The organism is Marivirga sericea (assembly GCF_900177665.1).
GTDB lineage: Bacteria > Bacteroidota > Bacteroidia > Cytophagales > Cyclobacteriaceae > Marivirga > Marivirga sericea.
Map to the genome: position 1 here is coordinate 57,672 of NZ_FXAW01000005.1, position 57,671 is coordinate 115,342.

Consider the following 57,671-nt stretch of genomic DNA (forward strand, 5'->3'; position numbering starts at 1 on the left):
GAACGATATGAATGGATGAACCAGCGCTACAGTTTGGATAAGTCCACCAATGAACTTCAGGAAAAATGGTTAGGAACTTTCAAGCAATTTCCATTGAAGTTGGCTTGGGCTATTACGGTTCATAAATCACAAGGCTTAACTTTTGAAAAAGCTATATTAGATCTGTCGGATAGCTTTGCACCTGGGCAAATGTACGTTGCCCTTTCGAGACTAACTGGTTTGGAAGGATTAATACTTTCGCAACCTATCAGTAACATCCCATTTGAACTCGACAAAACTCTTCGACAATTTGAAGACAATAAAAAAGAACCCGAAGTACTCAACCAAAAGCTGGACTACGACCGAAAAGCGTTTATTTTCAATAAGGTGAGGGAGAGTTTCGATTTTCAAAGTGTGATGAAAGAGCTCAATATTCATTTGGGCAGTTTCAACAAAGGGGAGAATCGATCCTTAAAACAACAGTTCGCTAATTGGACAAGTGAGAAAAAGGAACAATTGGATGAGTTGAACACTGTAGGATTAAAATTTCAAAGCTCTTTGGGGCATTATGAGGCCAAAGAAGACTATTTGACTGAATTATCAGAACGCGTAAATAGTGCCGAAGACTATTTCAAACCCAAAGTGAAGGATCTATTTGATGCTTTCAAGGCGCATTTAATCGATACTTCTAACCAAAACAAGGTAAAAGCCTATTTAAAAGAATTAGAAAGCATTACGGAACAATTAAAGTCAAAGCTTTTGCAAATCAGTAAGACCGCAATGTTAGTAACTGCAGCATCTGAAAACAGGATATTGTCCAAAAAAGACCTTTATAAATCTTCCACCTTTGAGGAAGCCAAGAAAGATTCTAAAGACAAGAAAAAGAAAGTCAAAAAAGATAAAACTCCAACTGCTGAAATATCATTCAAGCTCTACAAAGAAGGTTTAAATATTGAAAAAATCGCCACCAAAAGAGAGCTAGTACCTGGAACAATTCTAGGTCATTTGGCAAAGTATATTGAGAGTGGAGATATTGATGCTACCGATTTGATAGATGCTACCAAGCTTGATCAGATTTGTCAAGTGATGGAACTAGACGAAGTAAAAGGCAGTGCTGACGTAAAAGCCCGATTGGGAGATGAATTCACCTATAATGAAATTAAAATCGCTTGGGGTCATTTTAGAAGGGGAAATCTAAAGGAAGCCCCCTAAATCCCCCAAAGGAGGACTTTGGAGCGTGCGTTATTATAGGAAGAATTGATGGGTGTAGGATGATGGATGGGCATCGTTCTTGAAACGATGTCAGTACCGAAGGTCGCACGTTGATTGATGCACTAGAGGTTAGAATTATAAAACTAGAAAAATTAAAAAAGCAAATCTGATCTCTGTTACAATTTTTTAGCTAAATCTAAGGTCTCCAAAATGAAATTATCTTTCGCTACTCTATATCCAACTCGATCATTTTTATGTTGATCTGCTAATTGAGTTTTCAGATTCTCATATTGTTTAGCTCTTTCTGGATTAGCAATTAGATAATCCCGAAAAGTAATTTGATGAAGCAATTCATGTCCTGATGGATACATATGAATGTGGAAAACTTGTTCTATTTCACCATTTAAATTATACCCTTTCACGAAGACCATATAGTCTAAGTCCTTTCCTTCTTGTCGGAAAAAAGTGTACCCCAGCTTCTCTAAAGATTGTATTATTTCTTCATTGAACAAATGTTCTACCAAGATCTCAATAGAAATATCAATATAGGACTTAGCCTTAATAGCAGGAATTGCTGTACTTCCTACATGTTCGATTTTCAATATACTATTCCCTAACCGATTTACTATTTGATCCTTTTCATCTTTATAGATTAAAGGCCACTTTGGATCATGTGGATGCAGGGCAATAGGAAAAAGTTTGTCCCATTCTTCCTTAGATAAATCTTTCAGCTCTCTCTTCATCACAAAAGTCTGCTTTCTATGTAATCGATAACTTTATTTACTTTGTCCGCTGAGAACCAAACAAATTCCGAATCTTTTTTGAACCACGTCATTTGCCTTTTCGCATATCTCCGGCTGTTTCTTTTCAGTAAACGAACTGCCTCTTCCATATCATATTCTTCATCTAAAAATCTGAATATTTCAGAGTAACCAACAGTTTGTAAAGCATTCAATTCTTTATACTGATACAAATTTTCCGCTTCTTCGAATAAACCTTCTGAAATCATCTGGTCCATTCTTAAATTTATGCGATTATACAATTCTTCCCTTGGACGCTCCAGTCCTATTTTGATAATATTAAAAGGTCGATCAATTTCCTTTTTCTGAGCTCTATAATAAGTCATATTATGACCTGTGGCACGAAAAAGCTCAAGCGCACGGATAAGTCGTTGAGGGTTTTGTTGATCAACGATTTCAAAATATTCGGGATCAGATTCAAGCACTTTCTTTTGTAAATATTCAATTCCATTTTGTTCAAACTCCACATTTAAATTCTGTCTAATCTCTGTTGAGATTACAGGCATATCATCTATCCCTTCGCAAAGTGCTTTTACATAAAGTCCAGATCCACCTACAACTAAAACTATATCATGCTTCTGAAATAATGTATCTAATAAACTAAGGGCATCCTTTTCAAATCGACCTACATTATAATCTTCCTGAATGCTATGTGAGTTGACAAAATGATGCTTAATTCCATCCATTTCCTTAAGTGTAGGTTTAGCAGTTCCAATTTCCATCTCTTTATAAAATTGTCGGGAGTCAGCTGAAATTATTTCAGTTTCAAACCGTTTTGCTAATTGAATGGACAGGGAGGTTTTACCTACGGCAGTTGGACCTGCCAAAATCACTATGCTTTTTGATTTTTTAGTCAAATTTGATATTTAAATTAATCTTAAAGATGTAAATTGAGCAGTAAATTTAGATACTTTGGAGTTACAAAATTACGATAAAGAACGACTTATAAAAGAGGTTGAAAAACTACGTCTTGCGCTATATCAAAAAAAATATTTGCTTAAAAATTCCAGACATCTAGGGAATAACATGTTTCCGGAAGAGGGAATTGATTTAAGCATGGAATTTTCCGAAAATGGCGAACTAATAAAAACTAATAAAAACTGGCGTAAAACCTTAGCTTATACAACCCAGGACTTAACTCATATCTTCATTAGAGATATTATTATTCCAGAGGATTGGCATAAATTCCAGAATGCTGTTGAAATGGTTCTTAAGAACAAAACACAAGAGCTGTTAGAAGTCCGCTTAAGTTCAAAAAATAATGATAGAATTCATGTAACAGGCATCATATTAATGAGCTTGAACAACAGGAATATCATTGCAAATTTTCAAGATATCACGAATCAAATTCATGCTCAAAAAGCTCAAAATCTTTTTTATGAAATTACCAACCTGACGCTAAAAAGCACTGACTTAGATGGATTATTTAAGGGAATCCATCAAAAATTGAAAGAGGCAATGGAAGCAGACAACTTTTTTATTGCACAATTTAGGTTTCAAAAACAGCAGCTTTTCTTTCCCTATATCCATGATGAATTCATTGCAGACTCACCCAAATCAATGTCATTTGAATACAAAAAAGGGCTGTGTGAATATATTTACCAGCAAAAAAAGGCCATGTTGCTAAGAGAGTCGGACATCATGGACTTAATTCTGGAGGGTAAAATCAATCAATACGGTACCATTCCAAAAGCATTTTTAGGAGTGCCATTTCAAACTGAAAAAGGAACCCCAGGGGTGATTGGGGTCCAGAGCTACAGAGATCAAAATGCATTCCAAAATAGGGATTTGAAATTATTGAATTTTATTTCTAATCAGGTATTGCTTTCAGTAGAAAGGAAATTTATAGAGGAAAAAATCAATACACAAGCAGCTCGTCTACAATCGATCTTCAATAGTAGCAATCACATCATTTGGTCAATTGATAAAGAATTCAAACTCACTTCTTTCAACCAAAATTTTGAGTATGAATTCCTCAAGTATTTCAATTTCAAACCTAAAATAAATGTTAGTTATGATGCTGCAAATATTGCTCTACTCGGTCCAATTAATAAACATGAATTTTGGATTACTAATTTTAAGAGAAGTTTAAATGGTGAAGCCGTAAACTTTGAAATTGATTTTATTGATCCTTATGATGAAACAATCGTTTGGAAAGAGATTTTTCTGAATCCAATCTTTACCGAAAGTGGGGAAATCACTGGACTTTCCGGTATAGCACATGATATTACAGAGAAGAAAATCAATGCGCTAAATATTCAAAAAAGCGAGTTTAAATTTAGAAATATATTTGAATCCTTTCAGGATATATACTTCAATTGTCGTTTCAATGGGGAAATCATCCTGATAAGCCCTTCAGTTAAGGAAAATATTGGCTACGAACAAGAAGAAGTTACAGGAAATAACATTACCAATTATTATCTCTACACAAAAAAAACGAAGGATTTATTAAAGAAATTGGTTTCCAGAAGACGGGTTCAAAACTTTGAAGCAACACTTATCACTAGGGATGGTAGATTGGTGAATTGTATTTGTAACGTTCGTTTAGTCAGGGACAAGGACAGCAGAGAGGTTACGATCGAAGGAGTTGCACGTGATATCACCAAGCTAAAACAAGCCAATAGAGAATTACTACACGCTAAAAATGTTGCTGAAAACTCTCTAAAGGTAAAAGAACAGTTTCTCGCTAATATGAGTCATGAAATCCGAACACCGATGAATGGTGTGATTGGAATGGTGGATTTACTCTCTCAAACCCAACTGAATCCTGAACAAATGAACTTTGTTCAAACCATAAAACGATCTTCTGAAACCTTACTTACTATTTTAAATGATATTCTAGATTTAAGTAAGATAGAAGCTGGAAAAATGAAAATTCAGCCTCATATAACTGAAGTAAGATCGATTTTCGAGAAAGTACTCAACTTATTCAGTCAACAAGCAAGACAGAAATCAATTGATTTAAGTTTTAAAATAGACAATGAAATTCCAGAGTATTTACAAATCGATGAAACTCGCATTATTCAGATCGTATCTAATCTTACTTCCAATGCCTTAAAATTTACTGAAAAAAACGGGAGGGTATTGCTACATTTATCAAAAGAGATAAAAGAAAATCTCTATAGAATCGCAGTGGAAGATACTGGCATCGGAATATCTGAAAATGACCAGCAACAGCTATTTAAATTATTCACCCAAGTGGATAATTCCAGCACCAAAGCTTTTAGTGGAACAGGTTTAGGACTTGCCATCTCAAAGCAGTTAAGCAGCTTGATGGGAGGACAAATCGGTGTGAGTTCTGAACCAGACGAAGGCAGTGTATTTTGGTTCACCTTAATGGGCGCAAAAGTTTCGAAGTCTGAAATTGAAGAGTATGAAAAACAAAAGCAACAAGTACCAAAAAGACATAAAATTACATTTGAAAAAGATAGTGCACCGTACATTTTAATTGTAGATGACAACACCATCAACAGACAAGTAGCTAGTCAAATTTTGATAAAGTCAGGATTTAAAACTGACCTGGCATTTAGCGGACCAGCAGCTATCGAAAAAGTAAAAAGGTTCGATTATGATCTGATACTAATGGATATTCAAATGCCTGTAATGGACGGGGTATCTGCAACACGAGAGATCAAAAAACTACCCAAAAAGATCCCCCCAATAGTTGCCATGACAGCATATTCGATGAAAGAAGACCGGCAAAGGTTTTTAGATATGGGCATGGATGATTACTTAGCAAAACCCATAGTTTCAAGTCTTTTGTTAGATGTTATCCAACAAAACTTACCAGCATTCAAACCTCAAAAAATAGAAGCAGAGGAAATAGATGAAAAAGGAAGCCCTGGAAATAAACTTGAACTCATTGATAAATCTACTTTAAAACAGCTTAGTAAATATGCTGACAAATCGACTATCAAATCCTTCTTTGAAGAATTTGAAATTGAGGCAAAAAGTTTGATATTAGAAAGCATAAATGCTGAAAAGACTTCGGACATAGACAAAATATTGAGTAATTTGCATACTTTGAAAGGAAATGCTGGAACTCTTGGAATTCGCTCATTAGAGGAACAAGCAAAAAAGATAGAAGCGAATTTAAAAAAAGAAAAAACCGAAAAGCTTATAAATGACTTAAACCATTTATTAGATAATTTTAATAAATTTACAGATCATTATCAGTCAATTTTAAAATAAGATGGCAGAAACAAAAAAAGTACTTATAGCAGAAGATAGCTCGGTAATCCAAAACCTTACCAAGAAGATTTTAATGATGCAAAATTATAGCATTCATTCCGCAAAAAATGGGGAGCAAGTTTTAAAAGCTTTAGAATCAGAAACATTCGACATCATTTTAATGGATATTAATATGCCAAAAATGGATGGCATGGAATGCAGTAGAGCGATAAGAGCTTTTGAAGATAAAGAAAAATCAAGTATACCGATTATTGCTATAACAGGAAACGCTAAAAATTACAGTATTGAAGATTTCAAAGATGCTGGAATAAACGAATACCTGCAAAAACCACTCAATTTTGACCAGTTAGTTGAAACTGTGAAAAAGTTAACTAATTAATTGAGGTTTGTTAAATTTTAGTGTCTGCAATAAAATCATTTTAGAAAATCAGCAACAAATTGAAAGTTTGTGTAGTTAATCTATAAACTATTTTTATGCAAATAAAGTACACAAAATCCTTTCTTAACAAACTAGAAGATGTATTCGCAGAATCTGATTATATTCTACGTTATGAAAAAGGTAATTTCAAATCAGGATACTGTGTATTAAAAGATCAAAGAATTGTTATTATAAATAAGTTTTTTGATACAGAAGGGAAAATCAACTGCTTAGTGGATATCCTAAAAAATATTGACTTAGATAGCAAAACACTGAGTGACAAAAACAAAAATTTCTATTTAGAATTACAACAAACCGAACTCGCGCTTTGAAGGTAACATTTCTAGGAACAGGGACATCACAAGGAGTTCCCGTAATTGCATGCGACTGTAAAGTGTGTCGCTCACTTGATTATCGGGATAAACGGACAAGAACTAGTATTCATATCGAGAAGGACGGAAAAAGCATTGTTTTCGATACTGGACCTGATTTCAGAGAGCAGATGCTTCGCGAAAGAATCAATCGTTTAGATGCGGTGATCTACACCCACGAACACAAAGACCATACGGCAGGCTTAGATGATGTTCGTTCTTACAACTTCAAACAGCAAATGGATATGCCTTTGTACGGAAGAAAGCCCGTTTTAGAGCAGATTCAAAAGGAATTTTCCTACATCTTTGCCACTAATAAATATCCTGGGATACCGCAAGTAGCGCTGAATGAAATTGAAAACACCCCCTTTCAAGTAGAAGGAATTGAGATCCAACCGATAGATGTTTTGCATCACAAACTTCCAGTTTTTGGATATCGCATTGATGATTTCAGTTACATTACAGATGTAAATTACATTTCTGAGGCAGAAAAAGAAAAAATAAAAGGAAGTAAGGTGATTGTATTAAGCGCATTACAAAAGAAATCACATCTATCGCATTTTAACTTAGAGCAGGCCATAGAAACGGTGGAAGAATTGGAAATTCCTCAAGCCTACTTTATCCACATGGGTCATAGAATGGGATTACACAGAGATGTAGAAAAAGAATTACCTGAAGGAATGCAGTTTGCCTACGATGGGCTACAAATAACACTTTAGCATGCATAATAACTATTATGTATTCCGTCAATTATCTCCTGAATTAGAAACTAAAATTAAAGGGGAGAAGCTCTTAGCTTGCTTCAGTCAGAGCAGAGATGAATTGATTTTAGGTTTTAACAAAGGGGAAAGAGACTTCTACATCAAAGCTTCGTTGACCCCTGAATTTTCTTGCTTAAGCTTCCCCAATCAATTTTCTAGAACCAAAAGTAATAGTATTGATTTGTTTCCAGCCTTCATTGGTCTACGAGTAATAAGTATCCAACAATTTGAAAATGAAAGATGCTTTGCTATTCATTTCGAACAGGATCGAAAATTCCTGTTCAAAATGCATGGAAACCGATCTAACATCATTGGTTATCAAGGTTCCAAAGCCAATGAATTATTCCGAAATAGCTTTCCGCAGGACATGGAGATCGATCTAGATACTTTAGACAGATCTCTAGATCAAAACAAGGAAACTTTCCTTCATTACGATGGTAATTATCAGAAGCTATTCCCTACTTTTGGCAAATTAATTAAGCAGTATTTTACGAGCATAAATTTATCAGAAAAGCCGCTTGAGGAGCAATGGACTATAGTTTCATTAATAGAATCTGAAATCAATAAGCCCGCAGGTTTCTATACAGTTTTGTGGAACGATGAAATTCATTTTTCACTGCTGAGAATAGGTGAAGTCATTAACGAAGAGAAGACTTGTCTTGAAGGAATAACACAATTCTATTACACATATTCCAAAGAGAATTTCATTCGCAAGGAGAAGAAACGCTTATCCAAGCAACTTGAAAAACAGCGTAACCAGTCACTGAATTATATTAAAAAATCAAATCAGAAACTTGAAGAAGTTTTAGATAAACCTGGTTACAATCAATTAGCCGATATTTTAATGGCAAACATGCACCAAATTCCTACTCACGCTAAGGAAGTGGAACTATTCAATTTTTATACTAATGAAAATATCAAAATCTCTTTAAAACCGAACCTCAGTCCACAAAAGAACGCAGAAAATCTCTACAGAAAATCAAAAAATCAGAAAATCGAATTAGAACAATTAAATGCTTCAATAAAGCAAAAAGAAAAAGAATTAATAGAAGTTGAAAGTAAATTAGAGGAGATTGCAGCTGCGGATGATATTAAAGCTATCAAAAAGCTAATTAAACAAAATCCGCAGAAAGAACGACAACAGGTCGAATTAAAAGTACCTTATAAAAAATTTGAGTATGGTGGATTTACCATTTTAGTTGGGAAAGGCGCAAGGGAAAATGATGAATTGACTTTAAAATATGCCAAGAAAAATGATCTTTGGCTCCATGCAAAAGATGTAACAGGCTCACATGTAGTTCTAAAACAGCAAAGCAGTAAGCCTTTCCCACAATCGGTAGTGGAAAAAGCAGCTCAAGCCGCAGCCTTTTATTCTAAAAGAAAATCAGATAGCCTAAGTCCAGTAATTGTTACTCCGAAAAAATTCGTAAGAAAGCCAAAAGGTCTTCCCCCCGGAATGGTCCATGTCGATAAGGAAGATACAATATTGGTAAAACCAGAAGCCTGGTGGATTGATAAAAACCCTTTTTAACTACAGTTATATCTCAATCTTTCACAAATTTACCGTAAGCACAAAAAGCAGAATTCATCATATCAAAAAAAAGCAACGCTATAAGTAGCATTGCCTTTAATAACCTAGGACTTAAAAATTACTTTCTTTCTAAATTTATAGCCATTGTATTGTCTCTCTGATCAAATACAAAGTCTTGATAAATGTGCTGCACATGGTCGTTATAATCAAGTAAAGTCTGAGAATTTGACCCGTCAGCTATCAAAATCAAGCTCTCAGCATTTGGTTGCTGAATGGCCATGTTCATGTTGATTAATTCAAAAACCTGCTTTACATTTTGTTTCTCCCAGTTTGTACCCATGTAGAAATAATAACCTGCAGTTTCATTTACTACATAAACCATCTGATTGAATTTAGCATCCTTGATGGACGCAAATTCCTCTTTGCTCACTTTGGGAATCAATATGTCAAAATCATGACCTGCTACCTGCACCACCATCGCATTATTGATTTTATCAATATCATTTCCTAGTGATGTACTTTGCGCATTTGATTTAAAGCTTAAACCAAATAAAATAACCAATACCATAAGCCCCATAGGAACATATTGTTTAACCACCTTTAATATATCTGGATACGTTTTCATAACTATTAACTTTTAATTATACTCAAAGATCATAAATATGCCTCCTCTAAACATCAGCACAATTCGGAATTTACAAATAGGTGATTTACTTAGAAACTCATACTACCTTATTAGTTAGCTGTAGTAATATCCTTTCAAAGAAATAAGAGCCTACCCTTGCTGCTAGGAAGCTTATACACTGGAAGAGCTTTTGACTATGAAACGTATTAGGGTAAGTACTTTATTGAGATCAACTGGCCATTTCCATTAAAAAAGGCAATACTACTGATAGCATTGCCCTTGAAACCTAAGGTTAGCCGATACTAAACAAACTATTTTCTTTCTACATTAATTGCCATGGAATTATCACTTTTATCAAATATAAAATCTCTATAGATATGCTTGATATGGTCGTTGTAGTCTAATAATGTTTGCTGATTTGAAGCATCCGCTACAATAATCAAACTCTCTGCATGTGGTTGTTGAATCGCTAAATTAATATCTATCAATTCGAAAACCTCTCTCACATTTTGCATTTCCCATTTAGTACCCGTATTGAAATAATAGCCGATTTCTTTATCTGTAACGTATACCAACGCATTAAATGAAGCATCTTTGATTGCTTGTAACTCCTCTTTTGTAACTTTGGGAATCACCATATCAAAATCGTAGGCTGCTAATTGTACAACCATTGCATTGTTAATTTTCTCTACATTAGATTCTAGAGAAATACTTTGCGCATTAGCTTTCAAGGTTAAACCAAATAAGGTAATCAAGACAATAATACCTATTAGAACATATTGTTTAACCGGTTTTAAGATATTTGGATACGTTTTCATAACTATTAGTTTTAGGTTTAAATTCTAATTCAAATATCCCAAAAATGCATCATGCCTGCATTAGGGCAATGCTGAAATTACTACTAAGCGATTTACTTAGCTTTTTAAATTACTGAAACGCTGAAGTATATAGATCTAAATCCGATTACTAAATTCGATTAGAGGATTTAAACAACGTATGATCTCAACTTGCAAAGAAAATTGTAAAGCTTCATTTGATAAAGTATAACATTCTTATCATGGTAAAATTAAAGCACAGCAAACTTTTGATTCTTGGCATCAAGGATAAGAACCTTACCTATAAATAACTTATTTCCAATCATCCCTCCCATCCCACTAAAATACATTAACACATTCTGAATAAGGGAAGTCCCCTCAATGTAAGTCACTTTACTTAAAGGGATTTCTTGTAATCCGAAAGTAATAACAGCATCACTGGCGATATTATGTACGTCTAATTTACTCCCCCATGAGTTAGCTTGATAAACCTTCTCAACTGCTCCAAAAAGCGCTAAATTCTCCCACTGGTCTTTATCAGTAATCAGTTCAAAAGCACTACTTCCTGAATCGTAAAAGAACTTTGTCCTTTCTGAGTTAATTTGTCCTTGCAACATCACTTTCCGCTTTGTGAATTCAAAATCTTGAATAGACTCCATTGGGATTTCGGTAGGAAAGGTGTTTCTTAGTCCTATGCAATTCTTCTTAAAATCCATCAAAACTACTTTATGCTCTAAAATATCAGCTCCTAAAGTTCCAATAATATTGACATCAGAACCTTTCCAATTGATTTCCTGTCCATAATTTAATCTTCTAACCTTAGGAATTGAAACCGAGACCATTCCTAAATTGAACCGAAAGGGATTATTATTATCGAAACTGCTGCTATCAAAAAATGGATATTTCTCGCTAATCGAGCTAAGAGCTTTTTCATGGAAAAGCGTAGAATGAGCACCCAGATCAAACTGCAAGTAGAAAGTATTGGGAACTCCTTCAATGTTTACCGGCACCAGAAGTGCTGCAAATTCCGTATCTTCATTTGACACCCATTGAATATCAAGAGTATCCTGATCCTCGGAAACTTCTAAGTTATTTTCTGGTGGAGTGAACTTCTTATCAAAATAAAAGTAGCCTGATACGCTAGTGATTAGTATAATAACAGCTAGAATAAGTACGAATTTTCTCATTTGCAAAAGTTTTAAAGTGAATTGCAAAATTCAGAAAATGCGGTTCGAATCTATGCGTCAAGCGTGCGACAATTTTACGCCAATTGCTGAATTACCATTTACAGGAGTTGAAAAGTAAGTCTTAAACGAAACAGATCGCCTTTAGCAATCCACCTAGAAAACTTAAAAATAATCCATATATTAAAACTATAGCTCAGGATTAAGACTACTATAATTAAGGAAAAAGCTAATTGAAATAAATCTTGAATGAAGGGGCTTAGAATTAGTAGCAAAGACAGTATTAAGCTCCAAATAATCTGAAAATTTATAATATATTTAACTGTTTGGTTTATGGCCCTATTTTCTCTATTTCTATTCCAAAGTATGGAAGGAAAAATAATATTTCCAAAGGGAATAACAATGACCGCTAATGCCGAAAGATTGATAAGTTTTAAACGCTCAATCTGCTCGGGGCTCAATTCAGTTTCATTATTTATAAACTCAGATGGTTTTACCCCAATCAAATTAGATAGCACTTGTAAGGTATGACCTTGCGGAATGCTCTCGCCTGATTCAATTCGCTGAATTGTCCGTAATGACAAACCAGCTTTATCGGCCAATTCTGATTGTGTCCATCCTTTTTCATTCCGAAATTCCTTTATCCTATTCACCTAATTACTTATTCCATGATTCGTAGCTTAGCGAAAGTGAGCAAAAGCGTTTTTTCTCCGAAATTCTCAAATTCGATGGTCGCTTTTCGATTCGCTCCCTGTACATCCATCTTTTTCACTTCTCCAAAACCAAATTTAGGGTGTTCTACTTTCATGCCTGTATCTAGGCTACGCGTATCACTAGGCGCAAAATCGGGAGAAGGAGTATGCAACTTCTTACCTGGTGGAACTGCCTTTCTTTCTGTCTTCCTTTGAGCCACTAAATTTTTAGCATAAACGCTGCTTCCTCCACCATTATTTAAAGCCCCCATTGGTTCTGACCTATTGAATTTTCTATCTACCTTAATATAAGCCGGATCGATCTCTTCTATAAAGCGGCTCGGTTCACAATTCTTAAGTCTTCCGAACCGGTACCTAGTCAAAGCATAACTCAAGGTTACCTTTTCCATCGCTCTGGTTAAAGCTACATAAAATAGTCTTCGCTCCTCTTCTAAATCAGCACGACTATTCAGCATCATTTGGGAAGGAAACAAATCTTCTTCCATCCCAACAATAAATACATGTTTAAATTCCAATCCCTTTGCGGAGTGAATAGTCATTAGATTTACATGGTCATTATTGTCTTTATCTTCATTATCTGCATCTGTCAATAGCGCAACATCTGCTATGAAAGCTTCTAAGGATTTATCTTCCTGTTGCTCATCATCTACAAATTCTTTGATGGCATTGAGTAATTCCTGAACGTTCTCATACCGATTTAATCCTTCGATAGTTTTATCATCATATAGCTCCTTCAATAAACCGCTTTGCTTTGCAATAAATGCAGCAGTATCATAAGCATCCGATTTCCCTAGTCTTATTTTGAAAGTCTTAATCAGCGTTACAAAATTATCCACTGCATTTGCGGCACGATTCGGCAGCACTCTCTGACTTTTTTGCAACCCTTCCCAAATCCCTAGGTCATTTTCAAAAGCAGAGACCACTATTTTATCAACAGATGAGGCGCCTATTCCTCTTTTGGGTAGATTAATAATCCTTCTAAAGGATTGCTCATCATTGTGATTGATGGTAAATCTAAGATACGCTAGTAAGTCTTTGATCTCTTTTCTTTGATAGAAAGACAGCCCACCATATATTCTGTACGGGATACTACTTTTTCTTAGAGCCTCCTCCATAGCTCTAGACTGGCTATTGGTTCTATATAGGATGGCAAAATCTTTATTCTCCAACTTTTTATTATTCTTATCTTCAAAAATTGAAGAGGCTACAAGCCTACCCTCTTCATTATCTGAAGTAGATTTAATCAGATGAACTAATTCCCCATCATCATTCTGTGTCCAGATATTTTTCTTAAGCTGAGCTGAATTTTTAAGAATTACGGAATTAGCAGCATTCACGATGTTCTGGGTACTACGATAGTTTTGCTCTAACTTAATAACCCTTAAATCAGGATAATCTTTTTCGAAATTGAGAATATTTTGGATGTTAGCACCACGGAAAGCATAAATACTTTGAGCATCATCTCCCACTATACAAATATTTTGATTAACTGCTGAAAGCCTTTTTGTAATCAGATATTGAGAGATATTAGTATCCTGAAACTCATCTATCATAACGTATTTAAATCGTTGCTGATATTTATTCAGTACATCTAAATGATCACGAAATAGTACATTAGTATTGAAAAGCAAATCGTCAAAGTCCATGGCGCCAGAGCGAAAACAGCGTTGCACATATTCTTTATAGATAGCACCCATTTTAGGCTTCTGGGCCTGTTCATCCTCAGAAACATAAACAGAATTATTCATATAATTTTGCCAAGAAACTAGGTTATTCTTGGCACCCGATATTCTACTATATACTACATTCTGCTTATAAATTTTGTCATCCAAGCCCATTTCCCGCACGATCGCTCGTATTAAGGATTTGGAATCCTCCGTATCATAAATAGTAAAATTGCTAGGATAGCCTAATTTATCGGCTTCGGCTCTCAATATTCTAGCAAAAACGGAGTGAAATGTACCCATCCAAAGATTCCTGGCATCAGTTCCCACGACCCTTTCGATTCTATCTCGCATTTCCTTTGCGGCCTTATTGGTAAAGGTCAAAGACAAAATACTGAAAGGATCAATATTTTTAGTAGTAATCAGGTGAGCAATTCTGTATGTTAATACCCTTGTTTTACCAGAACCTGCACCAGCAATAATCATGGTAGGCCCTTCTAGATTCTCAACACCTTCTCGCTGCGGGGGATTCAAATGACTTAAATAATCCATAGAGCAAATTTATAATCTAATTGCCAACCGCCATCGAAAAGGAAGGGGAAATGTTAAAATTATTTTGATTGATCAGAACATTAACAGCTTAAGTGCAATGATGCATCCATCAAAATCATACTTTATTATACCGATTAATCCTTTCTAAGCAAAATTTAATTATATCTTCTAATAATTTAATAAATCATCTTAAAAAAGCAGTCACGCCAGCAATCATCAAAAAATTCCCAAGATATCAACACTTAAGACCTTGAAAGCTCCATGACATTATAAAAGATTACAATTCATACATTTACTGATTGAAAATACGATTATTTCAAATTGCCATTTCATCACTCAAAATACGACCAAAAAATTATTTATTTATCTCGTCAAAGGAAGTGGTTTACGGATTTTCTACAAAAAACCTTATTAATAAAACAGTCCTCATACACTGACTTAGCTTACCTAAACAGTTCAATAAAAGAATTTAGTAGGAAATAGTTTTTACAGTAACTATTAATTAATAGTTTTGCCGCTAAGAAAATACCTACATATGAAAAAAAATATCCTATTAATCTCTATCAACTTATTATTATTAATCAATCCTGTCAAGAGCCAACAAATTGATCTTGATTTTCAAACTCCAGAATTATATGATTATGCCGAGGTTTATGAAACGCTTAAACTGTCCAATGGTCAAATTATCGTAATAGGTGACATCGATTATGCCAATGACAAACCTGTTCAAGGAGTGGTAAAAATCAATCCAGATGGATCTTTAGATGAAAATTTCGAATTTAATCATGATTTAGCTACTCCAATAGCGAATCTTGCAGAAAATAGTCTTGGTGAAATCATCTTTGCCAGTAGACGATATTTAGGTAAAATGAATAATGATGGTGAATTACTTAATATCGATGAAGATTTTGAAGGTATAACTGATTTAGCAATTCAATCTGATGACAAGATAGTATTATCTAGATCTTTTGTGAGTAATCCACTTGATTTTATCACTAGAGTAAATAGTGACTTATCAATAGACGAGGATTTCTCAGCAAATACTTCAGCTAATAACAGTATTAGTAGTGTGGAGATAAAAGGAGATAAAATATATGTTAGCGGAAATTTCTCACAAATAAATGGAAAACCAATAAATGATATTGCGAAATTAAATTTAGATGGAACTTTAGATGAGACCTTTGATCCAGGAAGTGGTACCAATGACCGTGTTGGTGAGATTAAGGTTCAAGAGGATGGTAAAGTTTTGATCGGTAATTCTTACATCAATAGTTTCAATGATATCATGACGGATGGGATGGTGAGACTTAATGCAGACGGGTCTATTGATCAATCCTTTGCAGATAATTTCCCTCAAATTAACGGGCCTACCAGTAACATTTTTATTCATGAAAATAAAATATATCTGAGCGCATTTTACGAAGGTTTAGAAGGATATGAGATTTATCTTTTTAGATTAAATATGGATGGGAGTCGAGACAATTCATTTGTACCTATTATAATTAATGACAACGTATATGAAAATGGTCTCAATTTGGTATTTGAGAATGATGGATTAGTACTTGGAGGTAATGTCTCTAGTGGCCCGTTTAATTTATTTTCTAAATATGATTTTCAAGGCTCATCAATTGCAGGTTTTTCGGTCCCGCTCGCGCAGAAAGGCAGCTTTTCAAGTATAAAAAAACTTAATGATAAGCTATATGTTATTGGTAGTTTCTACCAAATATCAGATCAGACATCATACAATTTAGCTAGACTAAATTTAGATGGTTCAGTAGATCCGGAATTTTCGATGCAACAGAATTTGGGAGGAATTTTCCAAATCGAATTTACTAAAGAGGAGAAAATTCTTCTAAATGCAGGAGAAAGCTTTATTCGGTTAAATAAAGATGCCTCCATTGACCCTGATTTTAGTTATGAAAATTTTAAAGATATGTCTGGTATATCTAAATTCCACATATTAGAAAATGACAAAATTATGATCTTTGGGCCAAATAATTTTTATAGATTAAATCCTGACGGATCAGAGGACATTTCATATATGAACGGTGAAGGAACCGGTGGTCCTAATGGTGGTTCTACCAATTTTGCATTTCAATCGGATGGAAAAATGATAGTATCAGGAATTTTTGACTCGTATGATAATCAGCCAGTATCAGGTATTATTCGTCTTAATGAAGACGGTACCTTAGATGAAAGCTTCGATGTAAATAATGGTATTACAGGTGGTTTTATCCGTTCTCCTCTATATCTTAATGTGTTTTCTAATGATTCTATTTTTATTTCGGGCCTTTTCGATGAATATGATGGCCAGGATACCAATGGAGTAGTTCAATTAGGCCCTGATGGTGAGCTTCTAACTTTAAATGCATTTCCAAACCAAACAATCTGTTTGACTGAATACAAAAATTCAATGCTTTTGCAATTTTATAATGACAGCCTTAAAAAATATGTTTGGCAAAGAAGATATTTTGATGGCTCTGTTGACTCCACATTTGTTAAGCCATCAGAATTAATCAACTTATCAGCAGCAAGTCAATTATATAGAGAATCTAGTACTTCAAAAACAGCATATGTAGTAGGTAGATTTGATGTAGAGGGTGAGTCAATTAGTCGCAATATTATAAAAGTATCCTTAAACAGAGCTCCTGCTATAGATTCACAACTTGAAGATATCAAGGTCTTAGAAGATAGTGCATTCAATATAACAAAAGAAACTTTTACCACTTCAGATGTTGATGATCCTGTTCAAAACTTAAGTCTTATTTTAATGGATGGTGAAAACTACACTTTGAATTCAGATAATATTATACCAGATCAAGACTACAATGGTGACTTAAATATAAATATTGCTCTGACCGATGGTTTAGATACTAGCGTTACATTCCAGGCGATTGCTAAAGTTGAGCCTGTTAATGATGTCCCGATCATCACTGCATATTCAGGAATGACTGTAATAAATGAAGATGATTCTTTGGCCATCGAAATTGGTAAGCTGCAAATTAGTGATCCAGATAATAGTGTTGACAATATGCGGATGATTTTATTGGATGGAGACAATTACACTGTTGATGAAAACGTAGTATATCCTGAATTAAATTATTATGGTAAACTAAAACTCAATCTCAGGGTCTCGGATCAAGTTGATACTTCTAACGCATACCTCACTGAAATTACTGTCAGCAATGTAAATGACACACCAAATATCACCGGTCAAACGGAAATACCAGAAATTAACTCAGAGGGCTTAGAAATAAAGTTAAACCAATTGACTGTGACAGACCCAGACAATACATTCCCAAATGATTTTTCGTTGAACATTTTACCTTCTGACAATTACAGCTTATCAGAAGGTTTAATTACTAGCACTACCGAAGCAGATACTTTAGAAGTATCGTTGACAGTTAGTGATGGTCAAATAGAAAGTGATGTCTATATATTTAAAGCAATTACCTCATTTATTACAGCTAGTAAAGATAAGAATAGTATTCAAGCAAGGGCTTATCCAAATCCAGCAAAAAATCACTTAACAATAATCTCTGAAAATTTTGGTATTCGAAATCAGTTAGTCTTAATAAATCAAAGAGGTTTAAAATTAAAAGAAGTGACTTTTACAGATAAAATCTATCACCTGAATACTAAAGATATAAGTCCTGGAATGTATTTCATAAGAATTAAAACAGATAATAATCAATGGCTTGAAACAAAATTTTTAAAACTAGACTAAATTATTCTCTTCAATATAAATTGTTAAAAGCAGTTGCATTTGGCTGGCAAATTTCATTTGCCAGCCTTTTTATTTTTATTTGAAAGTGATACTGAATGATAAATTTCTCTACAGATAGCTTTTTGAAGCAAAACGCATGTTTTTCTTATTTTTTATATACCAAACAATTTGATTAGCAAAGTACTATACAAGGCTCTAATAGAAAATTGCTTAGTTCCTAGCCAAAAATTACAGTAATGTGATTCAAAGCCGAAATTCTTTCAGAGACAAAAAAGCAGTGCGAAATCCCACATCGAAGAATTATTTTACATGAATTACAATATTTTCATTAAATTGATTTAAATATTTCTCTCTTGAGCAAATTATACCAATACAACTTATTTACCCTATGGTTTAAAAATCCTGAAACAGAGAGAAAATTTAATCTCAGCTGTTTTAAAGAGGATTTGCATGCCCTCCGTTTTGTAATCGTTTTGGGCACGGCTCTTAGTATAATCTTTATCTTTATAGATGTTTTTCGTTATCAGGCAGACCTAGTTTCCATCGCTTTTAGGGGCGGTATGGCCTTGATTTTATTAGTCTTAGGAAGTTTAACTTTTCTCTTTCGAGAACACAAATACCAATTCACGCAGTACATGGGCCTATTAATAGCCTTATTTATATCTTCCATATTCTTTCTGCATTATCATTTTAATACTGACCCCGCTTTTGATATATTCTTGTCAAATATTTTAATGGTAGTTATTTTTATCACCTCAACTATCATGGGGATGCGTTTCCGTTACGCACTTGTGGTCAATACCATCAATTTCATCGCGTACATATTGTACATCGAAAACATTAATTACTCAGCAGTAGCAGAAAGGCAGATTTCACAACTATTTGTCATCTATATGGTCGGAATATTAGCTTCCTATCTACTAGATAGACAAAAAATGACTTCTTTTATCAATAAGAATGAACTAGATCTAGAGGTTAAAAAAGTAGAAGAGCTAAATAACATCAAAAATAAGCTTTTTTCTATTATTTCGCATGACTTACGGGGACCTGTTGTATCTCTTAAAGGAATATTAGGTCTCTATAAAAAGGGAGCTGTAAGCGAAGATGAGTTCAAGCAGCTAACCAATGATCTAGAAAGAGATTTAAATAGTTCGTCCAATCTATTAGATAACCTCTTGGCCTGGTCAAAAAGCCAACTGCAAGGGCTGGAGATAAACAAATCAACGATACAACTTAATACGGAAATTAATGAACTCAAAAAACTATTTGACTCTCTGTTAAAATCGAAGGGGATTAGTTTAAATATTACAATGCCTAAATATCATCATATTAGTGCCGATAAGGAAACCATGCAAATCGTTCTAAGAAATCTTATTTCCAATGCAATAAAATTCACACCTCACGGCGGCCAAATCACTATATCTGCAAGAACAAATCCAAAAAAATCCACTGAGTTGAGCATCAGTGATTCAGGTATAGGAATTCCCTCCGAAAAAATAGATCAATTATTTGTAATCAATAGAGATCATTTAATAGGTACTTCTTCTGCTACTGGTGCAGGAATAGGTCTCTTGTTAGTGAAAGAATTTGTAGAATTAAATAATGGTAAAGTTTCGGTTGAAAGCTCAGTTGGAAAAGGAACTACCTTCAAAGTTGTTTTACCAATAACATAAGTGGCGGAACTTTTTAGCTTGTATTTACTTTCTATAAAATCATTTCAAATCTTTTAAGGGTATTCCAGCAATTAAAATTAATTTTACCGTATGATACTAGTAGGCAATGCAGTCATAACCGATGACATTAAGGATAAAAATTTTGTATGCAACATAGAAAAGTGCAAAGGAGCATGTTGCGTAGAGGGCGATTTGGGAGCACCTTTAACAGAGGAAGAGCTTCCGATCATGAAAGAAATATACCCAAAAGTAAAACCTTACTTATCTGCAGAAGGCATTAAAGCCATAGAGGATCAAGGGGAATATGTTGAGGATTGGGAAGGGGATTATAGCACAACTACCATTAATGATAAAGAATGTGCTTATGCGATCTATGATGACAAGGGTATTTTAAAATGCGGTATAGAACAGGCTCATAATGATGGGAAGATCAATTTTCTAAAGCCAATTTCGTGTCACTTATATCCGATCCGAATTACCAAATACGATGAGTATGATGCACTAAACTATGACAGATGGGAAATTTGTAATCCTGCCTGCGATTTTGGGGAAAAACTAGGTGTCCCTTTATACAAGTTCTTGAAAGATGCCTTAATCAGAAATTATAGTAAAGAATGGTATGAGGATTTGGTAAAGGAAATCGACTCTGAAAACTAAAATTTAAGGTTAGGAATAGTCAGCGTAAACTTGGTACCTTTGTCAATCTTAGATTTCACATGAATTTCTCCTTGTATCTTTTGAATAGTTTCTCTTACTATATAGAGTCCAATTCCAGTGCCTTTGCTGCTATTAGAAGCTCTGAAAAACATATCGAAGATTTTCTCAAGATATTGATTTTCAATACCTAAACCATTGTCAGAAATACTTATATTTGCTTGAGTTTCATTTGCACTGATCACAATTTCAACATAAGGATCATCTATAAATGGATTAAAATACCGAATAGAATTCGATATAAGATTATTAAGAATCACTTTCAATCGTCTTTTATCAGAATAGAATGGAACATCTGATTCAACACTAATCTTTTTTTCTATTCTATCATAATTCTGCAAATACTGATAGTTATCGAGAGTATCTTGAATTAATTCATTGAAATCTATCGGCTCAGCTGATACTTCCTGCCTCGCATTACGCGATAAATCCACGATATCCTTAATAAAATCATCAAGTTTATTAATACTTTTATCTACTAAATCTAAATAATGAGCTAGTTTTTCCTTATCATCCTCATCTTTTGCGAGATTAATCAGCCCTTTAACAGAACTAAGTGGTGCTTTTAAATCGTGTGAAGCACTGTAAACAAAACTATCCAGCTCTGTATTCAATTTTTTTAATTCTCTATTTTGCTTTTTGAGTTTCTCTTGAGCACTTTTAATAGCTGTCACATCACGTATTGCTCCATCAAAATAAGTTGATCCTTCCTCATCTAAGCTTACCATGCTACTAATTAAACCTGTAAAAGTGTCCCCATTTTTCTTTTGAAATTGGACTTCTACATTGGTTACTTCTTTCTTTTTAACTAATAGCTTCCCTAACCGCTCTCTGTCATCAGGATTTGCATAAAGGCTGTTCAATTTAGCGTGGTGATATAACTCCTCTTTTGAATCAAACCCGAACATTTTAACAAAAGCTTCATTTATAAAAATCAAGCCCTTGTCATGAGTGCTTCTATAAATTGCCTCAGAAATATTTTTATTTACTGAGGCAATTATTCGCTCATTACTTTTAATCTTTTCTTTAGCTTCAAAACTTTCAGTTATATCATCTGTGATACACACAACTCCGCTGATATGTTTGTTGACCATTACAGGAAAAACCTTCGAATCGACAACTTTTACAACTCGTCCATTCTCCTCATAGAAATCTCTATAATTTTCTTCCGTTCCATTAAGTGCTATTTTGATTCTACTAATGGTTTTTTCGTATACAGATGAAATCTCCTTCTGATCTAGCAAATTCATTCCTACTTCAGGTACGATCCCGTACTGAACTTTGACATGTTTATAAAATTTGCTATTAAAGGCTAGTAAATTGAAATCAGCATCAATCATCCACACTATGGATTCGAGACTATCAAAAATGGCCCTTAAAGTTGCTTCCTGGTGCAAAACTTCCCCTACTTGAAACTGTAGCTGATTATAAAAATCTTCTTGGATTTCTTCTAACTCTCTCGCTAGTTGCTTGTAGTCAGTTATGACAGTATTTATTAGAACTTGAATAGGGTTAAATCTCTCTACTTCGCTTTCTAATAATTTAGTATTTTTACCCTCCCAGCTTAAATTGGTGAGGATCTCAATAATTTCATTTCCATTATTTTCTATGTTAGTGTTCTGTATAGACTCCTTCGCCTTTAATCTCTTTATTTCTGCAATCAACTCGTCCTTAGTAAGTGAATTCAAGTAATCATCAGATAAAATATCGGACTGCCGTCCATTAATCGCATACTCAACGGCCAAATAGGGATTGCCCACCTTTTCTACACCTTCGAGCTGCTCCGGTTTATGGATTGAATACATATCCATGATGACTTTTCCTACCCCTTGATAAATAAATAAAACCTTAGCCCAGTACTTCCTAAATGATAGGTCAAAAAAATGAATCTCTCTGCGCACAGAAGCTGGAATATTATACAGCTGCGTAGCATCCATAATGAATGTCAACTTTTGACTACTGTGCAGTTGAGCTGCTTTCTGCAAATTCTTGAAAAATAATTGCGATTTCTGACTGTTAGCTTCACCTATTGAGATAACATACAATATGCTATTCTCTACAAGCAAATAATAACATTTATAATCGTCAAATTCCGAGATACTTAAATTTTCCAAAACTTTATAATTAAGGTTTTGGTTTTCAAATATGTTTCCTATTTCTTCTAAGTATCTCGTATTCAATTCAATTCCGCTTATAAATTATTTCTATAAATTTATATTTCATAAAAATATACAAATTTTCACTTAGAAATTGGGCTGAACGTTTAATTTATAGGTAAATGTAGGTTATAGCTAAAATTGCACTAAAATCTGGCTATAGCTCAAAATATCTCTTAAGTATATTCAATAAAAACTACAAAAGAAAAACGCGGAAAACAGCAAAAATCTACTAAAAATAAAACCCTAAATTATTACTTAATCTAGGGCCTTATGATTACTGTAATTCCTGACTATCTTTGGAAACCTCGAAGTTTAATCTCTGTTAACTTTCTCTTAGTATCCATTGGGAAATCTCCTTTCATCATCCAGTCATAATAGCCAGACTCCTTTTTCAATACATTTTCAACGGCTTGTCCTTTATGTTTTCCAAAGTTAAAAACCTCAATACCGTCATCGTTGAAAACAAATCTTCCTGCTAAATCCACCATATTATCATTAGTGATTAGATGTAAGGTTTCTACGTTATTTTCAATGGTACCTATTGTCTTTCCTTTTAAATCCTTTAAACTTTCACCCTCATACCTTTTAATTTGAGCATCTAATACCTCTAATGTGGCCAAGGTATCTGCCTCGGCAGAATGCGCATCGACTAGATCTTTATCGCAATAAAATTTATAGGCTGCGGTTAAAGTTCTTTTTTCCATCATATGAAAAATCTTTTGAGCATCTAACAACTTCCTCTTAGAGATATCAAAATCCACATCTGCTCTTAAAAACTCTTCCACTAGCACTGGCACATCAAATTTTAAAATATTGAAACCAGCCAGATCACAGCCATGTAAAAAGGCAGACAGCTCTTTAGCAACTGACTTGAAAGCTGGCTTGTCTTTAACATCTTTATCGTAAATTCCGTGTATCAAACTAGTCTCCACAGGTATCGGTCTCTCTGGATTTATTCTTTCAGTATTTTTAATGATGTCACCATCTGGCATCACCTTCACGAAAGAATATTCCACTATTCTGTCTTGTACAACATTAGTACCTGTTGTTTCTAGGTCAAATATGACCAAGGGATTTTTGAGTTTTAAAAACATAAACTATTTAACTAATAATTGAGCGGTTTCATTTAAATCTAAGTTCCCGAAATGACCTGAGCTTAAAAAGGCAAAGGTTTCCACTTTACCTTTTTGGTTTTCCATCGCTTTTTTCAGCTGCACGACATCTTCGAAAAACTGTAAATCAGAATTATTAAAAGCTGTTTTAATATCAGCTTCTTGGAGTTTATTGTCTCCTTCAAGTTTAATATTATCAGGATTGACATACACAAATGCCACATCCGCATGCTTTAACGCATCCTTATATTCATTTATAAATCCTTTGTCCAAACTACTAAAAGTATGCAATTCATAAGCAACACATATTTTCCCTTCAGTAAATTGGTGATGAAGTGCATTCACAGTAGCCTTCAATTTTGACGGTGCATGCGCATAATCCTTAAATACCTTAATACTATTATTTTCAGCCAATAATTCCAATCTGTTCTTTGCCCCTTTAAATGTTGCAATAGCGCTATAAAAGGTCTCTTCGGGGACACCCAGAATATCACATACCTCTTGAGCTGCTTTGATATTTTGAAGATTGTGCCTACCAAAAATATTTATTTTCACTTCACCTTGATTTTTGGTTTTTAAGTAGGTTTTCCCACCCTTTATTAAAGCTTCATGAGCAGAATATGGAAGTTTACGAACATCTTCACGCTCTTTAGCACCTACAATGTTTGCAAGATTATCTTCCTCACAGTAGATTAAAGAGCCTGCTTTTGGTGTTTTATCGGCAAACAGATCGAATTGCTTGGCATAATCTTCAAAGGTTGGAAAAACATTCTTATGATCCCACTTTATCCCGGAGATCACACCAATGTGATGGTCATATTTCAAAAATTTTGGCTGAAGATCTAATTTTGAAGATAAATATTCATCTCCTTCAATAACGATAATAGCTGCTTCGGAGATCTGTACTGTTAGGTCAAATCCCTCCACTTCAGCACCCACTAAATAATCAAAAGTTTTACCTGCTGTTTTTAAAACGTGCATGATTATAGCTGTAATGGAGCTTTTTCCATGACTTCCACCTATCACAATTCTCTGTTTGTTAGCGGAAACAGCTCGAATAAACTCCGGGAAAGAAAAAATCTTCAAGCCCAACTCCTGTACCCTTTTCAGTTCAGGATTATCTTCTTTGGCATGCATACCCAAAATAACTGCATCCAAGTCCTCATGCAATTGATCTGCATTCCATCCTATGGAGGCACTTAAATCAGCTGCTTTTAATTTGCTTGCCGCTGGTTCATAAATTTCATCATCTGAACCTGTTACTATAATCCCCCTTTTATGAAGAGCCAAGGCGAGATTATGCATCACGCTTCCGCCTATAGCTATAAAATGTACTCGCTTAATTTGATTTAAATCCATTTGGTTTGTATTAGATTATTCAAAAATAGAATAAAGTTTATGCCGTGGCAAATTATCTCATGTTTTTAGATGTTGATAAGCTGTGGATAAGTTGTAGGAAACTTGATTGGTTTTCACTAACGATAAAGAAAATAATAATTTAGCTTTGTTAGCTTTTGAAAATTCAAAATTAGTAGGGGAACATATGGAATCAAAAAAATCATCCGCATTAAGGATAGGTCAGAAAAATAAAAAACTCGATATAAGCGATAATATGGGGAAAATGCCTCCCCAGGCGGTTGAATTAGAAGAGGTTGTATTAGGAGCACTAATGTTAGAAAAGGATGCTTTAACCAACGTAATTGACATTCTAAAACCAGAAAGTTTCTACCGAGAAGCTCACGAAGAAATTTACAAAGCAATTGTTCAACTTTTCAACAATTCGGAACCTGTTGATCTAATGACGGTTACGAATCAGTTACGAAAAAATGGAAAATTAGACCTAATAGGTGGAGCCTATTACATTACATCCCTTACTTCAAGAGTAAACTCCGCTGCAAATATTGAATACCATGCTAGAATTATAGCTGAGCAAGCCATCAAAAGGCAACTCATCAAAATATCTCGTGAAATTCAGGAAGATGCCTACGAAGACACAACAGATGTTTTTGATTTGTTAGATAAAACAGAGCAGGAACTTTTTGATGTCACTAATTCCAATATCAAGAAGAATTATGCGGATATGTCATCCTTAATGAAGCAAGCTTTTGTAGAGTTGGAGGAAAGAAGGAACCATACTGATGGTTTAACAGGAGTTCCAACTGGTTTCTCTGCGCTGGACCGTGTAACTTCAGGATGGCAGAAATCTGATATGGTCATTATAGCTGCTAGACCAGGTATGGGAAAAACAGCTTTTATAGTTTCGGCTCTTAGAAATGCTGCTGTAGATTTCAAGCAACCTGTAGCTATTTTTTCCTTAGAGATGTCTTCTGTTCAATTGGTCAATAGATTGATCTCATCTGAAGCGGAATTGGATTCAGAGAAAATTAAAAAAGGTGACTTAAAAGATTATGAATGGCAACAATTAGTTCATAAAACGGCTGCTTTAACGGAAGCTCCAATTTTTATTGATGATACACCTGCTCTTTCTATTTTAGAACTTAGAGCAAAATGTAGAAGATTAAAACAACAACATGACATCCAGTTAATTGTGATTGATTACTTACAATTGATGTCAGGTGATACTTCAAAAGCTGGTGGCGGTGGTGGAAACCGTGAGCAAGAGATTGCTTCCATATCCCGATCATTAAAAAATATTGCAAAGGAGTTGAACGTGCCAGTAATTGCACTTTCACAATTGAGTCGTGCAGTGGAAACTCGTGGTGGAGATAAAAGGCCACAGCTATCCGATTTAAGGGAATCAGGTTCGATCGAGCAAGATGCGGATATGGTAATGTTCTTGTATAGACCAGAATATTATGGCATTACGGAAGATGAAAATGGAATGCCAACCTCTAATGTGGGCGAAGTAATCATTGCAAAACACAGAAATGGTTCCTTAGAGACTGTTCCATTGAAATTTATTGGACGATTTACTAAATTTTCAGATCTTGATGCACCTGGAAGCGACAGTGGAGTACCGGGATATGGAACCACTTTCCCTTCACAAGCAGGGGTTCCTTCCGATTTTGATGCACCTAGTTCAGTAACTTTACCAAGTAAAGCCACTGGAAAAGATAGACCAGAAGATTCGGATGAAGCGCCTTTTTGATTAAAAACTAATTTGTAACGGTAGGTCTTTTCTATTATTTTTTAGAAAAATAAGCCTATTGAAACTAAAATACATAATAATGAAAGCACTGATTATAGCCGAAAATAATCAAATTCAATTTACAGATAAAGAGATACCAAAGCCTAAAGAAAATGAAGTTCTGGTAAAGATCAATGCAGTAGCACTGAATCACAGAGATCAGTTCATCAGAGAAGGAAAATATCCTGGAATTAATCCAGGTACAATAATAGGTTCAGATGCATGTGGTACTGTTGTAGAAACCGGGGCTAAAGTTGATGAAGTCTGGAAATCAAAGGAAGTGCTTATCAACCCAAATATTGAATGGGGAGAGAATCCTCAGGTTCAATCCTCCAAATATCACATTTTAGGTACCCCCTCAGATGGTTTATTTTGCGAATATGTCTCTATAAGTACGGAAAAGATAGCTGAAAAGCCCGCTCATTTAAGTAAAGAATCAGCTGCAGCGCTGCCTTTAGGTGGCATGACTGCCTTCAGGGCATTATTTCATCATGGGAACTGTCAAAAAGGAGAAAATGTCCTAATATCTGGTGTTGGAGGAGGTGTTGCTCAATTTGCTTTTCAATTTGCACTTGCTAAAGGGGCCCATGTTTATGTTACCTCAAGTGATGAATTGAAAAGGACAAAATCGATTGAAATTGGCGCAAAAGGCGCTTTTAATTACAAAGAAAAAGATTGGGTTAAAGATGCTAAAAGTAAATCTGGCGGCTTTGATTTGGTAATCGATAGTGCTGCCGGTGACGGAATCAATGATCTCATAAAATTAATGAAGCCCGCTGGTCGAATCGTTTTCTATGGTGCTACTCAAGGCAAACCACAAAATCTAGATGTGCACCGTATGTTTTGGAACCAAATTACATTGCAAGGCAGTACGATGGCCAATGATGATGAGTTTAAAGCCATGATTGCTTATGTCAAGAAAAATAGAATAGAGCCCATCATCGATTCCATAAGACCTTTTGATGAAATTATTGATGCTTTTGATAAAATGAAAGAGGGAAAGCAATTTGGAAAGCTGGTGGCTAAATTTTGATGAAAGGAATTTAAAACACTATAAATATGAAAAACTTTATCCTAACTGGGCTCTTCCTCATTTCTGCAATAAGCTTCACAAAAGGTCAGAGCAAGACTGCCTACCAATTATTCAGTAATGATGGTGAAATCGCTGAATATAGTGATATGATTAATAGCCTTTCAAAAAGTGATATGGTGTTTTTCGGGGAATATCATAATAACCCTATTTCACATTGGCTGCAATTGGAAATGAGCAAAAGCTTCTATGAAATCAAAGGGGAGAAACTCTATTTCGGAGCTGAAATGTTTGAAGCTGGCAACCAACTTGTAATCGATGAATATTTAAAGGGCTTTTACCCGGAGGATAAGATGACTCCTGAGGTAACCCAAATGTGGAGCAACTATAAAACCGATTATAAGCCTTTACTTGATTTCGCAAAAGCTCATAGTTTGCGATTTATTGCTACCAACATCCCAAGGAGATATGCTTCTATGATTTACAAAAATGGACTAGAGGCATTAAATGAATTAAGTCCAGAAGCACTTGAACTAATAAGCCCTGATATAGAAAAGTACTTTGATCCCACAGTTAAAGCTTACGCAGAAATGGCTGAGATGATGGGTGGACATGTACCTGAAAATATGCTCAATATACAAGCAGCTCAAGCCGCCAAAGATGCTACAATGGCTCATTTCTCACTTGAAAATTTCAATGAGGACGATTTCTTATTTCATATCCAAGGATCTTATCATTCTAATTATGATCAAGGTATCATTTGGTGGATCAGTCAAATTCAACCCGACATTAGGATTGCCTCCGTCACGACTGTCTCGCATTCAGAATGGGATAAAATGCCCGAAGAGGAAAAATCAACTATCGCAGATTATATTATAGTGGTGGCTGATGACATGACACAAACAAACTAAAAAAATTCTAAGCAAGCCTAAGATTGGGACTTTCTCACAGCCAACAGCGGAAAAAAGAAAAACACCCCAATCATAGAGAATATCAAACCACCAATTGTACCAACCGCAAGAGAAAACCAGAACACCTCATTTTGCCCGCTCATGACAAATGGAATCAAGCCAAAGCAGGTGGAGAATATAGTCAACAATATCGGGGCTGCTTTAGTGCTTACTGATTTAAGGAAAGCTCTGCTATTCTGGACTTTTCGATTCTTAAAATCGTATAGAATATAAATCCCAGCGTTTACTGTTAAGCCGCCCAGCATTACGAAAGCGGCATAGCCACCTTGATCAAAGTAAAACTCAAACCATCCGAAAGTGAGAAATAAACCAATGAAAGAAAGTGGAATTAACAGTAAAATATAGAAAGGCAGTTTGAAGCTCTCAAATAAAATACTGCAAATGAAGAAAATAGCGACTATCAGCAAGAGTAAGAGCGAATATTGTTTTTTAGCAGCATCTGATCCCCAGCTGTATGATTGCTTTTCGGCTGAATACCCTAAGGGTTTGATTTGATCATAAGTTGCCAGAATCTCATCTAAATATTTACTACCAAAACGAGAAGATCCATAATATTCAAAGCTTAACACCCTAATATAGCTGCGGTTTTCTTTGTAAATCGCATTCACTGTGCTCTCTAACTGTAGCTTACTTAATTTCCCTGTAGGAATTCTTTTTCCAGCATAGTCTAAGCTGTATTGCTCCAATGCATATTTGTTGAAATCGTCTGCTTGTGCAGAGGCTAAAACCACTGGAAACTGTTCCCCATTAATAGGTAAATAGGCCGTAGCGCCATTTGCCGGAGCGTGCATTCTAATGGCATTGGTGAAGTCTGAAAGGCTTACATTATGAAAAGCTAACTCCTTCAAATCAGGTCTAATGATATATTCCTTACTTTTCTGATCTCGCCAACTCATCCGCTCATTAGTATTCACTTCCTGAATCCGGGGATGTTCTAACAGCATCTCTGCCAGTTTATCGGCTTGGTTTTCCAGTTCGAAATAATTATAGCCTTTTAAAGCTACCCTAAAAGATGGGATTCCGTCACTAGAACCCGTAGAAAAGCCCTGCCCTACTCCATAAACGCTCCAATTGACTCCACTCCAATTCGTACTTCTAGACGATAAACGTGCTTTCAATTGATAAGGAAATGCTGATTTCTCATATTCCTCTTTGAAAATGATCTCTATACTACCGTATTGACCGGAATAGATTTGAGTCGTAAAAATATCAATCCCCTCCTGCTGCAGAAGAAATTCCTCGAAATCCTGCATGATGCTATTCATCTGCTCGAGGGTATTTCCATACGGTAATTTTCCCGTGATATAGAGGCGTGTTTTTTCATTCTCTCTATAGCTCGAACGCTCATATACATTACGCACAAAAAGGCGTAAACTCCCGCCTAACCATTTATCAGAAATCGGCCGGATATCATCCTGATAAATATCGGAACCGATAATTTTATTATACCACTCATGATCTTCCCATTTGGCAGGGAGCATGAAGATGGGCAAACCAAATCCTAGCAATAGCAAGGTAAAGAAGGTTTTGCGGTATTTCACTGACCAATTAATAGCATTGGAATACCTCCAAAACCAGCGCACTTTTCTGCGCAATTGCCTCATACTATTCCCTTTACGATTTTGGTTCTGCGAGCTGAACAATAATTCATAGAGCGAAGGCGTAAAAAACAGGGCTACCAAGAGTGAAACTCCCAAAAGCAATGCAACCACTTTGGAGAAATCTACCAAGTTCATTTTTTGCTCTTCCGGTAATAGGAAAACCAATAACAATGCAGCTATCGTGGTCAGCGAAGCAGCCAGTAGCGCCAAAAACAAATGCCGATTTTTGTATTTATGAATATGATCAATCATCACAATGGCATTATCGACTATCAAGCCAAAGGAAATAGTCAAACCCGCTAAAGAATACAAATGGATTTCAATATCCAATGCCCAAACGCCTATGATGGCAAGGGAAACATTCACTAAAATACCGGCAAAGAGCACCAAGAGATAACGCCAATTGCGGTTGATTAAAAAAATGAAAAGAATCAATATGCTAATGGATAGAATTGATCTTTCATAAAGTTTATCCAGCTCTTTTTCCAGGTATTCGGTATCATCATAAACCAAACGGAGCGCCAAGCCTTGCGCCAAATTATCTTCGATTTCATTTAATCGAGATTTTACTTCTCTGGCCAAATTAATTCGGTTTACTCCCTTCCGAGCCTCCACTACAAGCGTTACAAAGTTTTCGCCATTGATTCTGTAGTAACTATTGGGCTCTTGCTCCTCCAAATTAATATCCGCTAAATCTTTTAGCTTGTAGCTATTTCCTGATTCGGTTTGAATGATTTTCAACTCTCCTATTTGCTGAATATCATCAAATCGCTGGTCAAGCACTAAAACATATTTTTCATTGCCCGCACTTTGTGCCAAACCGGGATAACGCAATTGACCACTTTGTTGCAAAGCCGATCTTAAATCGCTGGGAATTAACCCATAAGCTTCTAACTTTTGGGAGTGAAAATTGATACTGATTTGTAGATTATTAGCCCCGTAAACAGGCAAAGCTTCTATTCCGGCAATCTTTTGCAGAGGCTTCACAATAGACTCTTGGGTAATTACCTTTATTCTGTAAGAAGCAAAAGGTCCGCGGACCGTATATCTCAGAATGGTTTTGCTTTCCGTCTCCTCATCTCCCCCACTGCTTTGCAAAATTGGGTAACTGACTTTTTCATCCAATTGCGGATAGACTTGTCGGATGAGCGTGGCCACTTCAAAGCGTTTATATGCCAAATCTGCATTTTTAGAAAAGCGAAGGGTAATATTTCCGCTTCCATAGCGGGACTGGGAATTGAGCTCATCTAAATCTCTAAGTTGGGATAAAATATTTTCCAATGGAGCGGTGGCCAGTTTCTCCACCTGCGTAGGATCTGCATTACGCACATTAAATTGCAGACTGATCTCAGGCGTCTGATAAGTAGGGTTCAGGTTGACCGACAGTTTGGGAATAAGCGCCAATCCCATTAAACTGATGACTAAAAATGTAATGATAATTCGAAATGGGGTCATTGAGAGTAAAGATAGGAATTATTGGGGGATGGGAAATAAATAAACTATAGATTTAGGTATTTAAACTTCTAAAAGGTAGGTGTGTCTAAAAAATAGACCTACATAATTACTAAACGAACTTAAGTACATGCACTTTTTCATCACTTTTAAAAGTATTTCCTTTGATTTTCAACTACCAAAATAGTAGTTTTATATTTGAACCAAAATCAATATGTCAAAAAATACACCCTTGGTATTCGTCTTAATTGCTTTCTTGGCCTGCAATAGCGAAGAAAAAATAGATGAAAAAACGGCCACTGAAAATGTCAAAAACACGCCTCCCAATACCATGGTGAAGGTAGACACCGCTATTAGTGCACCTTTCTATTTGTTGATTCAGAGTTCTGGAAAAGTAAAAGCGCACAAAGATGTTATCATGTTAGCGGAAACAAGCGGCACAATCCAGCGAGCCAATATTAAATCGGGGCAGAAAGTTAGCAAAGGCCAGGTTTTAGTTCGTTTGAATCCTTCAGAAGCACAATTAAAACTTCAGTCTGCAAAAATCAACTATGACAAAGCGCAACTAGAGTTTGAAAACAGCTTGATCGGCTTCCCCAAACTCTTGGCACAAGAAAATCCTGAAGAGGACAGCCTATATCAAAAACTAAAAATAGGAAGCGGTTTGCAAGAAAGCAGTATTCAACTCAAAGAAGCCCAAATAGCTTTAGAGAAAACCGTAGTGAGAGCTCCTTTTTCTGGGACGCTCTATGATGTACAAGCCTTTCCAGGCAAAAACATCCAAGCTGGAGATGAGCTCTTTGCTGAATTCAACCACAAGCTTTTAGTAGAAGTTGATCTGCTGGAATCAGAAGCATTAAACCTAAAAGAAGGAATGCCTGCTGAAATTCGGAATCCCGCTATGGATACACAATTTCTAGGCGAGGTGTTCAGCGTAAATCCAAAAGTAGATGAAAACGGCTTAGTGAAAACGCAGATTCTTCTTAAAGGAGAACAAGCCCTTTGGCCGGGTATGAATGTAGAGGTCGAAGTCAGAATTCCTAAGGGAGAAAGACTGCAAGTACCTAAAAGCAGTTTGGTATTGCGCTCCGGCAAGCCCGTGGTTTTCTCCATAGAACAGGATTTGGCAAAATGGAATTATGTGGAATTCGGATATGATAATGGCAAAATGGTTGAAATCAGAGATGGCTTAGAAGCCGGAACGGTAGTGATTACCAATAACAATTTGCAATTGGCGCATGATGCCCCTATCAGCATTCAAAATTCTGACAATTAATGACCCGCTATTTCATCCAAAGACCCATAGCCGTCATCATGACTTTTGTTGCGCTTATAGGATTGAGCGTATTGGCCTGGCTGAACCGACCTGTTTCCCTCCTACCCGATATTGATGTACCCGAAATGGCCATTCGAGTAGATTATGCCAATGCCTCACCTGAAGCCATAGAAAACAATATCCTCAAACCCATGCGGGAATCTTTTACTACCATGCAGGGCTTGTCGGATTTACAGTCTGCTGCATCCAATGAAAATGGTTTGTTGCGCTTACGGTTTAATTATGGACAAAGAATGGATTTGGCTTTTGTGGAAGTCAATGAGAAAATTGATCGACTAACGGATCAATTTCCAGCTGACATGTCTCGACCTAGGGTAATTCGGGTCAATTATACTGATATTCCGATTGCAAAAATTCAGTTGATTCCAAAAGATGCTTCTAATATGGTGGAAAGCTCTAGGCTAGCAGAAAATGTCATTAAAAAGCGGATCGAACAGATAGAAGGCATTTCCTTGGTCGATTTAAGCGGAACCGTAGAGGAACAAATCAAAATTACACCTGACCTAAAAGCGCTGGAAAGAGCAGGACTGGAAATCGAGGCCATTTCGCAGGCCATACAAGCCGCAAATCAAGAATTGGGGGGTGTAGAAGTGAAGGACGGGCAATACCAATATTATATGCGAATGGCGGGCAGACTAAATAATGCCGAAGATATTGCAGCAATCCCCATTAGAATCAGTGATGCGAAATACATTCCGCTCCATCAGCTGGCCAACATAAAAACAGCCGAAGAGAAGGTGAGCGGCTTTCACTTTTACAATCAAAACAGAGGTATTGTGATGAACATTCACAAGCAACCACAAGCGGTGATGACCGAGCTGATGCCTGAAATTGAAGAGTCCATTGAGCAGTTTAAAATGGATTATCCAACTTTGGAGATTGCCATCACCCAAGATCAATCCATTTTTTTAAAAGCAGGAATCAATAATTTGCAGGGAAGTTTATTATTTGGAGGGTTATTTGCTTTTGCAGTACTCTTCCTTTTTATGGGTTCTTTTCGCTTGCCTGTGATTATGGGAATTAGCTTACCATTGTCACTGATTTTATCCTTTCTGTTTTTTGAAATATTTGGATTGAGTATCAATATCATTTCGCTTAGTGGCCTAGCTTTAGGTTTGGGAATGTTAATTGACAATGCAATTATCGTATTGGAAAACATCAGCCGAAAACGCATGGAAGGCCTCAACCTTTTGGATGCTTGTGTGGCAGGAGTTGGAGAAGTTCGAGGCGCATTAATCAGTTCGGTCTTGACCACCTTGGCGGTATTTGTTCCCTTAATTTTCTTAAGTGGTGTCAGCGGAGTACTGTTTTTCGATCAGGCAGTTTCCGTTGGGATTATTCTGACCGTGTCGCTCGGTGTTTCATTTGTACTGCTCCCTCTGCTTTATCGCTTATTCTTTGAAAAGAAAAAGGATTTCAAAAAGGAAGACAGCCGGTTTTTTAAAAGTATTATCCGGGGATTTGAAAAATCGCACCACTGGTCGTTTCGCAATAAAAGGCTTAGCTTCTTCCTGATTCTCTTGATAATCCCTCTGGGGTTATGGGCTTTTTGGAGTTTGGATCAAAAAGGCTTGCCCGACATCACCCGGAACGAGGCCGTAGTGAAGATCAATTGGAACGAGCCGATCGATGTAGTAGAAAATGCCGAACGAACCAAGACTTTACTGCAATCGCTCGATTCGCAATTCCAGTTTAGCGAAACGGATGCCGGTATTCCCCAATATTTGTTAAGTCTGGAAAATGCCGAACTGCAGGAAAGTTTGATTTATCTCCAATTTGAAAATGAAGAAATCAAAGATAAAACCTTAACTGCATTCGAAGCGCTTGTGGAACAAAGCTATTCTAAGGCTTCCTTTGAGAAGGAGAATGCTAAAAATGCTTTTGATATGCTCTTTGCCAGTGATGAACCTTATTTTAGGGTGCAATGGCAAGACCCTGGCTTGAAAAATGCCGATCCACAAAGTATCAAACCCAAATTAGAGAACTTCCCGGCAGATCAATATCAGTTGGGCCCTTCCTTGGAGGAAGAAAGCAGCATGATCATGATGATCAAACAAGCCGAACTCTTGCGATATGGCATTGCTCCGGACCAAATTATCAGTCAACTGCAAAGAGTATTGGGAGATTATAAAATCTCAGAGCTGAAGCAATTTGCCATCATTACGCCTGTAGTCTTAGAAACAGATGCAAAAGCTTTTGAGGATTTGCTAAAAGCGGCTAAAGTGAAAAACAGTGAAGGCAAAAGTTATGCATTAGGGAATTTTGTGGAGTACGAATGGGGTAATAAATTAAAGAAAATTACGGCTGATGCCTCAGGAACTTACTTTTCGGTGAACCTATCCGAAGAAGCACTTCCAAAAGACCCAGAGGTTTTAACTGCGGAAATCAATCAGTGGGCAAGTAGTCATAACCTCATCCAAAAAGTATCAGGGAGGTACTTCTCTGACCAAGAGAATTTAAAAGAACTGGCCTTTATTCTACTGATTTCTGTGGTGCTCTTATACTTTATTTTGTCTGCCCAGTTTGAAAGTTTCTGGCAACCTTTGATTGTGATTTTCACTTTGCCTTTTGGTATAATGGGTGCCGTGCTCATGCTTTGGATAGGCGGCAGCAGTATCAATATCATGTCGGCTATCGGCATGGTGGTGATGTTGGGAATTATGGTCAACGATGCCATTTTGAAGGTGGACACCATGAACCGTAATTTAAAAGCCTTGGAAAAGAAAGATAAAGAAAGTGTTTATGAAGCCGTTTTTTCCGCTGGAAAAATCAGATTAAAGCCTATTCTGATGACTTCCATTACTACCCTTTTGACGTTAAGTCCAGTCTTGCTCTCTGGTGGTTTGGGAGCAGAATTGCAGAAGCCATTAGTATTAGCTGTAATGGGTGGTTTGACTATAGGGACTTTTACGGCTTTGTATTTTGTGCCTTTGGTGTACTATAGGTTGGCGAGTTGACAGGTTTTCAGGTTGGCAAGTTTTTAGGTTGGCACGTTGAAGGGTTTTCAAGTGGCAGTTAGGTCAGTACCGAAGGTCAGACCGGCCTAAGCTAAATTCTACAAAAACTCCTATTAATGTCTATGGCTTTGATGTACTATAGTTTGTTAAAGCCCCTTAATCCCCAAGGGGGAAACTAGGTCAGTACCGCAGGTCAGACCGGATAAAATCACCAAAAAATCTCTGAATTATCGATATGGCCTTCCTCGATCATCTATCTTTTCCTCAATGCTTTAATCAGTTCCTCTTTGTTCATTTTGGAACGCCCCTCAAGCCCGACTTTCTGGGCTTGGTCTTCTAGCTCCTCAACTCTCCACTCTTCTTAGGGAGGCGCTTGACCACCTTTTTTGCCAGCGTCAGCTGTGTTGGCAATCCGAGCAGCTTTCTCATTGCTCATACCTTTGTCTCTCAAGGCTTCATATTGTTCTTCATTTTTGATAGATGACATCTCTTTATCCGGCATAATGTATTCTTTTTACTTTGTTTAACCGGCTAATAAAGAATGGGGTTGCGCTTTTCATCAACAAGAATTAGGAAAAAGATCTACAAAACTGAGGGTTTCTAGTTCAGCACGAATCTTTCAAGAGATCAAACATCTAGTTCTTCATACTCATCTACACCTCATCATGAAAAATAATATTTAACATTACCCTATATAGCTAAGATTTTAAATATTACTAAAAAATTGCTATACCTACAGCACTTAAAAACGTTACTAAAGTATAAACATATCCAATAATGGCGTTCATCGATTACTATAAAATACTAGGGCTTTTCAAATCAGCTACTGAAAAGGAAATAAAAACTGCATATCGAAAACTTGCTCGGAAGTATCATCCTGATTTGAATCCGGACAACAAAGAAGCAGAAAAGAAATTCAAGGAGGTCAACGAGGCAAATGAAGTATTGAGCAATGCTGAAAACCGTAAAAAGTACGATAAATTCGGTAAAGATTGGAAGCATGGTGAGGAGCAGGAAAAGGCACAGAGACAATATAGCGGTCGATCTCAAGAGCAATCAGGTCCTCAGGGATTCTCTAATGGTGATTATTCTGATTTTTTCGAATCAATGTTCGGAGGTGGTGGCTCCTCGGGCTTTGGACGCACTCCTCAATTCAAAGGAAATGATTTCAATGCCGAACTGCATTTGAATTTGACAGATGTCTACACTACTCAACAGCAGATTTTGACTGTTAATGGAAATAAAATACGCTTAACAATTCCTGCAGGAGTAGAAAATGGCCAATCAATTAAGATCAAAGGCAAGGGAGGATCGGGAATAAATGGCGGTCCAAATGGTGATTTATACTTGAAATTTGTGATCAATAATGATACTAATTTCAAAAGAGAAGGCCAGAATTTGTATAAAGACGTAGCCGTAGATTTATACACCACAATTTTAGGAGGAGAAATTACAGTTGATACTTTTGATAGCAAGGTTAAGCTCAAAGTTAAGCCTGAGACCACAAATCTATCGAAGGTAAAATTGAAAGGAAAGGGATTTCCGGTTTATAAAAGTGAAGGAAAATATGGCGATTTAATTATCACCTATCACATAAAAATTCCAACTAATTTAAGTAAAAAGGAAATCGAGCTATTTAAAGAATTACAAAAAATTCAGAAGAAATGAATGAGCATAATTTAATATCGACCCAAACGCTGTGTACTCATTACAATATAGAAATTTCTTTTATAGATGAGTTAAATAAAATGGATCTTATTCAAATCGAAATCATAGAGCAAAACCAATTTCTTCATCCAGAGCAATTAGGAGTACTTGAAAAAATAATAAGACTCCACTACGAGCTGAATGTAAATCTCGAAGGGATTGATATTGTGTTTAATCTCTTAGAAAAAGAAAGAAATCTAAAAAATGAATTAAATAGTCTAAGAAATAGATTAAGACTTTATGAAAATGAATAATGGATGGTGTTAAATACGACTCAACAACTGTAATTAATTACTTGAATTTCAATCCCTTTTAAGGAAAATTCATAAATTACTTATAGGTTCTGAGGTTAAAAAATGAAAACCAAAATGATATCAAGTATTTGCTGACAACTGGTATTTTCGAACGCTAGAATCAAATATCTAAAGCCCAAAATATGAATCAGAAAGGAGAAACCCTCGACAAGTATCTAGACAACCACTTTATCCATAGAAGTAATTGGTTGAGAGCTGCGGTACTTGGAGCAAACGATGGAATCATATCTACTGCAAGTATTGCCATTGGAGTGGCTGCAGCTAGTGATCTTAGAGATCCGATTGTACTGGCTACGCTTGCAGGTTTGGTAGCAGGAGCTTTATCCATGGCTGCTGGTGAATATGTATCAGTTAGCTCCCAAACTGACATTGAAAAAGCAGATATCCAAAGAGAAAAAGAAGAATTAGAGGAAATGCCGAACATTGAATTGCAAAGATTAGCTGAGATTTATGAAAAAAGAGGACTGAAACAAGAAACGGCACTAATTGTAGCTAAAGAGTTAACAGCACATGATGCGCTGGGAGCACATGTACGAGATGAACTGGGCATTAATGAAATAAGTCAAGCAAAACCGATACAAGCCGCTTTGGCATCTGGTGCAGCCTTTACATTTGGAGGTATTCTCCCCTTTATAGTAACGCTATTTTTACCATTAAAAAGCATGGAGTATTCACTCTATGGATCAGCTCTATTCTTCTTAATTATTTTAGGGGGATTAGCAGCCAAAACAGGCGGATCTAATGTACTAAAAGCTATTTTAAGGATCACCTTTTGGGGAACTATAGCGATGGGATTAACTGCCGCAGTAGGATATTTTTTTGGAGTCAATATTTTATAAATTTAAAACACACAATTATGAACGATGCACATTTTCATTTAATCGTAAATCATTTACCCATTATTATTCCAGTTATAGGATTAATACTTATGATTTCAGGCTTTATATTTAAAGCTGAAATATTGAAGAGAGCAGGGTATCTCTTCTTCATTTTAGCTGCAATAACTGCATTTTTCGCTATGTCAAGTGGAGAAGAAGCCGAAGAGATAGTAGAAGAATTGCAAGGTATAGAGCATAGATTTATTGAAGCGCATGAAGAAAATGCAGAAGTGTTCGCTACATTACTCTACATTCTTGGTGGCATTGCTCTAGTGGGAATTTGGGCAAATCTGAAAAACAAATCCTATTCCAAGGTCATTGCTTTTATTACCATGGCTTTTACATTGGTAGTCCTTTTCTATGCTCAAAAAACAGGTACCACAGGAGGAGAAATAACACATTCTGAAATAAGAACTGAAACTTCTCTGGAAAGTAAATAAGTCATTTTTAGATTCCATTACTTAATTCTATCTAACTCACTAAAAATGGGCAAAAATACTTTAAAATCTCCTTCAAACAACACCCCTATAATCCCCTCGAGGGGATAGTCTCACAGATTGTATTAAGCAGAAAACAACAAGCTATGTGACTGCTTTGCTAAAATATTAAACATGAAGAACTGCGAGGGAAGTTGTGCAGCAGTTTTACTAAGATTTTTTTTTTAGGTTTAAAATCAATAGATCCCTCCCTGCGAAGGAATAAAGTACGAATTGGATTGGACGGATTTCGGTATTTTATTTAGCATCTGCCTCCAAATACTCCTCTCCTGTCATGACGGGTTTTAGACTCTCCATTTCTTCCATAGTGAAGAGTCTAGAACGAATGATGAAACGGACGCCCATGGGAATTTCTAAAGAAAAGCTTGAACCTCTGCCGGGCGTAACATCGAGGGTAAGATGGGTATGTTTCCAATATTCGAATTGGTCTTTGCTCATGAAGAAGTCGCAACCGTAAACTTGATCCATCCAGACATCGCCTCCTCCGACTTTGAAATCTCCTTTTTCGAAGCACATGGGCGAAGAACCGTCACAACAGCCTCCACTTTGGTGAAACATCAATTCTCCAAATCGGTCTCTCAATTCATCTATCACTTCTATTGCTTTGTCGCTTATTGATACTCTTTCCATATATAGAAATTTAGGTATTAGATTTGATCTTATAGGTCTGCTTTTTCCAAAAAACATCCCTATAGTCCCCTCAAGGGGACAGTCTCACAGATTAATTTTAGCAGGAAACAAAAAAAGTTATGGGCTGAAAATAAGTTTCCCTATTGGCAACCCACAACTTATTACTTAGAACTATTTTCTAAAAGAAACCTAATTTATTCTTATCATAAGAAATCAACATATTCTTAGTTTGTCTGTAGTGATCCAACATCATTTTGTGGTTCTCTCTACCGAAACCTGATTTTTTATAACCACCAAATGGCGCATGTGCAGGATATGCATGGTAGTTATTTACCCAAACTCGACCTGCTTTTACAGCTCTTGGCACTTGATATAACTCGTGAGCATCTCTACTCCACAATCCGGCACCTAACCCGTACATGGTGTCATTGGCAATTTCAATAGCTTCTTCCACTGTTTTGAATGTGCAAACTGAAGTCACAGGACCGAAAATCTCTTCTTGGAACACTCTCATTTTATTGTGGCCTTTGAAGATAGTTGGCTGAATATAGTATCCGTTTTCTAATCCGGAATTTAAGTCTGCTTTAGCCCCTCCACAAAGTACTTCAGCACCTTCTTGTTTTCCGATATCCAAATAAGAAAGAATCTTCTCAAATTGATCATTAGAAGCTTGAGCTCCCATCATAGTGTCTTCCGCTAAAGGATGTCCCATTTTGATAGCTTTTGTTCTTTCTACCACTCTTTTCATAAATTCATCGGCTATATCTTCATGCACTAATATTCTAGACGGACATGTACAAACCTCTCCTTGGTTTAAGGCAAACATTACAGCTCCTTCAATACATTTATCTAGGAATTCATCATCTTTATCCATTACAGATTTCATAAAGATATTTGGTGACTTACCACCTAATTCCATGGTTACTGGAATAAGGTTTTCCGAAGCATACTGCATGATTAGACGACCAGTAGTGGTTTCCCCTGTGAAAGCTACCTTTGCTATTCTATCAGATTGTGCTAATGGTTTACCCGCTTCAGGACCAAATCCTGTTACAACGTTCAATACACCCGCTGGAACTACATCTTGAATCAACTCCATCAGTACCATTAAGGAGGTTGGCGTTTGCTCTGCCGGTTTTACTACCGTACAGCATCCTGCCGCTAAAGCCGGTGCAATTTTCCAGGTCGCCATAAGTAATGGAAAATTCCACGGAATAATTTGCCCTACAACTCCCAACGGCTCTTGTAAATTAATACTCACGGTGTGCTCATCATGTTCTGAAATTGAGCTTTCATCTGCCCTGATGGCACCCGCAAAATATCTAAAGTGATCTACACAAAGTGGTAAATCGGCTGCTCTACATTCTCTTAAAGCTTTTCCGTTATCAATGGTTTCTACTCTGGCGAGCATTTCTAAATTCTCTTCTATAACATCGGCAATTTTCAAGAGTACATTAGCTCTCGCTGCTGCGGATGTTTTAGACCAAGTGGCAAATGCTTTATGCGCTGCATCTATTGCTTTATCCACATCCTCTTTAGTTCCTCTTGCCGCTTTCGTGAAAGCTTTACCATCAACAGGACTAATATTATCAAAATATTCTCCCTTTGCAGGTTTTACCCATTCACCACCAATAAAATGGTCATATTGCGCCTTAAAGGTAGGACGCTCTACCGTTTTTTGAGTTTTTTCTAACGTTTCCATAGTTTTTCGTTTTATTTTTAATCTCATGTAATTTCCTACTATTAATTCTTAAAAGTTTTGTTAAGCGTATGAATGATTTTGCTTTCCATCTAATTTTTAGAATATCATAAAATTCACTAAATTGAAATAGTATTTTTTTTACTCGAAAGAAAATTCAGCTCATGACCTTGAAGGATTATGTAGAGGGCTATTTTTAGAGACAGATTGACCAACAGTTAATACAAAAGAACAGATATGAACAATGCGATCCGTCCATACCATGTACCAGTAGGAAATGAAAACTCCCTTTTCACCCTAGTGGAGAATCGTACTGCCTATACCTACGACAGCTGTGAACTGAATGTATTTGAAACCCACCAACAAGCGAAAGATGTGAGACTAGTTTTCAATGATTTTGTATTCACTTCCATGCTGAGAGGTAAGAAAGTTATGCACTTAGAGAATAAAGAAGCCTTTGATTATCTACCAGGTGAATCAGTGATTGTTGGGCCAAATGAGGTAATGGAAATAGACTTTCCGGAAGCTAAAAAAGGACAACCTACTCAGTGTATTGCGCTAGCTATTTCTCAACAGTTGATAGATTTTACTTTGGACATGTTGAATGAAAAGCACCCAAAAGTGCTAGAGCAAGAGCAATGGCAAATAGACCCCAGCATACATCACATCATAAACAATCAAGAACTGATAAATACGGTTGATAGGATTATTAAAATTTCTCGCACTGAAGACAGCACTACTAAAGATTTATATGTGGATCTGGCAATGAAAGAAATGATTATTCGCTTGATGCAAACCCAGGCCCGCCATGTCTTTACTTCTACGCCAAAAGCCTTAGCAACTCATCATCCTTTAGCCTATGCCATCCACATTATTCAAAATAAAATCAATCAGAAAATTGATTTTGATCGTTTGGCCAATGCAGCCTGCATGAGCAGAGCAACTTTTTTCAAAAAGTTTAAAGAAGCCTTTGGTATTACTCCAGGTCAATATGTACTGTCTGAAAGAATAAAACTGGCCAAAAAGTGGTTAAAAAAAGCAGACTGTAGTATAACCCAAGCTTGTTTTAATTCAGGCTTTGAAAACCTATCTCATTTTACCAGTACTTTTAAAAAAGAAGAGGGAATTTCTCCTTCTGCATTCAAAAAAAATAATGGCGCTAGCTCATTTTTGAATTAGAGTGACTTAATCTCGAGTTGGAAAATCTGTAGTTAAAAGGATCCTATTTAAAATGAGGACTAGATACTTTATGGTTTTAATTAAAATATTGAAATAAAAATTAATTTGGACAAATTTCTGTATCTCATCATCATTCCTGACGTACTAGAGAAGAAACAAAGACCATAATTTGGAAGACTACAACAGAATACTCGATGACATTTTACATACTGTGAATTCCGTAGACACTCCCGGAAAAGTAGCTTCGTATATTCCTGAATTGGCTAAAATTGATCCTTTCAAATTTGGCGTATCGCTTCAATTCGTTAATGGGGAAACTTATAATGCGGGGGACTATGATGAACGATTCTCCATCCAGAGTATCTCAAAGGTTTTTACTTTAAGTATGGCTATTCAGTGTATAGGCGACAAAGTATGGGAAAGAGTAGATGTAGAGCCTTCAGGAGACCCATTTAATTCACTCATACAATTGGAACATGAAGAAGGGATTCCTAGAAACCCTTTTATCAATTCAGGAGCGATCGTGATTTGTGATATTTTGCTTTCCGAATTAGAAAATCCAGAGGAAGAATACTTGAAATTCATTCATGACTTGCAGGGAACCGATAAAATCCAATACAATGAAGAAGTGTATCAATCGGAGAAAAGCATGGGCTACAGAAATATAGCCATGGCTAACTTTATTAAGAGCTTCGAAAACATTGACAATGATCCTCAGGATGTACTGGATTTCTATTTTTATACCTGTTCCATAGATATGAGTTGTGTTGAACTAGCATGGTGCTTTCAATTATTTGCCACCCATGGGAAATGCGCCCCTGATGGCACGCTCTTCTTAGAACGCAATCAAATTAAAAGAATCAATGCCTTAATGCTTACTTGCGGCTTCTATGATGAATCAGGTGAATTTGCTTTCCGCGTAGGCTTACCTGGTAAAAGTGGTGTGGGCGGTGGAATTGCAGCAGTTTACCCTGGTGAATTTAGCATTGCGGTCTGGAGTCCAAAATTAAATGAGAAAGGAAACTCTGCTAAAGGTATGCATGCGCTGGAGTTGTTTACTACTCATACTGAAGTGTCTATATTCTAATTTTAAAACACAAAGAAGGCCACGACTGTTTAAAAAGGGACAAGATATCTTTACCGAAAACTAAAGAAGATTCTCTTTAAAATACCTTAAATCTAATATAGGGATAATGAAAAATTTTAAAGGACTTTTATAAAGTATAAAAAGAACCTTAGCCCAAGGTATACTTTGTAGTTTTTCTCCTTTTCTTTTTTCTTGACAAAAAAGAAACAAAAAGTCAAGACAAAAAGATGCTCCTATGCTTCAAACCTGCTCCCTCCCCGCCTTTTTGTCCTCCTTCCCGCTCTCATTGAACAAATTTCAATTGGTTTAGAAATTTCGAAGTACTTACCAATAATATCCAACAATTGCCCGATTCCGGACTAACTAAAAGTTTAGCAATACATTTTTCTCTTCGTGCCTTCAAAATCAGACCTTCTTCAACCTAAAACTCAATAGGATTGCCAACACCAACAAACTCATAAAAAAGATAATCTGAGCTGGCAAGCCGAATAATTCAGCAATAACTCCAAATCCAGCAGCTACTAGCGTAAATAGTCCTATAAATGTGTTGGCTACCGAGACATAAGTGGCTTTATTATCGCTAGGAGCATAGTCTACCAAATAGGTCTTTCTACTTAATCTTGCACCACTGTAGGCAATACCATTGATAAAAAACACGGGCAAGAAAGCGTAGAAACCCATATTCCAATCAGAGGCAAAATAAAATAACAAAGCAAAGATTCCCCCTCCTATTGCGATGAAAGAAGATATTCTCATCAGGCGAGTGGCAGATTGATCGGCCACTTTACCCCAAAAAGGACTGCTTAAAACATTTGCAAGTCCAATGACAATTATCAAATATCCTAGTAAACTCCAGCTGGTATTATCGATGTCCTTCGCAACCAGAACATAAAATGGCTGTAATAAAGGAACAGCCATTAACAGAGCTCTCGTAAATAGAAAATTTCTAAAATCTTTTTCCTTTTTGATTAGCTCAATCCCAACCTTCACTTCTTGCAGTGGTGTTCTTCCACCTTTCGTTGCTCCTTTTTCCTCTTCTATCATGAAAAACAGAATAGAAGCTACAAACCACAAGACAGAAGCGAAAAGAAACATGAATCCGTAAACGGACCTATCAGCCTGGCCTTGAATGAAAAACACTAACACCACTCCCGCAATTAGACTTAGAATTCCTCCAAAAGTGCTACGATAACTAAGCATTTGACCGCGCGTACTTTTGGGAATTGTCTTGCCAACTACATCTTTATAGGCAACTGAAGCTACACCACTGGCAAAACTAAATATCCCTAGAAGGATTAAAAGCACTATTGGAATAGTATTTTGATTCCCGAAAAAAATATGACCTGCGGCTGCCAACCAAGCAAAAGCTTGAACCAAGCCACTCACTGCCCAAAAATATTTTCGCCTGCCGAAAGAACGAATCTTTCCAGAAACTGCTAACTGAGGTAACAATGAACCTGCATCCTTCACGGGAACCAATGCACCAATCATGGCTGATGAAGCACCAAAAAAATCCATCATCCAGGCAAGTGTCAAATTTGGGCTGATTATTTTCTCTGCCAGCTTAGTAAGGGTACCATTAACAATATTCAGCGTGAAGTTCTTTGGAACATTTGTGCAGGCTTCATCAGGTATGGCTTTGCATGCCCTTGGTTCATCTTCCTCTGTTAAAAAATCGTAAAATCGCTCTTTTAGCTCCGCCATGAAAATATAAAACTTAACTTTGAATAAATTTAAAATTATAAAAAATGAGGGTAATAGGTGAACTACCAAATAACTTTTGCAAAATCAGTTTGTTCCAATGGAATGAAAAATACTTGGTGAAATTTGAATTGGGTTTATATGAACAGACCTTTAAAATTGACGAATATGAAGTGGCTGATGTGGAGGAATTGAAAAGCTTAATCTCCGATAACTTTATCAAGAAGGTGATGAGCAGATTTGACGAAATGCATGCAGATTGGGGTGAAATCACTTTAAATTAATCACCAATCTTCGGTTTTCTCAAGGATATTTTATTAAATCCGTTAACCAGTACAATGGTGCCTCCAATGCCGATTGCACCCCCTGTATAGAGCAGAACCTCCCCCAATTCAGGATTAGTTCCTAAAAGTTGTCCTCCTATAATAGTGACTGTGTAGCCCAAGGTTGCCACAAAAATGCCTGTTTTAAGCGTTTTTTTAGCCTCTGCCAATTGGAATTGCATTTGCTTTACATCATTTTTGATGGTGAAAATTTCTCTTTTAATAGAGTCCAATTCTTGCTTAGAAAATTCTTGCGCAGATGAATTACTTATGCTAAAAAAAATACCTGCAGTAAGGATAAAAATATACTTCATTGTGTTTGTTACATTATTGATTAATCCAGTCTTTAAATTGGCCTACTCTTTCTCTGGCCACAATCAAATCTAAATCATCAGATGACTTAACAAAAAGTTTAAGTCTACCATTATGATAAGTTTTCATTTCAATCAAGGCTTCTACATTTATAATAATAGAACGGTTAATTCTATAAAACTGAGAAGGATTCAACATTTTTTTTTCTAACTCGTCCAGACTAAAATTAATAATATATTTTTTGGATGTCCCAATTTCCTTCAAAAAAACAATTTTATCTTCAGCATAGAAGTAAGCAATTTCATTTATATCCTTAAAAAGCATTTTGCTCCCAGCTTTTGTTAAAAATCTCTTTTTATAACCATTTTGTGAAAGTTTATCTAATACAGCTTGGACCATAAGTGGGTTCACTTCTGCATTTTGTTCATTCAAGCAAAGTTGCTCGTACTTTTCAAACGCTTGAAGTAAACGTGATTCCTGTAAGGGTTTTAAAACGTAGTCTATACAGTAATGATTAAAAGACTCTAAAGCATGCTGATCGTAGGCTGTTAAAAAGATAATAGGAATCTGAAAATCTTCCTGCTCAAATACTTTAAAGCAATCGCCATCAGCTAAATGAATATCACATATCAGCAAATCTACATCAGGAAATTGCTGTAGCAGATTTATAGCTTCTGAAACACTTTGGGCTGTTCCTAAAACGTCCCAATCTTTCCTCTTACTTTTGATGATCTGAATAATTCTCTCCTGTGCTAGGGGTTCGTCTTCAAAAATTAATAGTTTCATTTCAGTTCGATTAATGGCACACTAACTTCAAAAAATATAGCCGTCCGATTGATGGAAATAGTTTCTCCCAAAAACCTATAACGCTCAGAAATGTTTTGTAAACCTATTCCCATAGAGTCTACATCTTCAGTTTTAGGTTGCAAAGTATTTCTTATCTTCAATTTATTATCAACGTTTTCAATTGTAACTTTAACTGGCTTATCAGAAGTATAGAAATTGTGTTTTACTACATTTTCAATTAACAGCTGAAGTACCACTGGCGGTATAAAAAGCTGATTTAATCTTTCCTCTAGTGAAATCTCAATGATTAATGCATCCCGAAATCTGATTTCAAGGAGAGAAATATAATCGTTCAAAAACTTAATCTCTTGCTCAAGGGTAATTAATTCTTCATTTACATTTTGAGAAATATAGCGATAAATCGCAGATAGTTTTTGAAGAAACTGATCAGCTTTATCTACGTCATTATGCATCAAAGTAGATAGAGCATTCAGGTTATTAAATAAGAAATGCGGGTTCAATTGATAATTTAGCCTTTCATATTGGCTACCAATATTTACAGTTTTTAATTTTTGAGCCTCCAATTCTTTTTCCTTGTATTTTCTGTTGAAGAAAAAGATGGCGTTCAAAGTATTAAGAAACAGATTTATTCTGAAAGTAAAGGCGAAAGTCAAGAGAAAATTTTGTCTTGTTAGGGTAAATGGGTCTCCAAGAATTAATTCTGTGAGTTCTACAGAAAGAAGACTTGTCAAGATCACAAAAATGATACTTAACGTAAACTGCTTCAGAAGTGGATGAATCTTTTTTAACTTTTTGAGAAGGAATTTTTGTATAAACCAATTGGACATCCAGACCAAAAAACTTAGACCTAATATAGTCCAAAAAAGGTAATTATAAGGTAAACCAGCTTGGAAAAGCCTATCACCTTCCAACACAATAATATTAAGAAATGAATAAATGGCTAAAACCGCAATAAAGATAAATTTGTATTTATGTTGGAACATTCTAAATGCTTTCTAAAAGTATTTAAGTTGCGGATAAATAAACAATTGAAAGATGTAAGATAAAAAAGATGGGAAATGAATCCCACCTTTTTCTGTATTTAAACTTAAATCAACCATAATGATTAAAGAGTTGGTAATAAAACACCCTCAATCACATGAACCACTCCGTTTGCAATAGCAACATCAGCAGTCGTGACATTGAAAGTATTATCGTTAACATCGGTTACTGTTACTCCACCAGCTTCCGTAATATTGACCGTTAAATCTTCGCCCTGCAAAGTAGTAAATGTATCTCCATCTTCTAAATCGTGAGAAAAAGCTACTGCTGGAACGACATGGAAAGTTAAAACATCTGCCACAGCTTCTGCTCCTAACTTAGCTATCAATCCATCTAAATCAGTAACTTCTTGTGCCGCTAATAAATCAGCGAAAGCGTCATTAGTTGGTGCAAATACTGTTACAGCTTCTGCATTGGCTACGTCATCATCTAATTCAGCTGCTACTAGAGCATCTATCAATGTTGTTAGGCCTGCATCAGTTGCGGCTTCCACTACAGTAGGAAGCGTAATTTCTGGTAATAAAACTCCATCAATTACGTGCACTACACCATTTTCAATGGCTACGTCAGCAGTTACAACATTGTAAGTAGTTCCTGCGGCATCAGTTACGGTAACATCTGCTCCGGTTCTATTCACTGTCAAATCCTGTTCGGCTAGCGTTGTAAAAGTTTGATCACCTTCAGCTAAATCTTCTGCGAAGGCTACTGCTGGTACAACGTGAAAACCCAAAACAGTTTCCAAATTTTCTACACCACCAAGTTCAGTCACTAATTGCCCTAGCGTACTCACTCCATAAGCCTCTAATGCGTCAGCAAATGCATCATTGCTAGGAGCAAAAACTGTAATCGCTTCAGCCGCTAATAATTGATCGGCAAGACCGTCAACTGCTCCTACTGCATCCAATAAAGTAGTCAATCCAGCATCAGTTGCAGCATCTACCAAGTTAGGAAGGGGTAATTCAGGCAATAATACACCATCGATCACATGTACAACTCCATTTTCTATCGCAACATCTGCTGTTACTACATTAAAAGTATTGCCGGCAGCATCTGTTACTGTCACTCCTTCAGACGAAGAAGTAACTGTTAAATCTTGTTCGGCTAGCGTTGTAAATGTTTGTTCGCCTTCTGCTAAGTCTCCTGCAAAAGCAACAGCTGGTACTACATGAAAACCTAAAACAGTTTCTAAATTTTCAACACCACCCAAGGCCTCAACTAATTCATTTAAGTCAGCTGCATTATAGGCTTCTAGAGCAGCACCAAACGCATCATTGGTTGGAGCAAAAACTGTTATCGCTTCTGCAGCTAATAAGTTATCAGCTAGGCCATCTACAGCGCCTACTGCATCCAATATTGTAGTCAATCCAGCTTCAGTTGCTGCATCTACCAAGTTCGGAAGTTCTTCTTCTTCTTCTTCTTCTTCGTCCTCATCATCCTCTAATTCTAGCAATAATACTCCATCAATTACATGCACAACTCCGTTTTCAATTGCTACATCTGCAGTAACCACATTTACTGTATTATCTGTGGCATCTGTTACTGTAACGTTTCCATCAGAAAGCGTAACCGTCAAAGATTGACCTCCCAAGGTATTGAATGTTTGTGCTCCATCTGCCAAATCATCAGAAAATGCAATGGCCGGAACAACATGATAACCCAAAACAGTTTCAAGATTTTCAACTCCTCCTAAAGCTTCCACCAATTCATTCAAATCTGCTGCGTTAAAAGCTGCTAAAGCATCAGAGAAAGCGGCATTTGTTGGTGCAAATACAGTAATCTCGTTAGCTCCTAAAAGCGTTTGATCTAGACCATCTACCGCTCCAACTGCATCTAGTAAAGTAGTTAAACCCGCTTCTTCAGCCGCTTCGACCAAAGTTGGTAAAGGTTCCATTTCATCATCATCCATTTCGTCATCGCAGGCAATCGCGATAAACGTTAAGGGAATTAGTAATAACAATCTCCATAAATTTTTCATAGTCGTTAATTTTTTTGTTTGATGTAACAACATGAAATACTGCTGGTAGTTACAGCATTGTAAGACGAACCGTAGATTTACCTAGATGAGTTGATTGTTTATAATGATGAGTCGCAATAAATATTTCCAATAATGTTTCAGTGACTGCTCTCATAAGATTTATAAATAGGTAAGGTGGGGAACGACCTAATCGCACTGAAACAGAAAAAGAAAAATATAGGATGGCACTTTGGACTACGAAAGCTAAAAAAGTGTAAATAGCAGCCTCTGCAAGATTCTCATTCGTTTTGAGCAATCATAAACCTAAAGACTTACTTACCATCGTTTTTACACTACTCTAGCAATTTTACAAATCCCTCAGCATAATTCTCCCCTATCAAATCAGCTTCATTATTAAACTGAAAATCACTCAATTCTTCAAAATCGATTGTATTAGGATTTTGGAAAGCCTCCAGCAGGTCTAGTTCAAAATTTAATTCTGCGCCAGATGCACCCACAACAAGTGGAGTTTGAAAAGTAAATGACTGCGGTTTGAAATTGGTTTCAGTCCCAATATGTACCACGACACCTCTTCTATTCCCAGCTTTATCTTCAAACTCGCCATCCATTCTGATGAACTTGTAGCCTGTCGTCCAGTTCCACGCCATATTATTGCTCGGATCTAAATCTCCACTTGTAGACTTAGAAAGGTTTGTATCTTCTCTGATCCCTATATTAAAATTTATTGCTACATATTCGTCTTGCTTTACGAAAGGGAGGCTAAAAGTAAATTTATTACCTTCTCTAGGTTCTATTAAATGATAACTAGGAGTGAAAGCGGTGATTAAACCTTCAGTATCTACTAATTGAATTTCAGTTATATACGTTCTCCACAATCGTAGTGAAAACTCATTACCTGCAGCATTTTGATATAAAGTATTATATTCAAAATTTTCACTTCCTGCTCTATGAAAGAAATTGAATTTTAGTGGGCCTCCTTCAATTTTTTCATCTTTACAAGACAAAACAATTACAGCTAACAGAATAAATAATAATAGTTTAAAAGTTTTCATCGCTAAATGGGTTAGAGAATTGAGGGTTCGTAATAAATTCTTCATCTGTCAACATATGCAAGAATGCTAATATATCATCTTTTTCTTGATCTGTTAAAAATAATTCTGGTCTCTCCCCGGAAGCTTGATTTTCATTGCTGCCTTCAATAATCAATATATCTAAAGTACTGCTCTGATGAATGCCATTGTCATAATGCTCAATTACCTCTTCCAAAGTTTCAAACCTGCCATCGTGCATATAAGGAGCAGTCAAAGCAATATTTCTTAGGCTGGGTGTTTTGAACCTCCCTTTATCGGCAGGATTTCCAGTAACCCGCATCAAGCCATCCTTCATATTTTCATCGTTGTCCAAACCATTATTATGAAACCCCTGAAACTCGTCAATAGCGCCCGAAGTTAAGGGACCCAAATGGCAATCGCCACAATTTCCTCCTCTCAACTGACCTGGAATTGGGTGTGTGAAAAACAATTGTTCTCCCCTTCTTTCAGATGGTGTTGGTTCATATTCCCCTCTCAAATATTGGTCATATTTTGAATTGGACGAAATCAAAGCCCTTTGAAACTGAGCAAGCGCTCTCCCAATAAGTTCTTCTGTAATCACTTCAGTCTCAAAAGCCTCTTGAAATAGTCTTTGATACCCTTCCTCTTCCAGTTCCCTGATTGCATCATCAAAATTCTCATGCATTTCAATTGGATTTCGAATCGGCTCAGTGGATTGTACCTCTACGCTTTCCATTTTCCCGTTCCATGTAAAATGCTCCGCCCAAAGTAAATTGACCAAAGACATGCTGCTGAATTCTCCGCTTATACCGTCTATTCCTGGGCTAACTGCCTTACCATCCGTAAAGGCTTTGTTTTGCTGATGGCAACTCGCACAAGACATACTGTTATCACCTGATAGTTTCTTTTCATAAAATAACATCCTGCCCAATTCAAATCCTTTGGTAGTAATTGGATTATTCTCGGGGATACGTTCATTGAAACTTCCGAAATAAGATGGGACACTTATTTCAAAATCATTATCAGGTTCAATTTCCTTCCCTTTGGGTTCACACCCTTCAAAAACAAATAAAAACAATATAGCAGAAAATAAAATGGATCGCATTTTTCAGGCCGATAGAATTAAAGAATATGATTACCTCTCAACAAACGTAATTTATAAGAGAAAAAGTTTATATGGGTTGAATTAATTTATATTGCTATGATAATAACAACCATTAGTATAAAATTTTATCGATTTTTTATATAATTTTCATACATTTCTAAAAATCAAAATTATGAAAATTTGCTACACCGTCTTTGTTTTATTTTTCGCTTCGTTCTTGGTATTTAGTCAAGCTCAAAAGCCAGATGACTTTTTATCAAGTGATTTCCATAAAGAAAGGAGAGCTCTTCTAAGAGATAAATTACCAGAAAACTCCGTGGCTGTTTTCTTTTCGAATCCTATTCGGAACCGAGCTAATGATGTTAATTTTAAATATCATCAAGACCCTAATTTTTATTATTTGACGGGCCATAGACAGCCGCATGGATTATTGATGATATTTTCTGAGGAACAAACCATCAACGGAAAGACCTTGGATGAAGTGATATTTGTAAGAGGTAGAAATGCGCTAGCCGAGCTATATGATGGTGGAAGAATTAGTACTAATCAAGCTGTAACTGACTTGCAATTTGAAGTAGCTTTCGAAACTCCGGAATTCAAGAATTTCCTGATCGATTTCTCGAAATATGATCAAGTTCTGTTCTACGATTTTCAAGATGACGTTCGTGAAACAAATGAAGAGGGAGATCTTTATGATCTGATGTCTCAATTTAAACAAAAAGCTAACTACCCTGATGAAAACAAACTAGATATAACTCCAGAGCCTCAAAAAAACAACCTAAATACCACACTTTTAGATAAATTATTGCGTCCTATGAGAGGGATCAAAACTGAGGAAGAAATGGACTTGCTAAGAAAAGCAGTTAAAATTTCTGCCTTGGGGCAATCGGAAGTAATGCGTGCTATGGAACCAGGCATGTCGGAACTTGAAGTACAAGGGATGCATGAATTTATTTACAAAAAATATAAAGCTGAATATGAGGGGTATCCTAGTATTGTAGGAGCTGGCCACAATGGTTGTGTATTACATTATATAGACAACTACAAACCGGAAATTGAAGATGGGGAATTGATTTTGATGGATTTAGGAGCTGAATATCACGGCTACACTGCTGACGTAACAAGAACTATTCCTGTGAATGGAAAATTCACCAAAGAACAAAAAGCAATTTATGATTTGGTTTATGAAGCACAAGAAGCTGGAATGGCAGTAGCTAAAGCAGGGGTTCCTTTTTCTGCTGTGTTTGATACCACTCTAGCTGTTATAAACGAAGGCCTACTAAAATTAGGAATAGTCGAAAGCCTTAGCGAAGAGGATTTGATTGATCCAGCAACAGGAAGACATCGCTATTATCCTCATGGGTGCTGCCATCATATTGGCTTGGATGTGCATGACTTAGGTGAATACGGTACTTTAGAAGAAAATATGGTCATTACCATCGAACCAGGAATTTACATTCCTGAAGGAAGTCCTTGTGACGAAAAATGGTGGGACATACCGGTGAGAATTGAGGACGACTATCTGATTAAAAAGGAAGGAGTTGAATTGCTATCCCATGATGCTCCGCGTAAAAGCAGCGAAATAGAAAAGCTAATGAAAGAAGAGAGTGCCTTTGGGCAATTGAATTTACCTAAGCTAGAGGAAGAATAATCTGGAAAAAACCTCGATTTTTCTATAATTAAGATGGCTTTATTGCATTAGTAATTAGCGTTAGAAATAGAGTTCAGATTTAGGATGAATTGCTGTAAATTTTTGATAAAATGAACGAATCTATCCTCTATATTCTCAATGCTTTCTTCTTTATATTTCACGGAGTCTTAATCTTATTTAATGTCTTCGGCTGGTTATTCAGAAAAACTAGGATATGGAATCTTGTTACACTTTTGGCCACCGCTTGCTCGTGGTTTATTTTGGGTGCATGGAAAGGCTGGGGCTACTGTCCGTGCACTGATTGGCATTGGACGGTCCGATCTGAACTTGGTCTACAAATTGAAACCAATTCTTATATCGATTTTTTGCTCATTAATTTACTGGGAATTAACTTGCCAAAACGGACTGTTGACATTTATACTTTAATTATTTTTTTGACATGTTTAGGAGCTAGTATCTGGGTGAATAGCAGAAAAATAGATATCATCAAATAAATGTTTTGAAACGTTTAGGGGTATAAGACAATATCCTTAAAGAAAATTTATTTACTTTTTCTAAGAATATCTTATCTCTTTCCTACAATCTACATAAATTTTGTTCAAAAATGCAACCTAGAAATTAAACAACACTTTTAAAGAAGTGTATCAACATTTATTACAAAATGAAACGAACATTACCACTCTTCCCCTTAAATTTAGTGGCGTTCCCTTATCAGAATCTTAACTTGCACGTTTTTGAGCCTCGTTATAAAGAGCTCATTTATGATTGCATTCAAAATCAACAAAGTTTCGCTATTCCATCATATGTGAAAAATAAAGTAGAGTATGGTACGGAAATGGAAATTCGAGAAGTCACAAAAGAATATTCTGATGGCCGTTATGACATTAAAACCAGAGGCAAAAGAGTCATCAAGGTTCTTGATATGGAAAACCCCTATCAAAATAAGAAATATGCAATTGGTGCAATTGAGGAAATTCCTAACAAAAACAATGGTGATTTGATTTTAAAGGAAGAGATTTATGAAGCAGTTCAAGAAATGTACGATTTGGTAGAAGTTGATAATCGTACGTTATCAATGGATTTTCAAGTCTTCGACATTGCTCATCAAATCGGTTTATCTACTGAAACCGAATATGAATTGATTCAATTGACAGAAGAGAGACAAAGACAAAGATATGTTCTCAATCACCTCAAAGTGCTATTACCGAAATTGAGAGATGTTCAGAGATCAAAAGAACTGATACAGATGAACGGACATTTCCGAAAATACAATCCGCCACAGGAATTTTAAAACTAGGTCAGCAAAAGCTGGCCTAGTTTTGTATTATGATTCTCTGAACATATTCGTCTCCATCTATTCTGATTTTTAGAAAGTACACATTCTTATCTAAGCCAACAAGATCAAGAGTATGACATCTATAAATTTCCCCTTCCAGAAAGATCACACCATCCAACCCTAATAATTGATAATGACTTTCATTAGGTGAGTTTAACTTAATTCTAAGGTATGCACTCGTAGGATTCGGATAAATCACTATTTTCTCTTTTAATGAACGGTTATTGGATGTAATTAACTCCTCAATCCCTTTGAGAGCTATACTCATTTTTTGATCACCTGAGCTGTGTCTAATTTCACCATTGACTATTCCTCCTTTAGCCTGTCTTGGTGAAAAACGAACATAAATATCAATTTCAGGAATATTACCCTTTCGATTAATGGGCAAGACTAATTCACTCGTATAATTAGAATTCTCAAGTAAACTCATTTCAAAATTTTCACTTACTGATATATTTAGGTCTTCAGGTAAATTTTCAGCTGCTATTTTATAAGACCTTGGCTCGGATGAATCATCTAAAAATACATTTCCAAAATTTAATCCATCCTTTGGTGCATTAATAGTCAGCAGAGTCTCTCTAGGAATAATCTCAACATCTTGTAAAAATTCAGGATAAATATTAAAAAAATGCTGGCTTTTGCTAATAAAGCCGCTCAAGTTCACCTTTTCAAATGGAATTTCAGTGCCAATTAAAGAATGATTATTAGACTTAATTTTCAAAATCACGGTGTCAGCATCATCAAAAACAAAATACTCGCCCCGCTCAAAATGTCCTTCCCCGGAAATTTCTATGTTTTCAATTTCAATCCTTTGAAATTCCATATTTTCATCGATTTCAGGAATTGTCAATGAATTAGGCTCTAAAAAAATAGAATCAGATGCAAAAATTTCGACCTCGCTTTCAACATTTACTACTAACCAGCCATCGGATTCTGTCAACACACCCTCGACTTCTAAACTATCCCCAAAATTAACATTAGCTAATTTTTCACTTTCCAACACAATTCCAGCGGTCTCATCTTGAATAATTCTTTTGTTTTCAAAATGATTACTGCCTCCTATCACTACTCCCTGAATTTTCACCCTTTCACCAACTTGTTTTTCTTTTACAGATCTGATACTAGACAGAATTAACGTCCCCTCTTGACCACTTACGGCTAAATTAACTGTGTCTGAATCTTGACTAAAATGTATGATATTTCCTTGGTACAATTTTCCATTGGCGTCCATAGGAGAAAATCTCACAAAAACCTCTGTTTCATCAAAGCTTTCACGCTTAAGGAAAAGTGTATTTGTTTCATTTTCAAAATTAGAGTTTAAAGATAGTTGAAAACCTTCTGGAGCAATGATGCATACTGAATCTCTTATGTTTTCAGTGAAAACATGATAAGATTGATATTTAGAACTATTGGGAAATTTAATGCTTTCAAATTCAGAAATAAAACTACTTTTATCTATTGAAATTATAGGTTCTATGAAAGAAATAATCACTTCGACACTTAATTCATCTGTACTGATAGTAAATGAATTTTCTTCTGCAAAATTGTAAGCTAAATCATCAAAAAGCGCTTCTCCATTTATTAGACTACGGTCTGTTGCTCCAGATAGACTTCCAGAACCATTAGACGAAATCCGTAAATTGCGACTACTTAAGTCAATATTTCCATTGATATCCACCGC

At 36.0% G+C, this 57,671-nt stretch carries 46 protein-coding genes and 1 pseudogene (2 of these 47 cut by a window edge); 24 read left to right on the forward strand and 23 right to left on the reverse strand.

Going from position 1 to position 57,671, the window contains the following annotated elements:
• On the forward strand, window positions 1-1,191 hold the 3' portion of the coding sequence (locus B9Y84_RS12115) for a helix-turn-helix domain-containing protein (RefSeq protein ID WP_085517608.1). It extends 1,035 nt beyond the left edge of the window; only the last 1,191 of its 2,226 coding nucleotides appear in the window; its start codon lies off the left edge, out of view; it ends in the stop codon at window positions 1,189-1,191.
• 176 nt (window positions 1,192-1,367) lie between these two features.
• Here the strand turns inward: B9Y84_RS12115 and B9Y84_RS12120 are convergent, their stop codons facing one another.
• On the reverse strand, window positions 1,368-1,934 hold the full coding sequence (locus B9Y84_RS12120) for a GrpB family protein (protein ID WP_085517609.1): 567 nt from the start codon (window positions 1,932-1,934) through the stop codon (window positions 1,368-1,370).
• The gene (gene miaA, locus B9Y84_RS12125; protein WP_085517611.1) at window positions 1,934-2,848 is read right to left on the reverse strand and encodes a tRNA (adenosine(37)-N6)-dimethylallyltransferase MiaA; all 915 of its coding nucleotides are present in this window, start codon (window positions 2,846-2,848) and stop codon (window positions 1,934-1,936) included. Before miaA ends, B9Y84_RS12120 begins: the two co-directional genes overlap by 1 nt.
• A 55-nt stretch (window positions 2,849-2,903) precedes the next feature.
• On the opposite strand from miaA, the gene B9Y84_RS12130 reads away from it, so the two are divergent.
• The 5 genes from B9Y84_RS12130 to B9Y84_RS12150 all read left to right on the forward strand — a co-directional run bounded on the left by B9Y84_RS12130 (window position 2,904) and on the right by B9Y84_RS12150 (window position 9,263).
• A complete protein-coding gene (locus B9Y84_RS12130) occupies window positions 2,904-6,182 on the forward strand; it encodes a PAS domain S-box protein (protein ID WP_139828024.1) in 3,279 nt (1,092 codons plus the stop codon).
• A 1-nt stretch (window position 6,183) separates the two neighbouring features.
• On the forward strand, window positions 6,184-6,561 hold the full coding sequence (locus B9Y84_RS12135; RefSeq protein ID WP_085517615.1) for a response regulator: 378 nt from the start codon (window positions 6,184-6,186) through the stop codon (window positions 6,559-6,561).
• 95 nt (window positions 6,562-6,656) lie between these two features.
• Complete coding sequence (locus B9Y84_RS12140) at window positions 6,657-6,932, forward strand: hypothetical protein (RefSeq protein WP_085517617.1); 276 nt, start codon at window positions 6,657-6,659, stop codon at window positions 6,930-6,932.
• Entirely contained in the window at window positions 6,929-7,690 is a 762-nt protein-coding gene (locus B9Y84_RS12145) for an MBL fold metallo-hydrolase (RefSeq protein ID WP_085517619.1), read from the forward strand. The genes B9Y84_RS12140 and B9Y84_RS12145 overlap by 4 nt, the downstream gene beginning before the upstream one ends.
• A gap of 1 nt (window position 7,691) precedes the next feature.
• Window positions 7,692-9,263, forward strand: coding sequence for an NFACT RNA binding domain-containing protein (locus tag B9Y84_RS12150; RefSeq protein WP_085517622.1), 1,572 nt, complete (start codon window positions 7,692-7,694; stop codon window positions 9,261-9,263).
• Between the two features lie 118 nt (window positions 9,264-9,381).
• Here B9Y84_RS12150 and B9Y84_RS12155 read toward each other — a convergent pair whose 3' ends face one another.
• The 5 genes from B9Y84_RS12155 to B9Y84_RS12175 all read right to left on the reverse strand — a co-directional run bounded on the left by B9Y84_RS12155 (window position 9,382) and on the right by B9Y84_RS12175 (window position 14,816).
• Complete coding sequence (locus tag B9Y84_RS12155) at window positions 9,382-9,888, reverse strand: hypothetical protein (RefSeq protein ID WP_085517624.1); 507 nt, start codon at window positions 9,886-9,888, stop codon at window positions 9,382-9,384.
• 311 nt (window positions 9,889-10,199) lie between these two features.
• Window positions 10,200-10,706 carry a hypothetical protein gene (locus tag B9Y84_RS12160; RefSeq protein WP_085517626.1) on the reverse strand — a complete coding sequence of 169 codons (507 nt, stop codon included), beginning with the start codon at window positions 10,704-10,706 and terminating at the stop codon, window positions 10,200-10,202.
• 248 nt (window positions 10,707-10,954) lie between these two features.
• A complete protein-coding gene (locus tag B9Y84_RS12165; protein ID WP_085517627.1) occupies window positions 10,955-11,890 on the reverse strand; it encodes a hypothetical protein in 936 nt (311 codons plus the stop codon).
• Between the two features lie 98 nt (window positions 11,891-11,988).
• Window positions 11,989-12,540 carry a helix-turn-helix domain-containing protein gene (locus tag B9Y84_RS12170; RefSeq protein ID WP_085517630.1) on the reverse strand — a complete coding sequence of 184 codons (552 nt, stop codon included), beginning with the start codon at window positions 12,538-12,540 and terminating at the stop codon, window positions 11,989-11,991.
• A gap of 8 nt (window positions 12,541-12,548) precedes the next feature.
• Window positions 12,549-14,816, reverse strand: a complete 2,268-nt coding sequence (locus B9Y84_RS12175; RefSeq protein ID WP_085517632.1) for an ATP-dependent helicase — start codon at window positions 14,814-14,816, stop codon at window positions 12,549-12,551.
• A 535-nt stretch (window positions 14,817-15,351) separates the two neighbouring features.
• Here B9Y84_RS12175 and B9Y84_RS12180 point away from each other — a divergent pair.
• The 3 genes from B9Y84_RS12180 (at window position 15,352) to B9Y84_RS12190 (ending at window position 20,873) form a co-directional block, all read left to right on the forward strand.
• Window positions 15,352-18,543: a T9SS type A sorting domain-containing protein gene (locus B9Y84_RS12180; protein ID WP_085517634.1), complete on the forward strand. Its 3,192-nt coding sequence runs from the start codon at window positions 15,352-15,354 to the stop codon at window positions 18,541-18,543.
• Window positions 18,544-18,896: 353 nt separating this feature from the next.
• Window positions 18,897-20,216 (forward strand): sensor histidine kinase, encoded by a 1,320-nt coding sequence (locus tag B9Y84_RS21080; RefSeq protein ID WP_085517636.1) that lies wholly within the window; start codon window positions 18,897-18,899, stop codon window positions 20,214-20,216.
• A 90-nt stretch (window positions 20,217-20,306) separates the two neighbouring features.
• Window positions 20,307-20,873 carry a DUF3109 family protein gene (locus tag B9Y84_RS12190; protein WP_085517639.1) on the forward strand — a complete coding sequence of 189 codons (567 nt, stop codon included), beginning with the start codon at window positions 20,307-20,309 and terminating at the stop codon, window positions 20,871-20,873.
• Here the strand turns inward: B9Y84_RS12190 and B9Y84_RS12195 are convergent.
• The 3 genes from B9Y84_RS12195 to B9Y84_RS12205 all read right to left on the reverse strand — a co-directional run bounded on the left by B9Y84_RS12195 (window position 20,870) and on the right by B9Y84_RS12205 (window position 25,560).
• Window positions 20,870-23,110, reverse strand: coding sequence for a PAS domain-containing sensor histidine kinase (locus B9Y84_RS12195; RefSeq protein ID WP_085517641.1), 2,241 nt, complete (start codon window positions 23,108-23,110; stop codon window positions 20,870-20,872). The two genes, B9Y84_RS12190 and B9Y84_RS12195, sit on opposite strands and share 4 nt — an antisense overlap.
• A 269-nt stretch (window positions 23,111-23,379) precedes the next feature.
• Window positions 23,380-24,183, reverse strand: coding sequence for a 3'-5' exonuclease (locus B9Y84_RS12200; RefSeq protein WP_085517643.1), 804 nt, complete (start codon window positions 24,181-24,183; stop codon window positions 23,380-23,382).
• 3 nt (window positions 24,184-24,186) lie between these two features.
• On the reverse strand, window positions 24,187-25,560 hold the full coding sequence (locus B9Y84_RS12205) for a UDP-N-acetylmuramate--L-alanine ligase (RefSeq protein WP_085517646.1): 1,374 nt from the start codon (window positions 25,558-25,560) through the stop codon (window positions 24,187-24,189).
• 184 nt (window positions 25,561-25,744) lie between these two features.
• On the opposite strand from B9Y84_RS12205, the gene dnaB reads away from it, so the two are divergent.
• From dnaB to B9Y84_RS12220, 3 genes are all read left to right on the forward strand, one after another.
• Entirely contained in the window at window positions 25,745-27,310 is a 1,566-nt protein-coding gene (gene dnaB / locus B9Y84_RS12210; RefSeq protein WP_085517968.1) for a replicative DNA helicase, read from the forward strand.
• A gap of 79 nt (window positions 27,311-27,389) precedes the next feature.
• Window positions 27,390-28,382 (forward strand): quinone oxidoreductase family protein, encoded by a 993-nt coding sequence (locus B9Y84_RS12215; RefSeq protein ID WP_085517648.1) that lies wholly within the window; start codon window positions 27,390-27,392, stop codon window positions 28,380-28,382.
• A gap of 26 nt (window positions 28,383-28,408) precedes the next feature.
• Window positions 28,409-29,290, forward strand: a complete 882-nt coding sequence (locus tag B9Y84_RS12220) for a ChaN family lipoprotein (protein ID WP_085517650.1) — start codon at window positions 28,409-28,411, stop codon at window positions 29,288-29,290.
• A gap of 17 nt (window positions 29,291-29,307) precedes the next feature.
• On the opposite strand, the gene B9Y84_RS12225 is transcribed toward B9Y84_RS12220, so the two are convergent.
• Complete coding sequence (locus B9Y84_RS12225; RefSeq protein WP_085517652.1) at window positions 29,308-32,406, reverse strand: efflux RND transporter permease subunit; 3,099 nt, start codon at window positions 32,404-32,406, stop codon at window positions 29,308-29,310.
• A gap of 211 nt (window positions 32,407-32,617) precedes the next feature.
• Between B9Y84_RS12225 and B9Y84_RS12230 the strand changes: the two genes are divergently transcribed.
• Both B9Y84_RS12230 and B9Y84_RS12235 read left to right on the forward strand, forming a co-directional pair.
• Window positions 32,618-33,679 carry an efflux RND transporter periplasmic adaptor subunit gene (locus tag B9Y84_RS12230; protein ID WP_085517655.1) on the forward strand — a complete coding sequence of 354 codons (1,062 nt, stop codon included), beginning with the start codon at window positions 32,618-32,620 and terminating at the stop codon, window positions 33,677-33,679.
• The gene (locus B9Y84_RS12235) at window positions 33,679-36,696 is read left to right on the forward strand and encodes an efflux RND transporter permease subunit (protein ID WP_085517656.1); all 3,018 of its coding nucleotides are present in this window, start codon (window positions 33,679-33,681) and stop codon (window positions 36,694-36,696) included. Before B9Y84_RS12230 ends, B9Y84_RS12235 begins: the two co-directional genes overlap by 1 nt.
• Window positions 36,697-36,949: 253 nt before the next feature.
• Here B9Y84_RS12235 and B9Y84_RS20985 read toward each other — a convergent pair.
• A pseudogene (locus B9Y84_RS20985) lies at window positions 36,950-37,036 on the reverse strand (Rho termination factor); the annotation flags it as partial.
• Window positions 37,037-37,057: 21 nt separating this feature from the next.
• Window positions 37,058-37,198 carry a DUF7218 family protein gene (locus tag B9Y84_RS20990; RefSeq protein ID WP_317043241.1) on the reverse strand — a complete coding sequence of 47 codons (141 nt, stop codon included), beginning with the start codon at window positions 37,196-37,198 and terminating at the stop codon, window positions 37,058-37,060.
• Window positions 37,199-37,473: 275 nt separating this feature from the next.
• Between B9Y84_RS20990 and B9Y84_RS12245 the strand changes: the two genes are divergently transcribed.
• The 4 genes from B9Y84_RS12245 (at window position 37,474) to B9Y84_RS12260 (ending at window position 40,035) form a co-directional block, all read left to right on the forward strand.
• Window positions 37,474-38,364, forward strand: a complete 891-nt coding sequence (locus tag B9Y84_RS12245) for a DnaJ C-terminal domain-containing protein (RefSeq protein ID WP_085517658.1) — start codon at window positions 37,474-37,476, stop codon at window positions 38,362-38,364.
• On the forward strand, window positions 38,361-38,657 hold the full coding sequence (locus B9Y84_RS12250; protein ID WP_085517660.1) for a chaperone modulator CbpM: 297 nt from the start codon (window positions 38,361-38,363) through the stop codon (window positions 38,655-38,657). Before B9Y84_RS12245 ends, B9Y84_RS12250 begins: the two co-directional genes overlap by 4 nt.
• A gap of 182 nt (window positions 38,658-38,839) precedes the next feature.
• Complete coding sequence (locus B9Y84_RS12255; protein WP_085517661.1) at window positions 38,840-39,556, forward strand: VIT1/CCC1 transporter family protein; 717 nt, start codon at window positions 38,840-38,842, stop codon at window positions 39,554-39,556.
• A 17-nt stretch (window positions 39,557-39,573) separates the two neighbouring features.
• Window positions 39,574-40,035, forward strand: coding sequence for a hypothetical protein (locus tag B9Y84_RS12260; protein ID WP_085517663.1), 462 nt, complete (start codon window positions 39,574-39,576; stop codon window positions 40,033-40,035).
• A gap of 294 nt (window positions 40,036-40,329) precedes the next feature.
• Here B9Y84_RS12260 and B9Y84_RS12265 read toward each other — a convergent pair whose 3' ends face one another.
• Together B9Y84_RS12265 and B9Y84_RS12270 are read right to left on the reverse strand one after the other, a co-directional pair.
• Complete coding sequence (locus B9Y84_RS12265) at window positions 40,330-40,722, reverse strand: DUF779 domain-containing protein (protein ID WP_085517969.1); 393 nt, start codon at window positions 40,720-40,722, stop codon at window positions 40,330-40,332.
• Window positions 40,723-40,900: 178 nt separating this feature from the next.
• Complete coding sequence (locus tag B9Y84_RS12270; protein ID WP_085517970.1) at window positions 40,901-42,424, reverse strand: aldehyde dehydrogenase family protein; 1,524 nt, start codon at window positions 42,422-42,424, stop codon at window positions 40,901-40,903.
• 234 nt (window positions 42,425-42,658) lie between these two features.
• Between B9Y84_RS12270 and B9Y84_RS12275 the strand changes: the two genes are divergently transcribed.
• Window positions 42,659-43,600, forward strand: a complete 942-nt coding sequence (locus B9Y84_RS12275; RefSeq protein ID WP_085517665.1) for an AraC family transcriptional regulator — start codon at window positions 42,659-42,661, stop codon at window positions 43,598-43,600.
• 169 nt (window positions 43,601-43,769) lie between these two features.
• Window positions 43,770-44,687, forward strand: a complete 918-nt coding sequence (locus tag B9Y84_RS12280; RefSeq protein ID WP_085517666.1) for a glutaminase — start codon at window positions 43,770-43,772, stop codon at window positions 44,685-44,687.
• Between the two features lie 405 nt (window positions 44,688-45,092).
• Here B9Y84_RS12280 and B9Y84_RS12285 read toward each other — a convergent pair whose 3' ends face one another.
• Complete coding sequence (locus B9Y84_RS12285; RefSeq protein WP_085517668.1) at window positions 45,093-46,391, reverse strand: MFS transporter; 1,299 nt, start codon at window positions 46,389-46,391, stop codon at window positions 45,093-45,095.
• 44 nt (window positions 46,392-46,435) lie between these two features.
• Here B9Y84_RS12285 and B9Y84_RS12290 point away from each other — a divergent pair, with 44 nt between their 5' ends.
• Window positions 46,436-46,672, forward strand: coding sequence for a hypothetical protein (locus B9Y84_RS12290; RefSeq protein WP_085517669.1), 237 nt, complete (start codon window positions 46,436-46,438; stop codon window positions 46,670-46,672).
• Here the strand turns inward: B9Y84_RS12290 and B9Y84_RS12295 are convergent.
• The 6 genes from B9Y84_RS12295 to B9Y84_RS12320 form a co-directional block, all read right to left on the reverse strand.
• The gene (locus tag B9Y84_RS12295) at window positions 46,669-47,025 is read right to left on the reverse strand and encodes a hypothetical protein (protein ID WP_085517671.1); all 357 of its coding nucleotides are present in this window, start codon (window positions 47,023-47,025) and stop codon (window positions 46,669-46,671) included. The two genes, B9Y84_RS12290 and B9Y84_RS12295, sit on opposite strands and share 4 nt — an antisense overlap.
• Window positions 47,026-47,038: 13 nt before the next feature.
• Entirely contained in the window at window positions 47,039-47,809 is a 771-nt protein-coding gene (locus B9Y84_RS12300) for a LytR/AlgR family response regulator transcription factor (protein ID WP_085517673.1), read from the reverse strand.
• Complete coding sequence (locus B9Y84_RS12305) at window positions 47,806-48,813, reverse strand: sensor histidine kinase (protein ID WP_085517675.1); 1,008 nt, start codon at window positions 48,811-48,813, stop codon at window positions 47,806-47,808. The genes B9Y84_RS12300 and B9Y84_RS12305 overlap by 4 nt, the downstream gene beginning before the upstream one ends.
• Window positions 48,814-48,935: 122 nt before the next feature.
• The gene (locus tag B9Y84_RS12310) at window positions 48,936-50,846 is read right to left on the reverse strand and encodes a fasciclin domain-containing protein (RefSeq protein ID WP_085517676.1); all 1,911 of its coding nucleotides are present in this window, start codon (window positions 50,844-50,846) and stop codon (window positions 48,936-48,938) included.
• Window positions 50,847-51,178: 332 nt separating this feature from the next.
• Window positions 51,179-51,898: an MbnP family protein gene (locus B9Y84_RS12315; protein WP_085517678.1), complete on the reverse strand. Its 720-nt coding sequence runs from the start codon at window positions 51,896-51,898 to the stop codon at window positions 51,179-51,181.
• Window positions 51,885-53,003 (reverse strand): cytochrome-c peroxidase, encoded by a 1,119-nt coding sequence (locus tag B9Y84_RS12320; protein WP_245830862.1) that lies wholly within the window; start codon window positions 53,001-53,003, stop codon window positions 51,885-51,887. The genes B9Y84_RS12315 and B9Y84_RS12320 overlap by 14 nt, the downstream gene beginning before the upstream one ends.
• A 172-nt stretch (window positions 53,004-53,175) precedes the next feature.
• Between B9Y84_RS12320 and B9Y84_RS12325 the strand changes: the two genes are divergently transcribed.
• From B9Y84_RS12325 to B9Y84_RS12335, 3 genes are all read left to right on the forward strand, one after another.
• Window positions 53,176-54,654, forward strand: coding sequence for an aminopeptidase P family protein (locus tag B9Y84_RS12325; protein WP_085517680.1), 1,479 nt, complete (start codon window positions 53,176-53,178; stop codon window positions 54,652-54,654).
• A 110-nt stretch (window positions 54,655-54,764) separates the two neighbouring features.
• The gene (locus tag B9Y84_RS12330; RefSeq protein ID WP_139828025.1) at window positions 54,765-55,148 is read left to right on the forward strand and encodes a DUF2784 family protein; all 384 of its coding nucleotides are present in this window, start codon (window positions 54,765-54,767) and stop codon (window positions 55,146-55,148) included.
• A gap of 167 nt (window positions 55,149-55,315) precedes the next feature.
• Complete coding sequence (locus B9Y84_RS12335) at window positions 55,316-55,945, forward strand: LON peptidase substrate-binding domain-containing protein (protein ID WP_085517682.1); 630 nt, start codon at window positions 55,316-55,318, stop codon at window positions 55,943-55,945.
• A gap of 22 nt (window positions 55,946-55,967) precedes the next feature.
• Here the strand turns inward: B9Y84_RS12335 and B9Y84_RS12340 are convergent, their stop codons facing one another.
• Window positions 55,968-57,671 carry the 3' portion of a T9SS type A sorting domain-containing protein gene (locus B9Y84_RS12340; protein WP_085517684.1) on the reverse strand. The gene runs 1,503 nt beyond the window's last position, so 1,704 of the gene's 3,207 nt are visible here — the last part of the coding sequence; the start codon falls outside the window, past its right edge; it ends in the stop codon at window positions 55,968-55,970.

Bases quoted from the DNA above. Each gene is read 5' to 3' on its own strand.
- B9Y84_RS12120 (WP_085517609.1), bottom strand. From the start codon at position 1,934: ATGAAGAGAGAGCTGAAAGATTTATCTAAGGAAGAATGGGACAAACTT.
- B9Y84_RS12135 (WP_085517615.1), top strand. From the start codon at position 6,184: ATGGCAGAAACAAAAAAAGTACTTATAGCAGAAGATAGCTCGGTAATC.
- B9Y84_RS12140 (WP_085517617.1), top strand. From the start codon at position 6,657: ATGCAAATAAAGTACACAAAATCCTTTCTTAACAAACTAGAAGATGTA.
- B9Y84_RS12150 (WP_085517622.1), top strand. From the start codon at position 7,692: ATGCATAATAACTATTATGTATTCCGTCAATTATCTCCTGAATTAGAA.
- B9Y84_RS12155 (WP_085517624.1), bottom strand. From the start codon at position 9,888: ATGAAAACGTATCCAGATATATTAAAGGTGGTTAAACAATATGTTCCT.
- B9Y84_RS12160 (WP_085517626.1), bottom strand. From the start codon at position 10,706: ATGAAAACGTATCCAAATATCTTAAAACCGGTTAAACAATATGTTCTA.
- B9Y84_RS12165 (WP_085517627.1), bottom strand. From the start codon at position 11,890: ATGAGAAAATTCGTACTTATTCTAGCTGTTATTATACTAATCACTAGC.
- B9Y84_RS12175 (WP_085517632.1), bottom strand. From the start codon at position 14,816: ATGGATTATTTAAGTCATTTGAATCCCCCGCAGCGAGAAGGTGTTGAG.
- B9Y84_RS12180 (WP_085517634.1), top strand. From the start codon at position 15,352: ATGAAAAAAAATATCCTATTAATCTCTATCAACTTATTATTATTAATC.
- B9Y84_RS12190 (WP_085517639.1), top strand. From the start codon at position 20,307: ATGATACTAGTAGGCAATGCAGTCATAACCGATGACATTAAGGATAAA.
- B9Y84_RS12200 (WP_085517643.1), bottom strand. From the start codon at position 24,183: ATGTTTTTAAAACTCAAAAATCCCTTGGTCATATTTGACCTAGAAACA.
- B9Y84_RS12205 (WP_085517646.1), bottom strand. From the start codon at position 25,560: ATGGATTTAAATCAAATTAAGCGAGTACATTTTATAGCTATAGGCGGA.
- dnaB (WP_085517968.1), top strand. From the start codon at position 25,745: ATGGAATCAAAAAAATCATCCGCATTAAGGATAGGTCAGAAAAATAAA.
- B9Y84_RS12215 (WP_085517648.1), top strand. From the start codon at position 27,390: ATGAAAGCACTGATTATAGCCGAAAATAATCAAATTCAATTTACAGAT.
- B9Y84_RS12220 (WP_085517650.1), top strand. From the start codon at position 28,409: ATGAAAAACTTTATCCTAACTGGGCTCTTCCTCATTTCTGCAATAAGC.
- B9Y84_RS12225 (WP_085517652.1), bottom strand. From the start codon at position 32,406: ATGACCCCATTTCGAATTATCATTACATTTTTAGTCATCAGTTTAATG.
- B9Y84_RS12230 (WP_085517655.1), top strand. From the start codon at position 32,618: ATGTCAAAAAATACACCCTTGGTATTCGTCTTAATTGCTTTCTTGGCC.
- B9Y84_RS12235 (WP_085517656.1), top strand. From the start codon at position 33,679: ATGACCCGCTATTTCATCCAAAGACCCATAGCCGTCATCATGACTTTT.
- B9Y84_RS20990 (WP_317043241.1), bottom strand. From the start codon at position 37,198: ATGCCGGATAAAGAGATGTCATCTATCAAAAATGAAGAACAATATGAA.
- B9Y84_RS12245 (WP_085517658.1), top strand. From the start codon at position 37,474: ATGGCGTTCATCGATTACTATAAAATACTAGGGCTTTTCAAATCAGCT.
- B9Y84_RS12250 (WP_085517660.1), top strand. From the start codon at position 38,361: ATGAATGAGCATAATTTAATATCGACCCAAACGCTGTGTACTCATTAC.
- B9Y84_RS12255 (WP_085517661.1), top strand. From the start codon at position 38,840: ATGAATCAGAAAGGAGAAACCCTCGACAAGTATCTAGACAACCACTTT.
- B9Y84_RS12260 (WP_085517663.1), top strand. From the start codon at position 39,574: ATGAACGATGCACATTTTCATTTAATCGTAAATCATTTACCCATTATT.
- B9Y84_RS12265 (WP_085517969.1), bottom strand. From the start codon at position 40,722: ATGGAAAGAGTATCAATAAGCGACAAAGCAATAGAAGTGATAGATGAA.
- B9Y84_RS12270 (WP_085517970.1), bottom strand. From the start codon at position 42,424: ATGGAAACGTTAGAAAAAACTCAAAAAACGGTAGAGCGTCCTACCTTT.
- B9Y84_RS12275 (WP_085517665.1), top strand. From the start codon at position 42,659: ATGAACAATGCGATCCGTCCATACCATGTACCAGTAGGAAATGAAAAC.
- B9Y84_RS12285 (WP_085517668.1), bottom strand. From the start codon at position 46,391: ATGGCGGAGCTAAAAGAGCGATTTTACGATTTTTTAACAGAGGAAGAT.
- B9Y84_RS12290 (WP_085517669.1), top strand. From the start codon at position 46,436: ATGAGGGTAATAGGTGAACTACCAAATAACTTTTGCAAAATCAGTTTG.
- B9Y84_RS12295 (WP_085517671.1), bottom strand. From the start codon at position 47,025: ATGAAGTATATTTTTATCCTTACTGCAGGTATTTTTTTTAGCATAAGT.
- B9Y84_RS12300 (WP_085517673.1), bottom strand. From the start codon at position 47,809: ATGAAACTATTAATTTTTGAAGACGAACCCCTAGCACAGGAGAGAATT.
- B9Y84_RS12305 (WP_085517675.1), bottom strand. From the start codon at position 48,813: ATGTTCCAACATAAATACAAATTTATCTTTATTGCGGTTTTAGCCATT.
- B9Y84_RS12310 (WP_085517676.1), bottom strand. From the start codon at position 50,846: ATGAAAAATTTATGGAGATTGTTATTACTAATTCCCTTAACGTTTATC.
- B9Y84_RS12315 (WP_085517678.1), bottom strand. From the start codon at position 51,898: ATGAAAACTTTTAAACTATTATTATTTATTCTGTTAGCTGTAATTGTT.
- B9Y84_RS12320 (WP_245830862.1), bottom strand. From the start codon at position 53,003: ATGCGATCCATTTTATTTTCTGCTATATTGTTTTTATTTGTTTTTGAA.
- B9Y84_RS12325 (WP_085517680.1), top strand. From the start codon at position 53,176: ATGAAAATTTGCTACACCGTCTTTGTTTTATTTTTCGCTTCGTTCTTG.
- B9Y84_RS12330 (WP_139828025.1), top strand. From the start codon at position 54,765: ATGAACGAATCTATCCTCTATATTCTCAATGCTTTCTTCTTTATATTT.
- B9Y84_RS12335 (WP_085517682.1), top strand. From the start codon at position 55,316: ATGAAACGAACATTACCACTCTTCCCCTTAAATTTAGTGGCGTTCCCT.